This is a genomic window from Bradyrhizobium sp. Kon10 (assembly GCF_055807395.1).
Genome location: NZ_JBVVOZ010000022.1, coordinates 1 through 57,671 on the forward strand (window position 1 = coordinate 1; position 57,671 = coordinate 57,671).

Consider the following 57,671-nt stretch of genomic DNA (forward strand, 5'->3'; position numbering starts at 1 on the left):
CTGACAGGCGAAGGTCGCAGCTATAACGCGGCCAACGCCGCCTATAACGGCGTCAAGCCGGCGCATCCGTTCTCGCTGGACGGCGGCGGGTGGGGCGCGTGGGAAGTCGCCGGACGCGTGAGCCAGATCGACCTCAACGATCAGCTCGCGACCGCCAATGGCATCGCAGGCGGCCGCCAGACCGTCTACACGCTCGCGCTCAATTGGTATGTCAACGGCAACGTCCGCTTTATGCTCGACTACCTGCATGGCAACATCTCCAAGCAGGCCTCGCCGGTCTCGAGCGCGGATGTCGGCTCAAGGTTCGACGCCGTGGCGATGCGCACGCAGTTCGCGTTCTAAAGACCATTCATTAGAGACTGGTTCGGAGTTCTCTGCGCGCCCGAACCAGTTTTGTGAGCATGTTCAACCACGGCTGGAGCAGCAGCGGGCAGGGCGCCGCTCATTGGTGCGTCCAGTTCGGGATGCCCTATGCCGGACTGGCCAGCGAAATCGGCTCGATGGATCGGGCACTGTGGTGGCGTTGATCATCGGCGGGGTCAGTATTGCTTCTCGTGTTCGTCGTAAACGAGTTTTGCGTCCCTCAGCCATGGGCACACGTCGACGTCCTTTTCGACCGCAATGTGAGTTTGGCGTGCGTCCAGAGGATCCTGCCGGATTGGCTCTGGCCGAAGCTGCGTCACAATCGTTAGGAAATTTGGCACCAGCGAATTGCAAGACGATACAAGTGCATAAAAAATATAAGCGCAACAGCGTACGGTTGGGCGGCACCGAGATCGGTGTGGGGTTGATGGGGACGTGGCTGCGGGTGCGCGAGCAGGTTCATTCGAACTACATCGGGCAGCACGTCAAAAACGGGAGGGCTGATGTAGCACGGACATTCGAGCAACTCGGTGATCGTTTCGCAAGCAGGGCGCCCCGGTTGGGCCGCAACGTGCGCGCGGTACTCTTCCGGCTCTAGTGCGGAGGGAGGCTAACGTAATGGCCTATATTGACGGCTTCGAGTTCTGCTTCGTTTTCTCAATCGCGGCGCTATTTCTGATCAGCCTCGTTACCCGCGCACCTCAGGGAGCGTTTGCACCGGATCCAACGATCATCGCCCGCGGCTGGCGCTTGCTCTGGCCTCAAGCTTCTCCACTTCTGCGTGGGCCAGATTGATCGGCGATAAGCGGGTTTCGCGCGGTTTCAGTTGTCCCTTTGTCGGAATTGATTCAGTGATACCCCATATCGGATCGCACTTTGCCGCGAAACACCCAGTAAGACCAACTCGTATACATCAAGATTGTCGGAAGTAACACGAGCGCTCCCACGAGCAGGAATGCCTGCGTCCGATCGGAGGATGCGGTCTCCCAAAGTGTGAGATGGGGCGGCACGATTGTGGGATAAAGACTGATCGCAATTCCGAAAAAGGAAAGAGCAAAAAGGCCTAGGCCCCCGGCGAACGGCAAGACTTCCGAGCGGTTATTGAAGGCACGCCAGGTAAAAATTGCGATGGTAACCGTGGCCATAGGAATCGGTGCCAAAACGAGGATATTTGGAAGCGCAAACCAGCGCGCGGCAATTGCTGGGTTCATGCTGGGCGTCCAGACGCTGACGATCCCAATCGCTAATAGGACACCGATGAGGCAAACGCGTCCTTGACGGCGGGCGCTCTCTTGCAAATCTCCTTCGGTCTTGAGAATCAGCCAGCCCGCGCCAAGCAATCCATAACCGAACAGTAAGGCGACCCCCGTCAGGATCGAGAACGGCGTCAGGAAGTCAAACGATGAGCCAGCGAATACCCTGCCGCTAACCTGGGACCCTTGGATAATGCTCCCGAGCACCATTCCTTGCGCGAAGGTTGCAACGCCAGATCCGAAACTGAAAGCATGATCCCAAAATGTTTTGTGTTCGGAGTCGCGAAACCGGAACTCGAAGGCGACCCCGCGAAACACCAGCGCCAGCAGCATCACCAGAATGGGAAAATAGACTGCCGGGATGATGATGGCGAAGGCGAGGGGGAATGCCGCAAACAAGCCGAGCCCCCCGAAAACCAGCCAGGTTTCGTTGCCATCCCAGACAGGCGCGATCGAATTCATGAGAACATTGCGCGCGGCGGTGCTTGGTGCAAAGCCGTATAGAATGCCTACGCCAAGGTCGAAGCCGTCGAGCAGAACATAAAAGAACACGGCCATCCCGAGAATTAACGTCCAGATCGGTACAAAGTCCAATACGTGGATCATGGTTCACGCGCCTCGGTAAATGCCGCGCCTGCCAGCACGGGGGCTTCGGGCCTGCCAGCCGCGATCGTTGTAACGTCGCCAGCCGGAGACCCCGGACCTGCACGTACAATACGCAGCATTAACAATAATCCGGCGGGATACATGATGAGATAGACGGTCGTGTAAGCCAGCAGCGAGATTGCCACATCGCGGCCCGTCAGGGACGGCGAGACGGATTGGGCCGTTCGAAGCAGGCCATAGACGGTCCAAGGCTGGCGGCCGACCTCGGTAACAGCCCAGCCGGCGATCACAGCGACGAACCCGATCGGAGAGACGAGGAGGCACAAAAGCAAGAACCGACGTGTCTCCACCAATCGCCCGCGCCAGCGTAACCATCCACCGAGTAGCACGATGCCGAGCATCAGCATGCCGCATCCCACCATGATCCGGAATCCAAAGAAGGGTATCGCAACAGGTGGCCGCTGATCGGGAGGGAAGTCCTTGAGACCTTTGACTTCGCCGTCGAGTTTGTGGGTTAGGATGAGGCTTCCGAGACCCGGGATTTCGATCGCGGCTCGATTGCTCTGCGTTCTTTCATCGGGGATCGCGAGCAGTGTCAGGGGAACCTTGCGAGCCGTATCCCAACGTGCCTCGATCGCCGCCAGCTTTGCAGGCTGGTGCTCCAGCGTATTGAGACCATGATGGTCGCCGAGAAAAATCTGCAGTGGCACCAGTACGGTCAGAAGCCAAAGCGTCATGGACAACATGGTCTGCCCTTCCGCCAAAAATTGTCCGCGTCGGATCAGATAGGCCCCGGTTCCGAGTACGACAAAACCTGCAGTGATGAAGAATGCGACGACGGTGTGCGCCAACCTTGGGAGAAAAGACGGATTAAAGATGATCGCTATCCAGTCCGTTGGGTAGAAACGGCCATCGATGATTTCGTATCCCGCCGGGGTTTGCATCCAGCTGTTGGCCGACAGGATCCAGAACGACGAGAAAAGCGTACCCGTGGCAACCATCAGCGCGGCAAAAAAATGCGTCCAGCGGGGTACCACCTTTCGTCCGAACAGCAGAACGCCGAGAAACCCCGCTTCGAGGAAGAAGGCCGTCAAGCCCTCATAGGCGAACAACGGTGAGAGAACGTTCGATGTAGCATCAGCATAACGGCTCCAGTTCGTGCCGAGTTGAAACGGCATCACCACGCCGGTTACGACGCCCATTCCGAAGGCGACCGAGAATATGCGGATCCAGAACATTGACACACGAAGATAGACCTCGCGGCCAGTGGCCAGATGAAATCCCTCGAGAACAGCGATGTACGCGGCTGCCCCCACGGTAAATGCCGGAAGTAGAATATGCCAACCGATTACCCAGGCGAATTGCAGGCGTGATAGAAATAGCGGATCAAAGTCCATTTTATCCGGCTCCAATGGTGACTGCGAGTGGCTGCCAAAGGCCGATCTCGGCGTTCATACGGGACGACGCCTAAATGACGCGCCCCTATTCGCAACTTTATCTGCGCCGATCGGTCCACGATTGGGGCTTACAAATTCGGATCTACGCGGTCATTGATGAACTTGGGCCGGGGTCTCCACTAGTTACCGCGCATTTATCCGAGAGGCACGCGCTCCATCGCCTCAATTCAAAGCATCGGCTAACGTATTTTTCTCTGTTCTGGTAAGCCATCTGACACTCGACTGTCCGTGGCGGATACTCATTTCAGCCTAGAGTGCCTCTGTCTGCTGCGCCAATCGTCGGACAATATGGCGCATTCATACTTTGATATGATCGGTTTGGCCCGAGAGTGGCCCGGCGCGGCAGGTCGGCTCCCGCAGGATTGCTCAAGATCCTGTGAGATAAACAGAGTCGCCAGCGAGTCGATCGCTCAGCCAGCAAAGACGCCTGGTAACCGAGCGTCTCGTCGGCCGACTCGCGCCGATGCCGGAGCCGTGTCTCACACCAAAGGCGAGAGCGCCTTGGCCGGTTCGACGGAGCGGCCCCCTGCGCGGGCATCGCGCGCGCGGCCGCGCGGAAGCTATGGACGACAAGACGTTCTCCGACGTGCTAGTCATCAATCTCAAAGGCGCGTTCTACACCTGCCGCGCCGCCGGCGAGGTGCTGCTCGCACATGGCCACGGCGCGATCGTCATCATCGCCTCCATTAACGCCAAGGGCGGCCAGCCCGGCCGGGCCAACTACGCGGCCTCGAAAGGGGGATTGGTCGGCCTCACAAAGACCTTGGAGGTGGAATGGCGCCATCGCGGCGTCCGCGTGAATGCTGTGGCGCCGAACCGCGTCGAAACGCCGATGATCCGCGACGGCATTCCCACCGCCTTTCTCGAGGGCGTCATGCTCGACCGCCCATCGCTCGGCCGCCTGGCGCAGCCGGCGGAGATCGCCTCTGCCATCGCCTTCCTGCTCAGTGATGAGGCCCCCCTACGTCAACGGCGCCGTGCTCGAGGTCGACGGCGGGCTCACCGCCGGTTTCCTGACCCACCGTCACGGAGCCGACTTCGCGCGCGCCGGCGCCCATCCAGAACACATGAAACCATGACAGAGCCTTCTGCCCAGCCACCGCTTGCGCTCGTCACCGGCGGCGCTCGCGGCATCGGCAACGGAATCGCGAGCCGGCTGGCTCGCGACGGATTCCAGGTGCTCGTCGTCGACTTCGATCGCGCGGCGGCCGAGGCCTGTGCCAGCCAAATCTCCACGGGTACCGTGATGTCACGCGCGGCCGCGGTCGATCTGCGTCAGCACGGGTTCGGGACGCCGGATTGGCAGGACCATCTGACCTGCCGGTCCTCTCCTCCACATCCACATTCATTGCTGGCGTTTGTACTTTTGTTCTCGGATGGCCACCTCTGGTCGACCATCCCATCCGTTCAGACCGATGCTTCAAATAGCATGATTGCAGGGCCGCGATCCCCTGAAGGCCGCGCTCTCCCGCTGCAAAGAGAGCTTCAGACGACGGGGCGAAGAAGCGCCGTCCCGGCCGCCACGTTGTTGCGCCAAGGCGCGGATCCGGTTCTCGTCGTGCTCCTTGGGACAATGGCTGCAAACCTCTAGTGTCCACTGCCGGCATCGAGGCGATCAGCCTTCTTGAGCAGCAGGCTCGCCACCATCGCAACTATCAGCGCCGCGCCCAGTGCGTAGAAGGTGTCGCTGAAGGCAAGGATATACGCCTGCTTCTGCACAATATGACCGATCGCGACATATGCGCGGTGCGCTGCATCAACGCGATCAATGACGCCGTGGTTCATGAAATATTGCGTGAGCTCCTCGATCCGGGTGCGGGTCGCCTGTTCCAGCACTGACACCGATTGCGACAATACGTTGGAGTGATACTGCTCGCGTTTGATCAGCAGCGTCTGCAGTCCGGCAATGCCAATTGCGCCGCCGAGCTGGCGCATCATATTGAACAACGCGGACGCGGACCCCGCATTGGCGGCCTCAATGCCCGCAGTTGCGACCGCCGAGAGCGGAGCGAACATCAGGGCCTGACCAACGGCACGGACGACGTTCGGCCAAAACAGCTGATCGGCGGCATAGTCGTTGGTCATGTAAATGTTCATGAAGTTGGAAACGGCGAATAACCCAAATCCAATGGCAATCATGATGCGCGGATCGACGCGGTTCATCAACCGTGGCACCAGCGGAATCAGCACAAGCTGCGGCAGCCCGGTCCAGGCCAGTACCGCGCCGATTTCCTCGGAATTGTAGCCCTGGACGCGCGAAAGATAGACAGGAAGAATGTAGACCGAACCGTACAAGGCAACGCCGAGCAGGAAGTTGGCGAGAACGCCGAAGCCGAAATTGCGACGAAACAGCAGGCGAAGGTTCAGCAGCGGTTTCTTGCTGGTCAGTTCGATGAGAACGAACAGCGGCAGCGTGATCCCCGCAATGACGGCGAAGCGCACGATAAAGGGCGAACCGAACCAGTCATCCTTGTTACCTTCTTCCAGCACCGTCTGCAGCGTCGCAAGTCCGATCGCCATGGTGACGATGCCCAGCCAGTCGCCGTCGCGCAGCAGCGACAGCTTCATCGGCGATGCTTCCAGCGAGAAATAGAGCATGCCGATCATGATCGCGCCCGGCACGATGTTGACGTAGAAAATGTATTGCCAGCCCCAGTTCTCGGTGAGATAGCCGCCGATCGTCGGCCCGATGGCCGGCGCGAACGTCGCGGAGATCGCAAACAGCGCCTGCCCGATCGGCTGCTTCGCCTTCGGCAACAATGTGATGATCAGCGTGAACGCCAATGGGATCAGCACGCCGCCGGTGAACCCCTGCACGGCACGTAACGCGATCATCTGCGGCAGGTTTTGAGCAAGTGCGCACGCCGCCGAGAACACCAGGAAGAGGATGGCGTTGGTCAGGAGGTAGATGCGGATCGAGAACACCTGGGCAAGCCAGCCGCTCAAGGGGATCACCACGATTTCGGCGATCAAATAGGAGGTCGAGATCCAGCCACCATCATCGATCCCCGCGCCGATACCGCCCTGAATATTGGCAAGCGAAGCATTAACGATCTGGATGTTGAGCACTGCCATGAAGGCGCCAAGCGTGGCTCCGATCACTGCGAGCCAGGTCTTTGCTGAGACGGCAGGAGCGGCTGCAGGTACGACGGTTGGCTCACCTTCGCTGGCAGAACTGATGTCGACGGTAGTTTGCAGTGTGGTCATCATTGTCTGCTCGCGTGCGAGGGCGCATTCGTTCAGGTCCGGACTAGGGGCCGCCCGACGCGAGCCGCTTCTCGGCCTCGCGCTTGGCGACCGCGGCCGATTTGGTGTTGACAGTCGGCACAGCCGACATGCCCGGGCGCAGTAGGCCTTTCAGGCTCGGATCGTCGAGCACGATCTTGACTGGCACGCGCTGCACAATCTTCGTGAAGTTACCAGTCGCGTTGTCGGGCGGCAGCAGCGTAAATTCCAGGCCGCTCGCCGGCGCCAAGCTGTTGACATGGCCCTTCAGCCTCGTCGACTGGAAGCTATCGACGTACAGATCCACCGGTTGATCGTTGCGCATATGAGTAAGCTGGGTCTCCTTGAAATTGGCGACGACATAGACCGCATCCAGTGGCACAACCGCCATCAGCTGGGTTCCGGCCTGCACATATTGTCCCACCCGGAGGGAGCGCGCGCCGACCGTACCGTCCACGGGCGCGGTCACCTGCGTATAAGACAAATTCAGGACCGCCTGCTGCTCGAGGGCGCGGGCATGGTCGAGCTGCGCAACCGCCCTCGCACGCTCGGTTGACAGTACTTCGACCTTTTTGTTGGCGGCGATCAGACCTGACCTGCCCTGCTGTAGTTGAGCGGACTGCGCACGCAAGGCGGCATCGGTCTGTTGCGCGCGTTGCACGGTGCCTGAACCCGACTTCATCAGCCCGTCGTAACGGGTGCGTTCTTCCTGCGCAAACTTCAGATTGGCCTCGGACGCATCGACCTCGGCCGCCTGCTGCTGGATCAGCGGCTCCTGCAATTCGATCTGCGCGTCGAGGTTCTTCACCGCGGCTTCGGAGGCCGCAACGTCAGCCTTGGCCTGGTTCAGCGCGGTCTTGAAGTCGCGGTCGTCGATTCGGGCCAGAGGCTGGCCGGCCGCAACCTGCTCGTTGTCGGCAACAAGTACCTCGGAAATGTATCCCGAGATTTTCGGTGCGATGATTGTCGAGTCGGCTTTGACATAGGCATCGTCCGTCGTTTCCAGATAGCGGCCGGTGGTGAGATAGTAGTGACCGAAATAAGCGGTTCCGACGAGGCCGAACACTACGGCAAGCGCGAGCGCTGCCCGCCGGATCCCTTGCCGGGACGGGCGAAGACTGGGTCTGGCGTTCTGTTCAGGAGCAAAGGAAACGGTCGACATGGTATCCTCTGAGACTTGGAAGACGGAGCTTCAGCTCAATCTGGGCGACGGACGTCTGTGAAGGCGATCGCCATCAGTTTTAGCTGACTGACCGCACGGCATTCACTCATACATTAAGCCCCGATCAGTCATACGTTGATGTGAGCGAGATCTTCCAATCGTCGGATGGTCAGAAAGAAGCGGGCGGCCATTATTCGTCGACTGCCGCGGGTCTCCTGACGTTGGTGCTTTGATGCGAGTCGCCGCGGCATTACCGAAGCGGGATTGGGAGAGCCGGGGAAGTGAAGCAGGAATGGCTCAACCGCGCGGGGCAAAATGTCGGGAGGATTGTTCGATGAGGAGCATAGGAAGCAGGGACCGCAGCATGAATGAGGCGACTATGTCGGCGCGCCTGGGCGTAGCCTCATGGATCATCTTGATTGTGCTGGTATCGCTTTTGCTTGCCACCTGTGTTGTTGCCTATCTCGGCTGGAGCCTCGCAGATGGTGTCGATGTGCCAATCTCAGGCTATATCGCGATGGCAGTGGGAGTTGTTGTTTCTCTCGCCGTTGGTTTTGGCCTAATGGCACTTGTTTTCTACAGTAGCCGAAAAGGATACGACGAAGCTCCGGTACTCGTTGTTCCGGAGAATGATTCGAAAGAATACGGCTCTCCTTCGAACAAACTGGATTAGCCAAAGCTCTGGATCTCGATCCAGACGCCATATCTAGTCTTGACGGTGATTTGAACGACATGCGCCTGTGCTAATCGAAAGGACGTCACAGCTCAGGCCCGTCTCGGGCGGTGCGACGCTCGGAACGTCCGCCCACGACCCGCACATTCGAGCGCACAATGAGTTCGCCGTTGGGAGACTGGGTTCAGCTTCGCGCTCCCTGCATGGCGCGGGCAAGGCAGCTCCGCGCTCTCGTAAATCGCTATCGATGCTCCGGGCCTAGGCCTTGAAACTCCTAAGAGTTTGTGGTCACGAATGGCTCAACAAGATGTGCACGCGAGGGTCCGGGGTCGAATCCGTCGGCGAAATATTGCGTTTCGCTGGCTACCAATCCGTCGCGAAATTCCATGATGCTCACCGCGTAGGATGGTACGCCGTCATAGGTAAGCACGAATTCAGTGACCCAGAGATCGCCCGCGCCAATCATTCGCCGGATCGTAAAACGCTTCTTATTTGGCTGGACGGTTCGGCTCTCCTGAATATTGTGCCGGCCGCGGATCCGCTCTCCCGATTGTGGATAATCAAGCACGGCATCGTCACGGTAGATTTCGTGTTCGACCTTGAAATCGCTGGCGTCCGAAGCATCCCAATGACGCTCCAGCGCCATTCGTACAGTTCGATCATCCATCTCATCCTCCCACCTTCGCTTCGCGCTACCAATTCCTGATACCTCGTACGTAGGGCGCTGTTATCGATCGCGCCATTCGTCGCCTCATCATGTCCGCTCATACCTTGATATGATCGCACTCCGCTGAGGGTTGTATGGCCGAACACGCCAGTGGCTTGCAGGATCGAAGAGCGCCATGGCTCTTAACAGCGAGGTGTACGCATATGCGTGACCGGTACCGCGACGATTCCCCTTCGGCTTTCAGTCTCGCTCGCCGCGAGCTGCTGGTAGGTGGGCTCCTAGTCGTCGGGATTGCCGCGCTCCCAGCGGTGCCCGCTGTTGCGGCTCCGACCTCGTCGCCCGATGAAGCTGCGGCGCGGTTCATGGAAATTTCGTCGCTGTTGGTTCCGCACCGCCTCAACGCGGAGGTCGGGAAGCGCATGGGTGCCGCGATGGGCGCGTTGAACCTGTCGCTGTCACAGCAAATCGACGAGCTCCTTGCCATCGCACGAGAGAAGAGCGCGCGAGTCGTGGAGGACTTCTTTGCCGATGTGCCGGACGGCCCGCTGAAAGAGGCCGCGCTTTCGATCATTTCCGCCTGGTATCTGGGCGTCGTAACCGACGCTCTCGATGCCGAGGTGTTCGCTTACGAATATGCGCTCATGTATCAGCCGACGAGGGACGTCATGACGATTCCGTCCTACGCGATCTCCGGGCCGAATGGATGGACGGCTGAGGCGCCGCCACTGAGCAATATGCCTGAATTCTGAACGCGGTGCTCTCGAGAGAGGAATTATCCAGATGGCCAGCGAATATAGTGCAGACATGGTCGTCGTGGGAACCGGGGTTGTGGGTTGCCTGATCGCGCAAGAGGCTCTTGACGCCGGTTTGTCCGTGCTGATGCTCGAGGCCGGTCCGCGCGTCGATCGCTGGCGAGTTGTCGAGAATTTCCGGAACCTGCCGCCAAGCCTGCGGCTGTTTCATTGGAATGCGCCGTATCCACCGAGGCCGTGGGCGCCGCATCTCGAAACGCGGACTGCCAATGAGCACGAGCAATACCTTCAACTGGAAGGACCGAATGCCCGGGCGTATCTCCAGGGTTATGTCCGCTATGCGGGAGGCGCGACCTGGCACTGGGCCGGAATCTGCTGGCGTCTGACGCCCGAGGACATGCGTCTGAAAAGCCTATATGGGGTCGGCCGGGACTGGCCATTCAGCCACGAAGTTATCGAGCCCTACTACACGCGCGCGGAATACGCGATCGGCGTGAGCGGTCCATCCGATCCAACACTGCAATGGCCGCCAAATGGCAGGCGCTCAAAACCCTATCCGATGGGACCAATTCCCTTCGGTCCCGGTGAACATCGTTTTACCGAGGCCGCCGCGAGAATTGGGATGATCAACCTGCCGGCGCCTCAGGCTCGCAATAGCGGCGTCTCGTATGACGGCCGGCCGGCGTGTTGCGGCAACAACAACTGTTTTCCGGTATGCCCGATCGCCGCCAAGTACGATGCGGCGACGGCTTTGCCAAAGATCGAGGCCAAGGGCGGCAAAATCCTTGCCAATGCGGTCGCTTATCGAATCGAGACCGGCGAGAAGAATTCGGTCGAGGCGGTTCACTATTTCGACCCGGACAAGCGCTCGCACAGGGTCACGGCCAAGATCTTCGTGATTGCCTGCAACGGTATTGAGACGCCAAAGCTGCTTTTGCTGTCAAAGAACGAGCGCAATCCTAACGGTGTGGCGAACAGCTCCGATCAGGTTGGTCGCAATATGATGGATCAGCCGAAGCTCACAGCGGAGCTGGAGCTCAAAGAACCCCTGTGGACAGGCGTCGGTCCGGTTCAGAGCAGCAGCATCCTCAATACCACGCAGGGCGAATTCCGCAGCCGTTACGCCGGAGCGATGTTCCGGATGGAGAACTTCGCCCGCAGCCCCCTCGGTGCGGCGGCCGCGCTGAAAAAAGGTCTGGTTGGCAAGGCCCTGGATAGCGAGATCCGGCGGCTTTCCGCTTGCACTGCAAGGTTGACCGTGGAGCACGAGATACTGCCTTCCGCAAACAACCGTTTGACGCTGTCCAGCAAGAAAGATTGGCTCGGCATCAACAAGCCGAATATTCACTACGACGTCGGCGATTACGTGCGCCAAAGCGCCAAAGAATACACCGTGCCGCGGCTGCAGCAATTGGCTGCCGAACTCGGCGCTACCAAGTTCCAAGTGTCGCCCGAGTTTCTCAACAGCGACCACATCATGGGCGGCTGCATTATGGGGGCGGAAGCGGCGACAGCGGTGGTGGATGCCGACTGCCGAGCGCACGATCACCCCAACCTGTTCCTGCCTGGCGGCGGCGCGATGCCCAGCGCAACGGCTTCGAACAGCACGCTGACGATGACGGCGCTGGCGCTGAAGGCGGCTGACGCGATCACCAATCAACTCAAGCATGGTTGATGATGGGCAACTCCAGTCAACACCTCGGCGCGCTGCTCGTCTGTGTTGCCACAATCGCTGCGACCGGCTTTTGTCAGGCGGCTGATTCGCCGGGGCAAACGGCTGCTGCGATCAAACGCGGGGAATATCTCGCGGTTGCCGCTGACTGCGGCGCCTGCCACACGGTACCACGAGGCAAGCCCTTCGCTGGCGGGTTGGCCATCTCGACGCCGCTCGGAACCATTTATTCGACCAATATCACACTGTCGGCCGATTTCGGGATTGGCCACTACACCGAGGAAGAATTTTCTCGGGCGCTCCGTCGCGGAGTTCGACGCGATGGCGCCAACCTCTATCCTGCGATGCCATACACGTCCTATGCCAAGTTCACCGACGATGATGCGCATGCGCTTTACCTGTACTTCACACTGGCGGTGAAGCCCGTCGAACAGCGCTCGCCGCCGACCCAGTTGCCGCTTCCGATGAACGTCCGCGCGTCGATGATAGGCTGGAACCTACTGTTCCTGGATACGGCAGCCTTCGTGCCGGATCCGCATCAGTCGGCGGAATGGAATCGGGGCGCCTATCTCGCGCAGGGCGCCGCGCATTGCAGCACCTGTCACACGCCGCGCGGCTTTCTGATGCAGGAGGACGCGAGCCGTGCTTTGTCGGGCGCACAGGTCGGCGCCTGGTACGCTCCGAACATCACGTCGGACCCGATAAGCGGCATTGGAAACTGGACTAAGGAAGATCTGGTGGTGTATCTGCGCACGGGACATCTATCCGGAAAGGCGCAGGCGGCCGGAAGCATGGCGGAAGCGGTCGAAGACAGCTTTCAGCACCTGGCAGCCACGGACCTCGACGCCATCGCGACCTACATAAAGAGCATTCCGGCCGTCTCGGACCCTGCCGTCGACACTTCCCGCTTCGCGGCTGGAAAGATGTCCTCTGAGCTTGGACGGTTGCGCGGACGCGCCGCCATCAGGCCCGATAGCGAATCCGCTGCCAGCGGCGCAGAGCTGTTTCGAGGCAATTGCACCTCCTGCCATTCGGCTGAAGGTCAAGGCAGCAAGGATGGCTACTATCCCAGCCTGTTCTGGAACTCGGCCACTGGTGCGAAGAACGCGACTAACCTGGTTGCGACGATCCTATACGGCGTGAATCGGACGACGTCGGGAAGACAGGCCTTCATGCCCGGCTTCGGCGGGCGCACGACCGACGCCAATGCACTCAGCGATCTCAACATTGCGGCGCTGGGCAATTATGTGCTCGCCCAATATGGGGCAGCCGATACCATCATCACTGAACAACAGGTCGCCGAGGCGCGCCGCGGCGGTCCTTCCTCTCCGCTGCTGGCACTCGCGCGTTTCGGCATGATAGCCGCAGCCACCCTTGCGTTTCTGGGCATTGCTCTTCTGATCTTCCTCAGACGAAGACGTGTCGCCTGATGTGTCGCGCGCAACGCGCCGTGTGCGTGGCGCTCGGCGCTTGGGATTGTCATGCAAGCGGCTGACGCTTGCCAATCCGGGTCAGCAGCAGCGGCGTTCATACCTTGATATGACCGGCGTCCGCCGAGGGTTCTATAGCCGCGCACGCCCAACGGCTTGCAGAGTGAGTCGATCCTTCAGCGGAGGAAGAACGACAATGTACGAGCCATCCTCATCGCCTAGCGGGCAACGGTCGGTCGACGCTTCACGGAATCTCATCCGCAGATTATGGTCACCGCCTTCCGGGCAATCTCACTCAGTTCGGCGCGGCGAGCGCCGGTACGGGCGCGGATCGCTATGGTGTGCATTGTGGCTGATGCGAGGACCGCAAGTGCGGTGGGATCCGCATTGTGCTTCAGCTCACCTTTCTCAATCGCCATGCGGAAACGGGCTTCAAAATCGGCGTCGATGGTCCGCAGTCCGGCTGCAACACTGTTCCGGATCGCGGCGTCGTCGACGGCTTCGGTTAGCGCGGTCCCGATCACAAAGCAGCCCCGCGCGCCTCCTTTACGTGAAAAGTAAATCGACAACGCCGCCTCGAATGCAAGCATCAGACTTTCACCTAAGGGACGGTCTTGCGCGAGAGCCTCACGCGTGGCGGCGAGGCTCGTCTCCCAATAGCGGGCGAGCGCCTCGAGATAGAGAGCGTGCTTGTTGCCGAATGCCGCATAGAGGCTCGGCGGATTCATGCCGGTTGCTGCAGCTATGCTGTCGAGGGAAGTTCCGGAGTAGCCGGTCTTCCAGAAGGTCTCAGTTGCCTGCTTGAGGGCTGCTTGTGTGTCGTAGGCGCGGGGTCGTCCCCTGCGCACCGGCGCCTGTTCGTTCCTTTTACGTGCCATATCGCAAAATGTCCTGGTCGCCGCGAGTTTCAATCATATTTTGTAGGGAATGCTACAAAAATAGACGAACGAGCCTCTTGTTTGCCATGTCGCATCACCGTATTTATAGCAAGCGTTACAAAAAGCAATAGAGGTGAGGGCTTACGATGGGGTTGAATTTTTCGCCAGCCGGCGGCGGGATAGGCGACCGCGGGGATTTCCGCGAGGTTGCCGATGGCGGCGCGATCTCTGCGGCAATGGCCGACGCTGCGGTCAAGACGCAATTCGACCGAATTCCAGATGCCGGGACTGCCGTGGCCGTAGCCGCGATTCCGGCAAGGACCCTTAGGCAGCGCTTGCGCCGGCCCCTCATGCTCGCAGTGCCAATTGTGGTAGCTGCAATCGCCGCCGCTGTTTACCTCGCTGCGGAACCTTACGTCTCGACCGACAATGCATTCGTTCGCGCGGCGAAGGTGACCGTCAACGCCCGGGTTGCCGGGCAGGCGGTTGAAATCGCCGTCGAGGACAATCAGCGGGTTCGTCAGGGCCAGGTCCTGTTCCGGATCGATCCAGAGCCCTACCAGATTGCGGTCGATCAAGCCGAGGCGCATCTCAGCAGCGCGCGCTTGCAAATCGAGGCGCTAAAAGCGACCTATCGCCAACAACAGGCCGAACTGCAATCGGGCCGGGATTCGGCGGCTTATGACGAGCGCGAGTATGATCGCAAGAAGGTGCTGGTCGCCTCCGATTTCACCCCGCGCGCGGTCTACGAGCGCGCCGAGACGAATCTCAAGGTCGCCCGTCAGCATATCTCGTCGATCGAACAGCAGATCGCCAGCACCGTCGTTGCGTTGAATGGCGATCCGGACATCGACATCGGCCGCCACCCGACGGTTCGCGCCGCTAGGGCGCAGCTCGACCGCGCCCGGCTCGATCTGTCCTATGCGACGGTGAGGGCGCCCGACGACGGCATCGTGACGAAGGTCGACGATTTGCAGGTCGGCGGCTTCGTCAATGCGGGGGCGCCCGTGTTCTCGCTGTTGTCGAGCCGGCGCGTGTGGATCGAGGCGAATTTCCGCGAAACCGGCCTCACTCACATGCATCCAGGCCAGGAGGCGACGATCGACGTCGATGCCTATCCGGATCGTACGTTCAGGGCTCATATCGTCAGCATGAGTCCGGGCACCGGCTCTGATTTCGCGGTGCTGCCGCCCGAGAATGCGACCGGCAATTGGGTCAAGGTCGTGCAGCGTCTGCCGGTGCGCCTCGAGCTTGATGAGGTCGATCCGAACCGGCCGTTGTTCTCCGGCATCAGCGTGACCGCGCGGGTCGACACCGGCCATCGCCGTACCTGGCGCCATCCGCTCCAGTTCGTGCTCGCGACGGAGGCGGGCAGATGAGCGCGTCTCTCGCAGCGAGCACTGCAACCGGAAGCCATCGCGCCATCACAGTGGCGGCTCTGATGGCGACCTACATGGAGGCGGTGAACATCTCGCTGCCGAATGCGGCGCTGCCGCACATCCAGGGCACGCTGTCGATGGGCAACGACGAGGTCGGCTGGGTATTTACGGCCTATATGGCGGCGGGCGCGGCCGTCATGCCAATGGCGCGCTGGCTCGCGGGGCGCTATGGCCGCAAGACGGTCTATCAGGTGGCACTCGCTGTCTTCGTGGTCGGCCTCATCTTCAACACGCTGGCGACGACGTCCCTCCAGTTCGTGTTCGCCCGGATGGTCCAGGGAGCCGCGAGTGGCGCATTCGCGCCTTTGTCTCTGGCTACCCTGGTGGATGTGCTGCCGCAGCCGCGTCATGCCCGGATCACCTTGGTGTGGTCGGTGTGCATCGTGCTCGGCATCAGCAGCGGCGCCAGCATCGGCGGCTGGCTCAGTGAATATCACGGCTGGCGCTCGATCTTCTATTTCAGCCTGCCGATGGCAGCATTCATCTCCGTGACAGTGGCACTGTTCCTTCCCGAGAAAAGAGCGGAGCAGAATCCGCGCTTCGATTTCTTCGGCCTGATGGCCTTATCGGTTGGCATGATCGGCCTCCAGATGGTGCTTGACCGCGGTGAACGCCTTGAATGGTTTGCCTCGGCGGAAATCTGGACCGAAGCCGCAGTCTCGATGCTGGGATTCTATCTTTTCATCGTGCACGTCATGACGACGGACGTGCATTTTCTCAACAAGGCGCTCTTCAGGGATCGCAACTTCATTCTTTCGACGATCATGTTCTTTGCCGTAGGCTTCGTCCTGCTGCCGACCCTGGCGTTGACCTCGCCGATGCTGGAGGAGTTGCTCGAATATCCGGTTGATACCACCGGGTACATGACTCTCGCACGCGGTGTCACGCTCGTGGGCACGGTGGCGCTGATGGGCTTCGCTCCGGCACGAATCGACAACCGGCTATTCATATTCGGCGGTATGGCGGCGGTGATCTATGCCAATTCGCTGATGCTCGGCTATTCACCTGTGATGGATCAGCGACTGGTCGTCGCAGCGACTCTGCTTCAGGGTACCGGTCTCGGCATGTTGCTTCCGTCGCTCGGCAAGGTGGCGTTCAGCGCGCTCGATCCGAAATTCCGCCCCGAAGGCACTGCCCTATTGAGCCTATCGCGGGTCTATGGAAGCACGATCGGCATCGCGGTCGTCCAGATCTTCTTCTACGACAACACCCAGGCCATGCATTTGGCGCTGGCCAAGAACCTAACGCCTTACCGCGCCGCAGCTCATGTCGCGGGTTCAATCGCCAAGTCAGATCTTGCCGCGCTCAATGGCATGATCACCCAGCAGACGGCTGTTGTGGCGGTCATCGACCAGTTCAAGATCCTGATGTTCGCCATGCTGATCGTCAGTCCGCTCGTTCTGTTTCTCCACAAGCCCCGCCAGCCAATTAGCGTCAAATGAAGGAGTATTCCCATGACAACACCTGACACGCTTCACGACACGCGTATTCGCCTCAACCATGGATCTATTTTAATGCCTGCTGCGGGGTTTGGCACCCTGATCCCTGACCCGCTCGTGACCAGGCAGGCTACCAAGACGGCATTGGAAACCGGATTTCGCCATTTCGATTGTGCGGAACGCTATCGCAATGAAGAAGCAGTTGGCGAGGCGATGCAGGACGTGTTCAACGCGGGGATTGTCCGGCGCGAGGACGTGTTCGTTACCACGAAGCTCTGGAATACAAATCATCGTCCGGAGCGGGTCAAGCCTGCCTTCGACGGCAGCCGCCGGCGACTGGGGGTAGACCATATCGATTGTTATATCATCCACACCCCCTTTGCCTTCAAACCGGGCGACGAGCAGGATCCAAGGGACGGGCAGGGGCGGGTGATCTACGATTCCGGCGCTACGTTGCTGGACACGTGGGGAGCGCTGGAGCGCCTCGTGGACGAGGGGCACGCCAGGTCGATCGGCCTGTCGGATATTACCTTGGAGAAGTTGCGGGAGATCGTTTCGGCGGCACGGATCAAGCCGTCGGTCGTGCAGGTGGAGTCCCATCCGTATCTGCCGGAATGGGAGCTGCTCGACTTCTGCCGGGAGCATGGGATTGTGCTCCAGGCGTTTGCTGCGGTCGGACATGCCATGGAACCGAATCTGCTGGCCGATCCGGTGATTACCGCCATCGCGCAGCGCGTGCATAAGACGCCGGCTCAAGTGGCACTGGCCTGGGCCGTACAGCGCGGCACCGCTTTCCTGACTACCTCGACCAAGCCTGTGCGCATCCGGGAGAACTTTGACATCTCGACCCTGCCTGAAGACGCCATGCAGGAGATTCGGAACCGCATCACCACCAATATCCGGTTCAACTCGGTGGTGAAGACCGGCGTCCCCGGATTTATCCCGCGGGCCGCGGCGAGCTGAATTGCGTGGCGCGCAGCCGCGAGGCAAAGATGGCAATTTCCACGTTCCGTTCGGAGGCGAGAGAGGTAGAGCAGACAGAGCGTCTGCTCTTAGCCTTGCTCGCCAAGAGTTTGCGCAAAGCTCTTGCCGTAGGGATAGAAGCGTTCCTTACGGCCCTGCTGCCACGCAGATTTAAGCTCGGGCGCGGTGATGTCCCAGTCCGGCCGGCATTTTTGGCTGACGGCGCGCAGGTCCTGGCGAAGCTCTTCGATCGTAGGCCGCCCGAAGAACCAGTAGCCATTGTAGATCCTATAAATGACAAGGCCGGGCTCCAGCACGATCACGTGTGGGATCATAGGATTGTTGGCGGGATCGGTGTATTCGGCGATGTCGAGATCCTTCTGAACGACGCGCCGCGGATCGGAGAGAAACGGCCAGTGCGCGCCGATGCCGCTGCGGTTTTCGTTGGTCTGGGTGATGTTGTCGGTGCTGATCGTGACCAGCCGGCAATAGCCGACCTCCATCTCTCGATGGAGTTGCAGCAAGCCTTCGGCCTGACGGCGGTCCTTCGGGCAAAAGGCGCCGCGGCTAAGAACGAGCACCATCGGGTCCTGTCCCTGTAGCTCGGAGAGCTTTCGATGTTTTGCGGTATGATCGCTGAGCTCGTAGTCGGGGAAAACAGCTCCGGGCACCATGTCGGGTCGCATCTGAAGTCCTCCATCGTTTGGTAAGCGTGAGCGTGCAGGCCGCACGCCCTTACAAATCGATCACGACGTCGCCCTCAGGCTGCGCGCAGCAGATCAGCACAATGCCGTCCGCCGGGGCGTCGACCGGGTCAGGACGGTAACCGATATTTCCTGCCACAAGGCCGCTCTCGCAGGTGTGGCAGACCCCGGTTCGACACGCATACCGCACGGGAACGTCGCAGGCCTCGGCCAGCTCGAGCAGATTGGGGAACGATGGCCCCCAGCGGACATTGAGACCGCTGCGGGCAAACGAAACCATTGGTCCCGAGCCGGGAGCGCCTGCCGGCAAATGCGGCGGCCGATGCGGCCCAGCCGCAATACCCGGGGTAATGGACGGACCGGCACCGAATATCTCGGTGTGGATGCGATCTGCCGTGACGCCCAATTTCTTGAGCCCGGCAGTCAGATCGCCCATGAAGCTCGACGGTCCGCAGATATAGAAGTCGGCATTGCGGGGCACGTTGAGTTCACCGAGGATTCGCGCGTTCAGATGCCCAGGCGTGTCGAAATCAACGTTGACCCGATCCTGCGGATCCGGCGAGCTGTAGCAGATATGTGTGTGGTGGTGGGCAAGTGATTTGAGCAGTCCACGCACCTCCTCGGCAAATGGATGTTCGCGGCGGTTACGGGTCCCGTACAGCCACCAGATTTCTCGCCTCGATGCATCGGTCGCCAGCGCATGAAGCATCGCGAGCACCGGTGTCACGCCGATGCCCGCGCTCAACAACACCACAGGCGTGTCGCCTGGCCGTAATGTGAAATCGCCGCGTGCAGCACTTGCCTGCACGATGTCGCCAACTTGCAGCCCGTCGTCGATATAGGCACTCGCCGCGCCGTGGCGTTCCCGCTTGACGCTCACGCGATAGCTCGTGGCACCTGGCGCTCCCGACAGCGAATAGCTGCGCATCAGCTCGGGCGCCGACGGCGGGTCAAGCCGCAGCACGACAAACTGCCCGGGGAGGGGCGCGGCGACAGGTCCTCCGTCGGTGGGCTCGAGCAGCAGGGAGGTCACGCTCCCGCTCTCTTGCACTTTGCGCAAGATGCGAAGCGGGCGAAAACCGCGCCACGCCGGCGGCGGGCCGGACACTGCACCGAGTCCGGCGTTTCCCGTCGTCGCGCCGCCTTGGCGCTGCTGGGTGAGCAACGCCTCGAGGGAGCGACGCCAGCCAACGCTCAACACCGGGATGCGCAGCGCGCGCTCCAGCTGGTCGCGGGGATGGCCGGGCTTGTAAAGCAGCGCATCGATCTCGGACACGCTCATGCGCTCGGGCCCGGAGGCGACCTGTTCGATCTCGTTGCCGGCCTCCACTTCGCCTTCCTCCAGCACACGGAAATAGAACCCAGGTCTGCCGTGCTTGACCACCAGCGCGGCCATTTCCGGCTCGTTCATGCGGATGCCCAGCCGGTAACAGGTCACGCGCGGCTGCGTCACCTCGAACAGGGCGCCGCCGATCCGGTAGCGGTCTCCGATACAGATCTCGGCATCCGACAGGCCATCGACGGTAAAATTCTCGCCGAACTGACCATAAATGAAGTCGCTTCGTCCCAGATGGCTCTGCCAATACCGATAGGAATCCATCTGATAGACAAATACAGCGCGGCGTTCGCCGCCATGGCCATTCAGGTCACCCTGTCCGTCACCGTCGATGTTGAGCCAGCGCACCATGCGCGGGCCCTCAACGGCCGCCTTCCAGATGCCGGTATGGACGGTCTTGCCCTGCCAGGCGATGTCGCGTGGCAGGCCCACATTCACTGAAAGCAAACGTCCCATCACGTTTCCCAAGGATGATCGCCGGTGCAGAGCATGGCTGCGTCCTTTTGCGCCAGCCACGTACTTCACTTCACCTCGAATGGCCTGGCAAGTATTCCTACGCTGCTGATGTTAAGTGTGTTTTTCCATTCGACCTTCGGAAGAAGACAGTCATATCAATGTATGAGTGGCCAGTTACAGATTCTGTGTTCACGTGTCGTTGAATTTTGACCGGCATCAGGGAGACAACATGATGAACCCCTCTCAAATGCGGGCGCTCGACATGAAGCTTGAGATCGTTGTCATCCCTGTTTCGAACGTCGATCGCGCCAAGCAGTTCTACGGTGACCTGGGCTGGAGGCTCGACGCCGACTTCGCTGCTGTTGACGGCTATCGCGTGATTCAGTTCACGCCGCCGGGATCCGGCGCGTCGGTCATCTTCGGTGCGAATGTCACTGCGGCGGCACCCGGTTCCGCGAAAGGGCTGTACTTGATCGTCTCCGATATTGAGGCTGCGTGCAAAGATCTGCGTGGTCGCGGCGTAAAGGTCAGCGGCCCGTTTCACGGCGGCGGCGACGTTCACAAGGGAAACGACGAGCCCCATTTGTTCGGCAGTGTCCGCTTCGACGGCCCGGACCCGGAACGCCGCAGCTATTCCTCGCTGGCCTCGTTCAGCGATCCCGATGGCAACGGCTGGTTGCTCCAGGAAGTTACCATGCGGCTTCCCGGCCGCGTGGAGGCTGACACGACCTTCACTTCGGCAGCCGAACTCGCAGCGACGCTGCGACGTGCCGCGGTCGCGCATGGCGAGCATGAGAAACGAACGGGCGGACATGACGAAAACTGGGCGGACTGGTACGCCGAGTACATCGTCCGCGAGCAGGCGGGCGAGCCATTGCCAAGTTGAACCAGCGGCTGCGCGTGCTGTGATCGGCTGAGGGGGCTGCAATGAGCAATCAAATCCTGGTGTTTTACGGCTCCTACCGTTCCGAGCGGATGGGGATCCGCCTGGCCGAATTCCTGGTCGAACGATTACAGCGCCGGGGCGACGCCGTCGAACTGATCGACGCCAAGGCGGTCGACCTTCCGATGCTCAACAGAATGTACAAGGAATATCCGCAGGGTGCAGCTCCCGAGCCTCTAGAGCAGTTGGCCGGCAAGATTCGTAACGCCGATGGCTTTGTCTTCGTCACCGGCGAATATAATTGGGGTGTGCAGCCAGGACTGAAAAACCTGACGGATCATTTTCTCGAGGAATGGTTCTGGCGTCCCGCGGCGATCGCGAGCTATTCGGCAGGACGCTTCTCCGGCGCACGGGCGGCGACCGCCTGGCACGGCACACTTTCCGAGATGGGAATGGTGGTGATTTCAAGCACGATCGCCGCTGGTCCGATTGCACAGACCCTCGCGGCCGATGGTGCTCCGACGGGTCAGGGCGGCGAGGCTCTCGAAAAAGCGTTTCCACGCTTTGTCGACGATCTGACGTGGTGGGTTGAAGCGGCACAATTTGCAGCGTCAGCGCAAGAAGCCGCCGTATTGATCGCCATTAACGCGGCGTTCGGCCGCATTCCTTACTTGCGCGCCAGGCGTTCGAGGAAGTCACGGACAAGCGATGCGATCTGGTCGGTCCCTTCGTCGAGCGCGAAATGTCCCGCATCGAGAATGTGTATTTCGGCCTTCGGCACATCGTCGGCATAGGCCATCGCGCCGGCGACGGTGAAGGACGGGTCGTATTTGCCCCAAACCACGAGAGTCGGCGGCTGCACCTCGCGCAGCCAATTTTGCCAGCGCGGATAGGAGGCGACGTTGGTCCGGTAATCCAGAAACAGCGTGGTCTGAATGTCGGCCTGGCCCGAACGGTTGAGAAAGGCGTACTCGTCGGTCCATGTATCCGGATCGTAACGGTCGGAATGGGGGCTTGATCCGATATGGCGCTGCCGCGTCGCCTCAAAGGATGTGAAGTTAGCCTTGAGGTTGGCGAGCTCGTGGGCCGGATCCGCCCAATATTTTCTGCGTGCCTCCCAAAGAGGACTCAGGCCTTGCTCGTTAGAGACTGCGTTCTGGATGACGAGGGCGCGGACCCGTTCCGGATGGGCGAACGCCATGCGAAAGCCAACGGGTCCGCCGTAGTCCTGCATAAACAGAACATAGCTCGTGATGCCGAGCTTCGTTGTGAGTTCATCCATCACACCCGCGAGATTGTCGAACGTGTATTCGAAGGTCGATGGGGAGGGCGCGCTGCTATGCCCGAAACCGGGGTAGTCGGGGGCAATGAAATGATATTTGTCGCTCAGGAGGGGAAGTAATGGTTCCCACATCCGCGACGACGAGGGAAAGCCGTGCAGCAGCAGCACGGTCGGCGCATCGGCCGGCCCGGCTTCCCGGTAGAAGATATCAAGGCCCTGGATGCTGACGGTGTGATAGGAAATCGACTGTCGGCGAGATGTCATGTTTTGCGCCGGTACGTTGGTGTTCATGCAGGTGAGTGCTGCTGAGAGGACAAGCAGGGCCGGAATATTCACAGCGTGGCTCCATTGCCGGCTGCCGCATGTCGAACGACACTCGCGAGCTCGGGCGTGAAGCTGGTGTCGCCATCCTCGATGTGTCCGATCAATCGCGCCGTGATCTCCTGCAACACCCAGGCGTTGCCGTCGGGATCGCTGAACGAGGCGTAGGAGGCGTAGCTCTTTCGTTGCGGATTTGGACCGGAGAGCAGGCTTTTTCCTTCGGCATGGTGGAATACGCCGCTGGCGTCGTGGAATGGCTCGCTGACCGCGATGCCACGAGAAAGCAGGTCCTCGCAGGTGGCCTGGATGTCGAACACGATTAGGTGCAGCCCCTTCGCCGAGCCGGGCGCAGCCCCGCTCATGTTGTTGCCGAACATGATCGAGCAACCGGAGCCCGGCGGCGTGAACTGGATCACCCGATAATTGTCGCCGGCGGAATAGTCGATGTCGAGCCGCCAACCCAGATCGCCATAGAAACGCTTGGCGCGATCAGCGTCCGCGACGGGGATCACGACGACCTCGAGCTTCATGTCGGTCTTGCGCATGACCGGAGATTCCCGGAGTGCTGCTTCAAGAACGGCGACGTCCTGCTCAACGGTGCCACCGCTAACGCCGACGCCCGCGACCAGCTCGCCTTCGCAGGTAAGCGGCGCGCCGCCGCCCATCGAACAATACCTTCCGCCGGAGAGGCCCATCAGCGGGAAGAGATCCTTCCCGGGCTGCACCAGGGGAGACAGATCGGCCGTTCGCAGCCCCACCAGCGCGGACGTGTAGGCTTTCCGCTCCGATATCTCGATCGAGAACACCGGCGCGGTGCTCATGCGGTGCTGGAGAAGCATGTTACCGTGAATGTCGATGACAGTAACGGCAACCGGAACTTTCGCGCGGGCCGACTGCGCTTCGACGCGGTCGGCGATGTTCTTTGCAAAGGCGAGTAAGTCCATCACGGTGTCCTTTCTGATCAGGGTCGCGCGCAAGGGAAAACTGCGTGCTACGATCGCATCAGCCTCCGTGGGCGAGTTGCCCCAGATGGATTCCCAGGCGATCTTCTGCGTCTCCGGGCTCATGAAATCCCTGCTCGAACAGCGCCTTGATCCTTCCCTGCGCAGCCGGTCGAGGGATCGAGGCCATGCACGTATCCCAGCCGGCCGCGATCTCGACATCCGGCGGCAGGCTGGCGGCATTCACGAGGCGCTTGGTGTTTGCGATCGCCCATTTGTCAAACGAGGCGATGCGCCGCGCCAGCGCGTCGACGTAGCCATCGAGCTCCCTGTCCGGCAGGGACCTGTTTACATAGCCATAGGCTTCGGCGAGGTCGCCGCCGATGTCATTGGAGCTCAGCAGCACCTCCAGGGCCCTTTGCCTGCCCATCTGCCGCGGCAGACGCGCCATCGGCCCGCCGCCCGCGACCAACCCAACGCCCACTTCCCACTGCGACAACAGCGCCTTCTCGCGACTCGCAAAGCTCATGTCGCAAGCGAGAGCAAGCTCGCTTCCGTTCCCGGTCGCGCGACCGCGGATCAAGGCGATCGATACCACGGGTAGGTGCGTGATGCGGACCAGGATGTCCGGCCACGCCTCCAATCCCGTCGGCCCTTGAGGGATGCCGGTCAGTTCCTTGAAGTCGGCCTTGAAATCGCTGTGATTAAGGAAAAATCCGTCAACCGCACTTTCGAACACCAGCACCCTGACATCCTTGTCGGCCTCGACGGCAGTGATAATCTCCCGAAACTCGCGAACGAGTTGCGGGCCCATCACGTTCAGCGGAGGATTATCGAACGTGACCCGCCAATAGCTGGACGAGGAGCGGGTGATACGAATCTGTGCTTTCTCAGTCTTTCCGTGCATCACAACCTCCATGCAGTGCTTCGTACGCGCTGAATCGTTCGGTCGCCCCCATATGCGGTCGGCCCAGATACGGAAATTCGGCAAGCAAATCCGGATGAGGACCTACACCGTCAGATTTCACTCTTCCGTTGGTCAGGAGAGAAAGGAAGTGATCGAGGACGTCGTCGGTCAGCGCCCGGCCGTTGCCCGGATACGAGGCGGGAAGTGCAGGATCGAAATGCAGGATATCGGGCAGCAGCGTTGCTGCCAGGCGCCGCGCATCGACCGGAGCGTAGCCTCCCGTGTGCTCCAGCGAATGTGCAAAAATCGGGATGAAGCGACTGTCCCCGGCAGGCTCCGACGCCTGATAGTCGGCACTGGCGTCGCCGGTCAGGAAAATAGACTGCGACGGCTTGGCACCGCGGTCGGCTTGAACCCAGCCGCCGTTGGCGCGATCAACCGTCCGCGCCCAGACACCGAACGGTTTGCTTCCGAGAGCCGAGCCCGGCAACTCGAGGACGATGCTGCACACGTCCTTGTCGATAAAATTGTCTCTGCCGCTGAAGTGGAGGTCGTTCATGGCGCCGATCGGATCAAAGAAGAACGGATCGCTCCGCCAGCCGGCAAAGAAACGATGGTCGTCGGCTTCCACCACGAGCGCCTCTCGACCCATCGAGACCGGCCACTCTTCTATAAGCCGGCCCTCGTCGCTGGTCTCGGCGGCCTGGGCGCCCTCGACTCGGCGCAACACCGCCGTTTGCCTTCCGTTTGCAAACGCCGAGAAACATACGCGGTACGCAATATCCGCGACCGCATCCCCGTTGGTGTCGATCTTGAATTCATAGATCGCGTCAGCGGCGAAAGGCTCGGGCGTAGTCGGCTCCGGCAAAAGCAGGCTGGAGGAAGGATGGACGTTCATGATGAGGACTGATCTGCTCGCATCCACAGGCGAGGGGAATGCGTAGAGGTCGGTTAAGTCCAGGCGTGCGTCCCCACGAGGGAACCCGACATTCGGTCCGGAATAATGGTGCGACATCGACGTACTCCCTCGTAGCCTCAGACTCTCTGACGGAGCCGCCCGCGAGGCGGGCCGCTCCAGGTCCACTAGTCGCGTGACGGGCGCCGTGATGAGGCTCCAACCAAAGGTGTGGCTGTCAGGCGACCCGTCACTAGGACCGATTGTTACGAAGCGCGCGCCGTGACCCCCGGCCTGGTCCTTTGCTTCACCGCCGCCATCAGCGTATTCGCCGCCGGACCCGACGAATGCGGGTTTTGTCCCGTGATCAGCAAACCGTCGCTGACGACGTGTGGTGCCCAGTTCACCTTTTTCGAAAAGATAGCGCCGAGGTTCAACATCTCGTCTTCGACAAGGAAGGGAACAATCTTGGTGAGGCCGACCCCTTCCTCCTCCCCATTGGTGAAGCCGGTAACTTCCTTGTCCTGCACCAGAAGTTTGCCCTCCGGCGTCTTCACGTGACGCAGTGCCCCGGTGGAATGACATACGACGGCAATTATCTTGCCGGCCGCAATAAAGGACTCGATCAGTTTGATGGAGTTCTGGTCTTCGGCGAGATCCCACATCGGCCCGTGGCCGCCCGGGTAAAAGACGGTGTCGAACTCTTCTTGCCTGACGCTGTCGAGGCGAACGGTTTTGTCGAGATCGGCTTGCGCGTCTTCGTCCTGTTCGAACCGGAGCGTCAGCTCGGTGCGGCTTTCCGGTTCATTGCTCTTCGGGTCAAGCGGCGGCCGGCCGCCCTTTGGGGATGCGAGCGTTACCTCGACGCCGGCGTCCTTGAAAACGTAGTAGGGGGCAGCGAGTTCTTCGAGCCAGAAGCCGGTTTTTCGCCCGGTGTTACCCAGTTGGTCGTGTGATGTGATCACCATCAGCACTTTCATCACTGTCTCCTTGGTTTGCGGTCATGAATGAAACGCCACTTGGCACCGAACGATGCTCAGACGCATCTCGCCCCTTCGCAGGCTATTTGCCGAGTTGATCTCGAAAACTCGCGAGAACGAGTGACGTTGTCCTTAGCGGATCGACAGCGCGGAACTCACTCATACACTGAGCGCCAATCACTCATACATTGATATGAGCGGCATCTTCCCAACGTTGAATGGTTCGGAACGGGGCGCGCCGACATGGTTTGTCGAGCGCCGGTCGGATCGTAACGCGAGTCGGTGCGATACCAAGGGGCCAAAAGATAGGGTGATGCACATGTCTGAAAAAGCCCGCTTGAATTTCTTCGGCCGGCGGCGATTTCTTGAGGTGGCCACGGGCGCGTTGGCGGCGACGCAATTTATCCCAGTTCAAGTTGCCGATGCGGGGCTGGTGCTCGACGCGCCCATACAACTGGCTCAATCCGAGGGGACGGGTTCCTTTACGTGGCTGAAGCAGATCGACGCTGGCGTGCTCGACGTCGGATACGTTGAGGCGGGTCCCGTCGACGGACCGGGGGTCATTCTGCTGCACGGCTGGCCTTATGACATTCATAGCTTCGGTGAAGTGACACCGCAGTTGGCCGCAGCGGGTTTTCATGTCGTTGTTCCCTATGCGCGGGGCTACGGCTCGACCAGCTTCCTGTCGAAGGAAACGCCGAGGACGGGTCAGCCGTCTGCCCTGGCGGTCGACACGATTGCGCTGATGGATGCACTCAACATCAAGCAGGCAACGGTTGCCGGCTTCGATTGGGGAGCTCGCACCGCCGATATCGTCGCTGCACTCTGGCCGGATCGCGTCAAAGGCCTCGTGTCCGTGAGCGGCTACCTCATTGGAAGCCAGCAGGGGGGGAAGACGCCGCTGCCTCCGAAGGCCGAGCTTCAGTGGTGGTACCAGTATTATTTCGCGACCGAGCGCGGCCGTGAGGGGTACGACAAATACCGGCGCGAATTCGCCGAGCTGATATGGAAGCTGGGGTCGCCAAAGTGGCAGTTCAGTGATGCTACGTTCGCGCGCAGCGCGGCCGCCTTCGACAATCCGGATCACGTCGATATCGTGATCCATAATTATCGATGGCGGCTCGGATTGGCCGAAGGCGATCCGAGCCTTGAGCAGTTGGAAGCGAAACTCGCCGCCGCCCCGCAAGTCAGCGTCCCCACTATAACCCTCGAAGGCGACGAAAACGGTGCGCCGCATCCGGATCCGGCCGCTTACGCCAAAAAGTTCTCCGGCAAATATCTGCATCGCCTCCTCAAAGGCGGCGTCGGTCACAATTTGCCTCAGGAGGCTCCGGCCGCCTTTGCCCAAGCCGTCATCGACGTCAGCAAGATCTGATCCATCAATCAGCATCAGGAGTAAGTGACATGGTACGTCTCCCGCATTTCCCCCCGGGGCAGACGACGGCCGATTTCGAAAGCTACCAGGATCGCCGCCAGTTCCTCAGCACGGCTGCGATGGGTATCGCCGCAGGAGGCGCGGCCAGCCTGCTCTCTGCGCGTCCGGCTCCGGCAGCGGAAAGTGGCGCTGTTCGCCCGTTCCACATCGACATTCCCAAAGACGCGCTCGCGAACCTGCGCGAACGCGTGACGATGGCCCGCTGGCCGGACCGCGAAACGGTCGCGGACGCCAGCCAAGGCGTGCAGCTGAAGACCATCCAGCAACTCGCGCAGTATTGGCGGACCGATTACGACTGGCGCAAGGTGGAAACGCGGCTCAGGGGCTTGCCGCAGTTCGTCACCGAGGTCGACGGGCTCGACATTCATTTCATTCACGTTCGTTCGAGACATGACAATGCGCTGCCGATGATCGTGACACATGGCTGGCCCGGCTCGATCATCGAGCAGATGAAGATCATCGATCCCCTGACCAATCCCACGGCGCACGGCGCGAGCGCGTCGGACGCGTTTCATCTCGTGATCCCGTCATTGCCTGGACACGGTTTTTCGAGCAAGCCGACCGCGCCCGGATGGACCCCTGTCAGCATTGCCCGTGGATGGGCCACGTTGATGCAACGGCTCGGCTACACACGGTATGTGGCGCAGGGCGGGGATTGGGGGAACGCCGTCTCGGAGGTGATGGCGCTGCAGCAGCCGCGGGGATTGCTAGGCATTCACACGAATATGGCGGCTACCGTTCCAGCCGACGTTTCAAAAGCTCTTTCGGCTGGGGGCCCGGCACCCGCCGGCCTCTCGGCTGACGAAAAGCACGCTTGGGATCAACTCGATGATTTCTACAAGCATGGCCTGGCCTACGCCCAGGAAATGTCTAATCGGCCGCAGACGCTTTACGGAATCGCGGATTCGCCGATCGGTCTCGCCGCGTGGATGCTGGATCACGATATCCGCAGTTACGGTATGATCTCACGCGTCTTCGATGGAATGCCGGAGGGGCTGACCAGGGACGACATCCTCGACAACGTCACGCTCTACTGGTTGACGAACACGGCGATCTCCTCGGCTCGGCTCTACTGGGACACCGCGAAAATTTCGACGGGAGGAGGCTTCTTTGACGTCCGGGGCGTCACGATCCCCGTCGCCGTGAGCGCCTTCCCCGACGAAATTTATGCGGCCCCGAGAAGCTGGGCAGAGCGGGCGTATCCCAACCTCATCCATTACAACAAGCTCGACAAGGGCGGGCACTTCGCAGCCTGGGAACAGCCTGAGCTGTTTTGCGCCGAGATGCGTACGGCCTTCAGGCCGCTACGCCAGTCGATCTGACGCGAATCGACTCGTCCGCCAGCGCGTTTCCTTGCTCGAACCAGACATCAGGAGTGCTTTTCATGAACCGACCTGAGCGAACTTTTACCACTGAGCAAATCCAGCTGGAGCGCCGCCTCCCATCATACTGGCGCGTGGCCTTCGACATGCCGCCGGTGAACATCTTCGGCCCGAAGCATCTTCCTCTGCTCAACGACGTCATCACCGCGATCGAGACCGACCCGGAGCTGAAGGTCGTCGTGTTCGACAGCGCCGTCGAGGGATTCTTCATCACCCATTACGACTTCCTCGCCCCACTGGAAGAATCAATGAGCATCCCGCCGGGACCGACCGGGCTGCAGTCGCTTCCCGACATGCTTGTCCGACTCAGCCGTGCGCCGGTCGTATCGATCGCCTCGATTCGGGGCCGCGCCACCGGGGTCGGCAGTGAGCTTGCGTTGGCGAGCGACATGCGCTTCGCGAGCCGCGAGAAGGCGATCCTATCGCAATGGGAAGTCGGTGCCGGCCTTGTGCCCGGCGGCGGGCCGATGGCGCGATTGCCGCGTTTGATGGGGCGAGGGCGCGCGCTCGAAGTATTGCTCGGTGCCGATGATATCCCCGGCGACCTCGCCGAACGGTACGGCTACGTCAATCGGTCGTTGCCGGACGCTGAACTTGACCGGTTTGTCGAAGCACTCGCAATGCGCATTGCGTCGTTCGACAAGGAGGCGATCGCTGAGACCAAGCGTCTCGTTGACGTCGCGAGCCTGCCGGCGGATCTGGAAATTCGGCCCGAGTGGGACGCGTTCTTGGCCTCCCTCGGCCGTCCCGCGAGCCAGAACAGGATCAAGGCGCTGATGGCACGCGGCTTCCACCGTGCCGGCGACGTTGAGAATCGACTGGGTTTCCACGTCGGACAACTCGGCGGCTGAGACGATCGCCGCGGCGGGGGTCGACGAAAGGCGCCGTCGATGTCGGAGCGGTCCTGTCCGGAACGTAAGGAGCGGTATCATGGGTTTTACCATCAACATTAACGGAACCCCACGGAGCATCGACGTCGATGGTGACACGCCGCTGCTCTGGGCGCTGCGCGACGTGCTCGGCATGACCGGCACGAAGTTCGGCTGCGGCATGGCGCTGTGTGGCGCCTGCACCGTGCATCTCGACGGCTCGGCCGTCCGTTCCTGCATCACGATGATCGACAGCGTTGGTGACTCCAAGATCACAACGATCGAGGCGATAGGTGCGACAGCGGTCGGCGCGAAGGTCCAGAAGGCCTGGCTCGACCATGAGGTCGCGCAGTGCGGATATTGCCAGTCTGGCCAGATCATGTCGGCGTCGGCACTGCTGAAGGATAAACCTCATCCGACCGATTCGGACATCGACGATGCGATGAGCGGCAATCTCTGCCGTTGCGGCACTTATGTCCGCATCCGCGAGGCGATCAAGCTCGCCGCGCAATCGCGGACGAAGGAGGGTTGAAGATGGCTTTCGATCGCAGCGCGGGGCGCACGTCATACGACGATCTTTCTCGCCGCAATTTCCTGATCAACAGCGCCGTTGCCGGGAGCGGCCTGGTGCTTAGCGTAAGCCTGCCATTCGGCCAAGGCAGGGCCGTCGGTAACGACAGCTTCGCACCGAACGCCTTCATCCGTGTCGGCACCGACGGGCAGATCGTGCTGACCATGCCCTATGTCGAGATGGGGCAGGGCACCTACACCTCGATCCCGATGCTGATCGCGGAGGAGCTTGAAGTCGGCCTTAAGCAGGTCCGGATAGAACACGCTCCGCCGAACGAAAAGCGCTACGCCAATCCGTTGCTGGGCGTGCAGGCGACCGGCAATTCGAACGCGATTCGTGGCGCCTGGAAGCCGCTCCGCGAAGCGGGCGCGGCTGCGCGGATCATGCTGATCGCGACCGCCGCAGGGCGCTGGGGCGTCGATGCCGGTGCCTGCCATGCCGAAGCAGGTGAAGTGGTCCACGCGCCGAGCGGGCGGCGCCTGAGATATGGCGAACTCGCCGCGGATGCCGGGCACATCCCGGTGCCGACCAATGTGGCGCTGAAGAAGCCCGAAGAGTTCAAGCTGATCGGCACGCCGGCGAAACGGCTGGACGCCTCCGGCAAGGTTAACGGCTCCGTCGTTTACGGCATTGATGCCCGCCCACCCGGTGTGAAAATCGCGACGCTGGCCCAATCGCCCGTCTTTGGCGGCCGGTTGAAGACCCTGGATGACTCCGCCGCCAAGGCGGTCAAAGGGGTGCGCCAGATCGTTCGTCTCGAGGATGCCGTTGCCGTCGTGGCTGATCATATGGGTGCTGCGAAAAAGGGCCTGGAAGCGCTCAAGATCGAATGGGATGAGGGCGCCCATAGCGGCCTGGGTACCCAGGACGTCGTACGTGACCTCGAGCAGGCAACTCTTGGGCCGGGTTCGGTCGCGCAAAGCATTGGTAATGCCGATGAAGCCATGGCGAATGCCGCAACCAGGGTCGAGGCGAGTTATCAGCTGCCTTTCCTGGCCCACGCAACGATGGAGCCGATGAATTGCACGGTTCATTTTCGAGGCAGTGAATGTGAGATTTGGGTCGGCACCCAGGCGATTGCGCGCGTCCAGGCAATGGCGGCGAAGGCCGCCGGTCTGCCGGTCGAGAAGGTGATCGTCCACAATCATCTCATCGGCGGCGGCTTCGGTCGGCGCCTCGAGGCCGACGGCGCGGTTCGCGCCGTCGAGATTGCCAAGCAGGTCGATGGACCCGTGAAGGTGGTGTGGACGCGCGAGGAAGATATCCAGCAGGACATGTACCGGCCCTATTGGGTCGACCGCATCGCGGCCGGTCTGGACAAGGACGGCAAGCCGATCGCCTGGCGCAATCGCTTCGCAGGTTCTTCCGTGATCGCCCGGTGGCTGCCGCCGGCCTTCAAGGATGGCCTCGATCCCGATACGACGGAGGGAGCGATCGATCTGGTCTATGCACTTCCAAACTTCCATGTCGAATATGTGCGCGCCGAGCCGCGGGGCATCCGGACCGCGTTCTGGCGCAGCGTCGGTCCTTCGCACAACGTCTTCGTCACCGAGAGCTTCATCGATGAGCTGGCGGCAGCCGCGAGGCAGGATGCGGTGGCTTATCGCCGTATGCTTCTCGACCACAATCCGCGAGCGAAGGCCGTGCTTGATCTGGCAGCAGAGAAAGCCGGCTGGGGCTCGGTATTGCCCAAGGGGCGTGGACGCGGCATTGCCCTGCAATACGTGTTCGGCAGCTACCTCGCCCAGGTGGCTGAGGTCGAGGTTGTAAAGGACGGCTCGGTTCGGGTCCATCGCGTGGTCTGCGCGATGGATTGCGGCACCGTGGTCAATCCCGACACGGTCCAGGCGCAGATCCAGAGCGGCGTGAACTTTGGCGTGACCGCGGCGCTCTATGGCGAGATCACGCTCAAGGACGGCCGTGTCGAGCAGACCAATTTCGACACCTACCAGATATTGCGCATCAACGAGGCGCCCGCGATCGAGGTGCACGTGGTCAAGAGCGCTGAACCGCCGGGTGGAATGGGCGAGGCCGGCACTTCAGGCATCGTTCCTGCAATCGCGAATGCGATCTTTGCCGCCACCGGAAAGCGGCTGCGCAAGATGCCCATCGATGTCAACGCGCTCAAGCAACCGGTTTGAGGCAAACCAGTCAGAACAAGCAAGGAGAAGCGACGTGATTCGCAAAGCAAAAGCGGTTTGGAGCGGGAGCGGCCGTGCCGGAGGCGGCCACTTGTTCAGCGAATCCGGAGTGCTGGCCGAGACGGCCTATTCCTTCAAGACGCGTTTCGAGAACGAGAAGGGGACGAACCCAGAAGAGCTTATCGCAGCAGCACATGCCGGGTGCTTCACGATGTCGTTGGCATTCGTGCTGCAGAGCGCCGGCTTTACGCCGACGGAACTCAGCACCGAAGCAGCCGTGACGCTTGAGTCGGACGGTAAGGGATTCCGCATCAGTCGATCCGCGCTGACTTTGCGAGGCAATGTGCCAAATCTAGACGACGCAGCGTTTGCGCGCCTCGCGGGCGAGGCGGAGAAGAGCTGTCCGGTGTCCAAGGTTCTCAACGCGACGATTACACTGGATACGAAATTGATCCAGTGACTGCAGGCTTTCGATCGTCACGGAAAGGAGAGCGGCGATGACCCTGAAACACCAGCCTGATCAGGCCGATTTCAAAGCGATCTTGCCGGAGGAGATCGACTGGAAGCCGTTTCCGGCGTTTCCGGCTGGTGCTCGTTTGGCGATCATGGTTGGCCACCCGGCGGAACCCGGTCCTTATGTGGTCAGAGTGAAGTTGCCGACCGACGCCAAGCTGATGCCGCACAAGCACCCGGAAGATCGAATCTACACGGTTATGTCCGGTGTTTTCTACATCGGGCTCGGTGAGACCTTCGACGCCGACAACGTGCAAGCCTATCCGCCGGGAAGCGTCGTCGTTCTGCCGGGAGAAACCTGGCATTTCCACTGGGCGAAATCCGGCGAATACGTCACGCAGGTGACGGCGATCGGTCCGCTTGGTCTTGAATATCACGACCCGCGCGACGACCCGCGGCATCGACACGCCTGAGGGCAGGGTCCTGGAATTGATCCTGATCCTGACGTCATCGGGAACTATCGGCTAAGGGGAGGAAGTCAATGAGTATTCGAGAAGCCCAAGCGCGAAAAACCGCTTTGCTCAAGACACCTACAGATCTGACGCCGGATGCGATCCGAGATATCTCGGGTGCCTTGAACATACTGCTTGCGGATGTGTTCGGCTTGTATCTGAAGACCAAGAATTTTCATTGGCACGTGTCCGGTCCGCACTTTCGCGATTATCACCTTCTCCTCGACGAGCAGGGTGACCAGATCTTCGCTACGACCGACGCCATCGCCGAACGGGTGCGCAAGGTCGGAGGCACGACATTGCGTTCGATCGGGCATATCGGCCGCTTGCAACGTATCCTGGACAACGACGCAGGTTTCGTTACCCCGATGGACATGCTCGCCGAGCTCCGAGACGACAACAGACAAATCAGTGCAGCCGCGCGCGAAACGCACGGCCTCTGCGACGAGTATGGCGACGTGGCTACCGCGAGCCTGTTGGAAAATTGGATCGATGAAGCCGAGCGGCGCACCTGGTTCTTGTTTGAGGCCACACGGCGCGGTGAGGGGTGACTGCAGCATAGGAAATTGTCGAACACTTGTTTCGCGTCAGCCGCCGGGATGCTGAGAGCATAGCTCCCCGTTCAGCTTCTCAAGCGATTGTTCCCCGATCGGCAGCGTCATGTAAAAGACAGCTCCGTGAGGCTCGTTCGGTGTTGCCCAGAGCCGGCCGCCGTGCGCTTCGACGATCGAGCGGCAGATCGACAGCCCCATCCCCAAACCGCTGGATTTGGTTGTGTAGAAGGCCTCGAAAATACGCGGGAGGCCCGCTGGAGGCAGTCCTGGCCCGGAATCACGCACGGCTACGAGTACGCCGTCCGACTCGGCCTTGCTAGTGCTGATCGACAATTCGCGTGATCCCGCCCCGACCTCGTTCATCGCTTCGATCGCGTTCATGATCAAATTCAGGACTACCTGTTGCAATTGCACTTTGTCCCCCAGAATGCGCGGGAGTTCCTTTGCCAGTTGCATCTTCGCCGAAACACCATTGTCTGACATTGCGGTATGCGTCAGCCCCATAACATCCAAAATTGCGTCGTTGACTTCCAGGCTCTCCATCCGCACCGGCGCCTTCTTCGAGAAATCCCGAATCCGACTCAAAATATCGGCGGCCCGCTTGCCGTCGTCGATAACTCGCTCGATGGACGGTTTGGCCTTTTCCAAATTGGGTGGTTGGTGGGCGAGCCAACGCAGAGCGGTTCCGGCATTCGTAAGCAGGGCAGCGAGAGGTTGATTGACCTCGTGCGCGATAGAGGCCGTGAACTGCCCCATGGTGACCACGCGGCTCGCGTGCGCCAGCTCCATTTGAGCCTCGCGGAATCGCCGCTCGCTCTCGATCAGTTCGTTCTCGGCCCGTTTGCGGTCTTCGATGTCGTAGGTTGCCGCGTACCAGGCGATAACCTCTCCGTTCCTCCGCAACGGCACACGCCGTGTAACGAACCAGCGGTATTCGCCATCGGCTCTTCGAAGGCGAACTTCCGACTCGAAAGGTTCACCTGTGACAAGCGCGACATCCCAGGCAGCTTCAAGTCGTGGAACGTCATCGGGATGGGTAATGATGCTGGTGCGCGTGGTCCACTTCGTCGTTGTGAGTCCGCTGTATGTTCGTCCGACTTCATTGACATAATCTATTATACCGTCAGCCCGGTGGCGAAGTACCAATACGGGCACCGTGTCGATCATCAATTGAAGCTCATGTCTGGCTTTGGCCAGGTCAGCTTCGCTCTCTCGCAACGCGTCCTCGGTTCGCTTTCTTTCGTCGATATCGAACGCGATAGCATACCATTTGATCACCTCACCCGTCTCGCCCTGTAGCGGTACGCGGCGAACCCGATGCCACCTGTACTCTCCATCGGCTCTTCGCAGGCGCTGCTCCAGCTCGAACGGTTCTCCTGTCGCGATGTGTTCGCGCCACTTTCGTTCGACCATCTGCTCATCATCGGGATGCAGCGCGCTTCCCCAACGGCGGCCGCCGAAATTATCCTGTGGCAGGCCGGTATAGTCCCGCCAGTTCTTGTTGCGGAAATCCATGAATCCGTCGGCCCGATATCGGGCGATCAGTGCGGGAACCGTGTCGACGATCAGCCGAATCTCCTGCTCGGCTGCTCGCGCCCTTGTTGCGGCCTCGCTGTGTTCGGCGTTGTCGACACGCAGCCTATCGTTTTGCTCCTGCAATTCCCCGATCATTATCTGCTGGCTGTTGCCTAGCAGTTGTAACGGGGCTGAAGTTCTTCTCTGGGCAGCAGACAGCATCACCACGAGTACCGATGCGACGATAAACAGTCCCGCTCGGAGAATTTCGTTGGACTGGAGTACTTCGGGATAGCCCGGCGATAGAAGAGGGTATTGGAGAGAAAGAAAGGTCAGCACGGAAGCGAGCGCCGCCGGGCCCGGACCTGCTGCCAAGGCCACAAACATGACCGTGCAGAGAAACAACAAGAGCGCAGGATCGGCGTTCCATGACGGCAATACCGCCAAAGCCACCACGGCTGATATTGCCGTCGAAACAATCGCAATCGCGTAATTTACAATCATTGGGCACTTCAGGATCCGCGAAAGAGCGGACGTCGTCGTGATCATCTTCCCCCGCCTGCTCACCACCAGTTCGGCCTGCGCAGAGGCACGCAAGGCAATCGACAATGCGTGCGAACGAAACGTTCGTATTGTCGGAGAAGTGGACTGACGGGGATACGGCTATCGGCCGAGTTTCCGGAGGATTGGTTTGAGAGCATCGGCCATCCGAACCAGCTCGGCATAAGTTCGTGCGCCCATTTTATGCATGGCCGCACCTCGATGAATTTTGACGGTAATTTCGCTGATCCCGAGGTCGCCGGCTACCTGCTTGTTCATCTTGCCGGTCGTGACGAGCAGCATCACTTCCTGTTCCCGCGGGGATAGCGTTTCGAAGCGCTCTTTCAGTCGCGAACCGTCGTTTTCGACGACGCGACGCTCTCGATCGCGCTCGATGGCGGCCAGGACGGCATCGAGCATGTCCTGATCGCGAAATGGCTTGGGAAGGAAATCTACAGCGCCATGCTTCATGGCGTGGACAGACATCGGAATGTCCCCATATCCCGTCATCATCACCACCGGAATTCCGACGCCGATCTGGACCAGCCGGGTTTGAAACTCGAGGCCGTTCATGTCGGGTAGTCTGACGTCGAGGACGATGCAGCCAGGCCGGTCCGAGAGGTTTGCCGAAAGGAAGTCTTTCGCCGTGGCATAGGTCTGAGTCTGCAGTCCGACGGAATCAAAGAGACCCTCTAGCGCGCCGCGCATAGAAGCATCGTCGTCGACGACGTGCACCAGGGCCTTTTCGTTGGTGGCTTGCCGCATGCCGTTTGCTATGTACCGTGTTTTCACGGGTTTGTTAGCACAAACGGGAACGGACCGGGGATCACACCTATGTATAGGAGGATACTCCTCCGGCCGTCTCGAAAAGGTCAATTGTGGCGGCGCCTTAGCTTACGCTCGTCAGCGCAGCGGGCGCGTAGATCGAGAACAGCGACCCTTCCCCCACCACCGACCGGACTTCGACCCGGTGGCCAAGCACCTCGATCGCACGGCGGACGATAGCGAGCCCGATGCCCAAGCCATTACTGCGTTCGGGCGCAAGACGCATGAAGGATTCGAAGATTCGAGGCAGTTGGTCTTCCGGAATACCGATCCCTGTGTCGTATACATCGATCCTGATTTCGGACCCTTTGTGGCGGCAGCCGATCAAAATCCGTCCTCCAGCCTCCGTGTATCTCGTGGCGTTAGTCAGCAAATTTTGGAGGATGCAATCGAGCAGCACCGGATTGCTCATTACATGGGCATTCGTTGTAACGGTCCGAAGATCGATGCCTGCTTGAATAGCGGCATCTTCATTTTCGTGTCTGAGCCGCCAGAACAGGGGCCCGAGTCCGACGGAGGAGACCTCCAGCGCGTTGGTTCGTTCGGCGAGGTAAAAGGCATCCACCAGACAATCGAGCTGTTCGGTCAGCTTTGTGACGGCCCGCTCTCCGCGGTCCAGCCACGCTTGTTGCGGCATTTGCTCCAGGCGCGAGCGCAGCAGCGAATACGTCCCCTGAATGACCTGCAAGGATTGCCGGAGATCATGTCCCATCATCCCGACAATCGTCGTCTGAAACTCCCGCGCGACGAGGGTTTTCGGCGTCCGATCTTGCATGTTTGGCGCGGCGATGAGGCTTTCGATCGTTCTCATGTCTTCCCCCGTTGGCTCGATGGCGTAGTTCCATCAAAAGCCGGTCGACGGCGTCTTTGCCATCCTACGTTTCGGTGCCGCTTATCAGCTCATCGTATGATGATGACGATCAGATCCGCCAGCATATGCCGGGACACAGGGAAAGGTTGTGGGCCAAGAGGGGGCTTTCCAAAGCGCTGGTAGGCTGGATTTGGCGCCGAGCCTGTCCGGAACGAATATCCCATCCAAACGTACAGCCCGTCTGCGCAAAACGGCCTGAAAACGCTGGCAAATTCCGAGCGGCTGACCTTGCCCCGCATCTCTGGGCCGCAGCTATAACACTCTTGTATAATTTCTAGGCATCCGGGGCGCGTGCAAAGTTCGATTTCCCCCGCTTCTTCAGACAATTGGGGGCATGGATGTTGTGTGGCAAGACATCTCGAAATCGCAGTCATCGACGATGACGAGTCATTCCGAGTAGCGCTCGTGGAATCGCTGTCCTCGCTCGGGTATGGATCCAGCGGGTACGCCTCCGCTGAGGACTATGTTCGTGTGATTGGGAGCAGCTCGTTCAATTGTGTCGTTTCGGACATTCACATGCCGGGCATGAGCGGGCTGGACTTGATGAAATACCTCGCCGCTCGGGGATCGACGACCCCCGTCGTCTTGATCACGGCACGTTCCGACGCAAACCTCGAAGCCAACGCAGCGATCGCCGGTGCCGTGTGCCTGCTGAGGAAGCCATTTGAAATAAATGACTTGATTGGCTGCATTGAAGGAGCCGTGAAAGGTTAGAACATCGCGGAGATAATTCGCGGCGCAGACTTCCCAGATGTTTTGTGTGGCGATGCTGCGATTTCTCGGTTGCGCGATTCCGTGATCGGTGCCCCAGGGATCAGAATGCTGTATTTCAGAGGTCCAATAAGCTGAGGAATTTCTCGATACGAGAGAGTGACACACGGTGTGGTTAAATGCGGCCGAGGAAAGCGGCTCAGTCGAGGTTTTGTCGCAGGAAGGCGACACGCTTTTGCGCAGGATCACGCGCCGGATTACCACCACCGACTCCAGTTCATCTATCACCGCGCTCGCGGCCTCTGAAAGTGCCGCGTCTAACAGCTTCGGCGGCCTTGCTCGCGAATACGAGCTGGCGGAATATCTTGATCGCGATTGGGCGCTCCGACCGCTGGAGCTTGTGCAGGAACACGGCCAAACTACTCTGCTACTCGAGGACCCCGGAGGCGAATTGCTTAGCCGCCATCTGGATCAGCCTATGGCAGTTGAGAGATTCCTGCGTCTCGCTATCGATATCACTTCATCTATCAGCAAGATGCACCAAGGAGGTCTCGTCCATAAGGACATAAAACCCTCCAACCTTCTGGTTAACAGCCGCGACGGTGAAATCCGACTCACTGGCTTTGGGATAGCGTCGCGCATCCCGCGCGAAAGGCAGCCACCTGAACCGCCGCGTTTCATCGCCGGGACCCTTTCCTATATGGCCCCGGAGCAAACGGGCAGGATGAATCGTTCGGTCGACTCGCGTAGCGATCTGTATGCGCTGGGTGTCACCTTCTATCAAATGCTGACGGGAAGGCTGCCCTTCACCTCGGTCGACGCGATGGAATTGATCCATTGCCATATTGCGCGAAAACCGGTCCTTCCAGACAATCTGATACCCAATCTGCCCCTGGCAACTTCTGCAATTGTCGGCAAGCTGCTCGCCAAAGCGGCGGAGGACCGCTACCAAACGGCAGCTGGATTGAAACGAGATCTTGAGCGTTGTCTGACGGAATGGGACACGCTTCGCCGGGTCGAACCATTTCCCCTAGGCGAACACGATATCACAGGCCGGCTTCTCATCCCCGAAAAACTGTATGGGCGTGAGCGTGAAATCGACACCATGCTTGCAGCATTCGACAGCGTCTTGGTGAAAGGCGAACCGGAGCTGGTGCTGGTCTCCGGATATTCCGGTATCGGCAAGTCAGCCGTGGTTAACGAACTGCATAAGGCTCTGATTCTGCCGCGCGGTTTCTTTGCGTCGGGCAAGTTCGACCAGTACAAGCGTGACATACCTTACGCTACGTTGGCGCAAGCCTTCCAGGGTATTATCCGCCAACTTCTCAGCCAGACCGAGTCCGAGCTAGACAAGTGGCGCGACAACCTCGTTCAAGCATTAGGTCCGAACGGCCTACTCATGTCGGATCTCATTCCGGAATTGAGGCTCATAATCGGAGAACAGCCGACCGTTCCGGAGTTGCCGCCACCGGAAGCCAAGGTTCGATTCCAGCTCGTATTCCGTCGGTTCATCAGTGTCTTCGCCCGGCCCGATCATCCGCTTGCATTGTTCCTCGACGACTTGCAATGGCTCGACGCCGCCACGCTCGACTTGATCGAGGATTTGCTGACGCAGCCGGATGTCGGCCACCTGCTGCTGATGGGTGCTTATCGCGACAACGAGGTCGGGCCCGCACATCCGCTCACGCGCAAGCTCGAAGTTATCCAACAAAGCGGAAAGCAGGCAAGACACATCGTCCTGGCTTCCCTAGGGAAAGAAGATCTGACTCAGCTTGTAATGGATACTTTCCACTGTGAGTCGGGTCGAGCGGAACAGTTGGCGGCGCGAGTCTTTGAGAAGACCGCGGGTAATCCGTTCTTTGTCGTTCAGTTCATCACCATGCTGGTCAATGAGACTCTTATCGCGTTCGACTACGCCGATGCGCGATGGTGCTGGGATCTGAATCGCATAGATGCCAAGGGCATCACGGACAATGTGGTAGACTTCCTAATAGGCAGGTTGAACCTGCTACCGGTCCTCACCCAACAGATCCTGCAACTGTTTGCATGCTTGGGTAATGTGGCCGACGCCGCCACTTTGGCGATGGTGGGCGCGAGATCGAAGGAAGAGATAAACGCAGAAATTTGGGAGTCTGTCCACGCCGGGTTTGTAGTTCGCCTGAACGATGCCTATGCGTTCGCTCATGATCGCGTGCGCGAGGCGGCTTACGCGCTGATACCCGCTCACGTGCGTGCGGCCGCGCACCTTCGTATCGGGCGTTTGATGCTGTCGCAAACAGCCTCCGACGCGCTTGCCGACAGTATCTTCGAGATCGTCAATCAGCTCAATCGCGGCGCCGACTTGATTTATCCGCCCGAGGAGCGCGAACGGCTCGCGGAACTCAATCTGATGGCAGGCAGGAGAGCCAAGAGTTCGGCAGCCTATGCGTCGGCATTGACGTATTTTACTGCCGGTGCCGGACTTCTATCAGAGGACAATTGGGACCATTGCTACAAGCTCGCCTTTGCGTCGCATCTTCAGCGAGCTGAGTGCGAGCATGTCACGGGCGATCTGGTATCGGCTCAAGAACATCTCGCTGCGCTTTACAGCCGAGCTCGAAGCCTCACCGATCGTGCTGCCGTCACGTGCTTGAGGGTGGACCTTTTCACGAATCTGGATCTAGCTGACCGCGCGGTCGAGATCGGGTTGGAGTACCTTGAACGTGTAGGGATCAAGTGGCCGCTCCATCCCACTGACGACGCGGTGGCGCAGGAATACGAGCGGATTTGGCAATTGCTTGGTCGCCGCCCGGTCGAGGATCTCGTCAATTTGCCCCCGATGACCGATATGGACCACCGCGCTACGCTCAATGTGCTGACGTCGGTTCACGCTCCAGCCAATTTCATCGATGGTAATTTACTTGCCCTGACCATCGGCCGCATGGCGAATCTCAGCTTTGAGCATGGCAACGCTGACGGGTCCTGCTTCGCTTACGTTTTTCTGGGCATGATCCTGCAGTCAAGGTTCGGCAATTACGACGCGGGATTCCGCTTCGGCAAGCTCGGCGTCGATCTGGTGGAGCAGGGTGGGCTCGATCGATTCAAGGCCCGCGTCTACTTGAACTTCGGGAACGCAATCAATCCCTGGACCAGGCACGTACGTACCAACTTCGACTTGCTGCGCCGCGGTTTTAACGCGGCACAGGAGACCGGCGACCCCACCTTTGTGGCGTATAGCTACGCCACCATGGTTTCGACTCATCTGGCCGCGGCAAGCGTTTTGAGCGAAGTGCAGCGAGAAGCCGAGATCGGATTGGCGTTCGTTCAGAAGGCTCAATTCGGTACCGTCGCCGATTTGATCCTCGGACAACTCGGTCTTATCCGAGCACTCAGAGGGCTAACGGTTGATTTATCATCGTTCAGCGACGCTCAATTCGATGAGCGTCAATTTGAGCGGCATCTCGACGCGGGCCCCGGCCTTGCGATGCCGGCCTGCTGGTATTGGATCCGCAAACTGCAGAGTCAATTTTGTGCCGCCGACACTCCATCCGCGCTTGCCTCCAGATCAAAAGCGCAAGCATTATTGTGGACGGTACCCGGGTTCCTTGTGCTGGCGGACTTCCATTTCTACGGAGCGTTGGCGCTCGCTGCCCAATATGAAAATACTTCGGAGGACAAGCGACCAGAATTCTTGAATGCGTTGCGAGCCCACCACAGGGAGCTTGCAGCTTGGGCGATGCGATGTTCTGAGAATTTCGAGAACCGCGCCGCACTTGTTGGCGCTGAGATCGCGCGCATTGAAGGCCGCGCCCTTGACGCCGAGTCTTTATACGAGCGCGCGATTCAATCCGCGCGCACGAATGCTTTTGTCAACAACGAAGCGATCGCCAATGAGCTTGCAGCGGGCTTCTACGCGTCCCGCGGCTTTGAGACAATTGCGCATGCCTATTTGCGGGAGGCCCGGTCCTGCTATCGGCGGTGGGGCGCCGAGGGCAAGGTGCGTCAGCTGGAAACGCTTCATCCCTATTTGCGGGAGATCGAACTCGCCCATGCCGCCTCGGCGACGATCGCGACCGGGATCGATCAACTCGACCTTGCAACCGTGGTCAAGGTGTCGCAAGCGCTATCAGGTGAGATGGTGCTGGCGAAACTGGTCGATACCCTGATGCGCCTGGCGATCGAGCATGCGGGCGCTGAGAGAGGCGTATTGCTTTTATCGCGTGGAGATAAACTGCGGCAGGAAGCGGAAGCGGTTATCGGCGAGAATAGCATCATCGTTCGTCGACCGGAGGAGTCCGCAATACGACTTCCGGAAACGATCGTTCAATATGTAAGGCGAGTGCGGGAGATTGTGATACTGGACGACGCGTCGGTTCACCCGACATATTCCGTGGATCCGTATGTGTATGGCCTCAAGGCAAGGTCCGTCCTATGCCTGCCGCTTGTGAACGAAGCCAGGATACACGGCGTGCTCTATCTTGAGAACAATCTGACTCCCGGCGTATTCACGTCGAGCCGAACTGCGGTACTGAAGCTGCTGGCATTGCAAGCTGCAATTTCGCTCGAAAATACCTATCTTTATGGGGATCTGGCGCAAGCGGTCGAACATCGGAAGCAGGCAGAGACCGTTCTTGCGGGCGAGAAGCACGTGTTGGAGTTGATTGCCTCGGGACAGCCTCTTAGGGAAGTGCTCGCCGCACTATGCAGATTCTTTGAGAAATCGGCGCCGGAATGCCATTGCGGCATTTACCCGATCGACGGTCGTAACAAGATCTTCGAATTCGGCGTCGCACCCTCTCTTCCTGCGAGCTACACCAATCCAATCCGGGGGGCGTCGGTTGCTTCCGATGATTCTCCACGCGGCCGCTCAATCAGCGAAAAAGCGCAGGTGATCGCCGAAGATATTGGATCCGACCCACGCTGGATGGAGGCACCGTGCCGGGCTCATGTTCTGGAGCACGGCTTGAGAGCGGTTTGGAGTACGCCGATTTGCTCACGGGAAGGAGCCGTCATTGGCACCGTTTGCGTCTATCAGCAAGACCCGGGCAGTCCGTCCTTGCATCATCAGGAAACCATTGGGCATGTTGCACACCTCGCGAGCATCGCGATCGAACGATCGCAGGCTGAAGCCTTGCTGAAGCGAAGTGAGTTCTACCTCACTCAGGGGCAACGGATAAGTCTGACCGGTACTTTCGCATGGGATGTGGCTACGGATGAGATCACGTTTTCAGATCAACTCAAACGCATTTGGGAGTTCGAGCCAGATACCGTGGTGACCTTCGGCCTGCTTCGTGAGCGCACGCATCCGGATGATCTCCGAAGGACAGGTGGTTACCTGGAGCAGGTGCGTGCGGGATTTGACAACCCGGATTATGAAATGCGGCTGATAATGCCGGATGATCGAATCAAATATTTGTGGGTGTGCGCGCGTGTAGCAAGGCACGAGGACGACAGACTGGAATGTCTCGGTGCCATTCAGGACATTACACGACGGCGGCTTGCGGAAGATGCGCGTGACAAGGTGCGATCGGAGCTGGCGCACGTAAGCAGGGTCGTTAGCCTCGGAGCTTTGACGGCATCCATTGCGCACGAGGTAAACCAGCCCCTTGCGTCTATACTGACCAGCGGTGAGACTGCGCTCCGCTGGCTGAACCAACCGGAACCCAATTTCGAAAGGGTGCAGCAAGTCCTGAAGCGCGTCGTCAATGATGCGCGACGGGCTGCTGATGTCATCGACCGTGTTCGTACGATGGCAAGCAAGGGGGCGTCGAGGCGGTCGGAGACTGCGCTCGCTGACATCATCACGGAATGCACGGCTTTGTTGCATCAGGAACTCCAATCGAGGAATGTGTCGAAGTCGCTCGATTTGGCGTCCGACCTGCCGAAGGTGACGGTTGACCGTACTCAATTGCAGCAGGTTGTCGTGAACCTTGTCGTCAATGCGGTACAAGCCATCACCTCCTCGAAAGTGGCGCGCAGGAATATTGCCATTCGAACACAGCAGATCGATTCCGAAACAGTCTGCTGCATTGTGGAAGACAGCGGCCCTGGCATCGACGCTGAGCATCTGCCGCGTCTGTTCGACAGTTTTTTTACGACCAAGGAAACGGGAATGGGGCTGGGCTTGCCGATCGCGCGGTCGATCATCGAAGCACACAATGGGACCATTCGAGCCGACAACAGCTCGAGCCTTGGCGGAGCCAGGCTGATCATCGAACTGCCGGCAAGCGTTGCGTGAGCCTACGGCCGCGCCACGAATGTTACGCGAATGTTTAGGACGAGATTGATGGTGTCGATCGACGCCGGTTAAGGCCGATCCTGTTGTAAAGGTCCAGAGTTGCGGTCCGAGAGGAGATCGATGCCTGCGCACGCACAAGACCTGGTTCTCTCGAATCTGCCGCCGAGCAGGACACAGCAGAAGCTCGCCCTCAGCGTCGCGCTGCTGATAGTGCTGGCGGCGTTCTTCATATCGGCGACAGGAGAGCAGCAGGTCAAATTGGCGGCAGTGGACGCGTTAGTGCCTCTCTATGGCATGGCAATGTTCGTGAGCGACTCGATCACCGCGGTGCTTCTGTTCACGCAATTCTCTATAGTTCGTTCGCGTGCATTGCTGATCATCTCAAGCGGGTATGTTTGGACGGCATTGGTGGTAATCCCCTGGTTGCTCTCGTTTCCAGGGGTGTTTGCACCGCACGGCCTTCTCGGCGGAAGCTCTTCCGAGATCACAGTCTGGCTCTACACCCTGTGGCACGCCGGCTTTCCGATGTTCGTCATTGCCTACGCGCTCTTGAAGACAGCGCAGCCTCCCATGCAACGCAGGAGAATGTCTGCGGGTTCGGCCATCCTGTCGTGCATTGTTGTTACGGCAGCCGCCATATCGGCAGCGACATATCTCCTGATAGCGTTCCAGGCGCACCTGCCACGCTTCATGGAGGACGCGGTGAATTTTTCTGCTTTATGGTATTATATCGCAGTCATAATAGCGTTGTTGAGCATCTTGGCCATTATCTTGCTTTGGATCAGACGGAAGTCGTTGCTCGATCTGTGGCTGATGGTGGTCATGCTCGTTTTCCTAACCGAAGTTCTCATAAGCAGCTTCCCGGTTTCAGCGCGCTTCAGCCTTGGCTGGTATGCTGGCAGGACTTGCAGCCTGCTGTCAGGCAGCCTCATCTTGTTTGTCTTGCTTTACGAGATCACCATTGTTTATGCGCGGCTGATCGGTGCTGTCCGTGCTCAAAGTCGCGAACGCGGCGCGCGTCTGGTTACTGGCGATGCAGTAGCAGCGACGATCGCCCACGAAATCAAACAGCCGCTGGCCGCCATTATGACCAGAGCCGAGACAGGCTTGAGGTGGCTTGATCGCTCGTTGCCCGAGCTCGATAGAGCGAAGGAGCAGTTCAAAGAGATCGTCGCGGATGGCCGTCGCGCGGCTGCCGTGATGGAAGGCATTCGGGCGAACTTCAAGAAAGATGCCCAGATCAGAATCTGGCTCGACATCAACGTGCTTATCGAAGAGACCCTGACCTTGGTACATGGTGATCTGCAGCAGCATCGGATACTCGTTCGCGCAGAGTCGCAAGCGGAGCTACCGCAGATCATGGGAGACCGAATTCAACTTCAGCAAGTACTTCTCAACTTGATCACAAACGCCATCGAGGCAATGGCGGGTAAGGATGGGCTTAGAGTATTGGCGGTCATATCCGAACTAACCAAAGACGGCGGCATAGCCGTATCGGTTGCGGACACCGGTAACGGTATCCCGTCGCAGGAAACTGATCAGATATTCAACCCGCTTTTTACGACCAAACCCAAGGGGATGGGGATGGGTCTGTCGATCTGCCGCTCCATCGTTGAATCTCACGACGGTAACTTGTTGGTGTTCCCAAACTCACCTCAGGGTGCCGTGTTTCAAATGATATTGCACGCGACCAGGGTGACGTCGCGGACGTCGGCCTGACGGACGAACGCTCTCACGTTCTCCTTGAACTTCTCGACATGCGGCCGTCGATAACACCAACGTATGCCCCGGGCGACACCTGCGTTGGATAGAGGAGTCCGGCTCGGCTCGGTACTGTCTTGAGGGATTGAGCCTCAACAAGGTAAGCGTCGGCGAAGCCTTTAGCGGGTCTCATGCGCGGTTTTGCGATTTAAGTCGTGGTTTCCGGTCAATACGCTCACGGCGCCGGAAGCAGGATCACGTTGGTCTGCGACACTACTTCCGCTCACGCGGGAAAAAAAGGAGCCTCAATGAAGAGCGTTCTCTTGGCGAAAGTGGACCGGCGCGATGTGTTTCGCGCCGCGGCCGCGGGGGCGGCTATTGCCGCGGGCGGGACGATCGCGGATCAGGCCGGCGCGGCTCGACCGACCGGCAGTGCCGACAAGCGTAGGGCCCGCTACCAGGGGAACACCCCCGAAGTTCAGAATTACTACCGCGTCAATCGTTATCCTGCCTGGCAGGAGAAATAATCGTGCTTTTCAAAAAATCTGCGCGTGGTCGAGACCACGGGTCCATGTTGGCCGATCGGCCGCGCCACGAACTGGATCGCCGCAGTTTTCTGACCGGTTCCGGTGTCTCCGTCGGAGCGTTGGCGGTGCTGGGCGAACTACCGCTTGGCGGCATTCGCAAGGCGGAGGCCGGTCCGCCCGCTGCGGCGGGCGCCGCGGTCATGACACGCAAGAACATCTGCACGCATTGCTCGGTCGGTTGTTCCGTGATTGCAAAAGTCGCGAATGGCGTATGGATCGGGCAGGAGCCAGACTACGACAGTCCGATCAATCGTGGATCGCATTGCTGCAAGGGTGCTGCGGTGCGCGACGACGTGCTGAGCCGGCGCCGCTTGCGGTATCCCATGAAGCTTGCTGACGGCAGATGGGTTCGGCTGTTTTGGGAACAAGCGATCGACGAGATTGGCGACAAGCTTCTCGAGATTCGCGCGAGGTCCGGACCGGATTCGGTGTACTGGCTCGGCTCGGCCAAGTTCACCAACGAAGCGGCCTATCTTAACCGAAAGCTTGCGGCGTTCTGGGGCACCAACAACTCGGACCACCAGGCACGGATTTGCCACTCCACCACGGTCACCGGCGTTGCCAATACCTGGGGGTATGGCGCGATGACCAATAGCTACAACGATATCCGCAATTCGAAGACGATCTTGATCATGGGCGGAAATCCCGCCGAAGCGCACCCGGTTTCCCTCCAACATATCCTCGAGGGCAAGGAGCTGAACCGCGCCAACATGATCGTCATCGACCCGCGCATGACGCGCACCGCCGCGCACGCCACCGAATACGTTCGGGTGCGCCCCGGTACGCACATCGCGACGATCTATGGCATGCTCTGGCACATTTTTGAGAATGGTTGGGAAGACAAGGAATTTCTCAGCCAGCGGGTTTATGGCGTTGATGAAGTCCGCAAGCAGGTGGCGAAGTGGACTCCGGCGGAGGTGGAGCGCGTCACGGGCTTGCCGGAAGCGCAGGTCAGACACGTCGCCGAAACGTTTGCCAAACAAAAGCCAGCGACGCTGATCTGGGCAATGGGACAAACCCAGTTCACGACCGGCACCGCGAATGTCCGTGCCAGCTGCATTCTGTTGCTGGCGACCGGCAATGTCGGTCATGCCGGAGGCGGCGCCAACATTTTTCGCGGCCATACCAACGTGCAGGGCGCCACCGATCTCGGCCTCGATGTGACGTCGTTGCCGCTCTATTATGGCTTGACCCAGGATGCCTGGCAGCACTGGTGCCGGGTTTGGGAGGTGGACTACGGCTGGATGGCATCGCGGTTCTCCAGCAAGGCCCTGATGGAAGGACCGGGGATTCCGAGCACGCGCTGGTTTGACGCGACGTTGCTGCCGAAGACTCAGGTGACGCAGCCGGATAGCGTGCAGGCGATGTTCATCATGGGTCACGGCGTCAACACCATCACCCGTATGCCGGAGGCCAAGCGGGGAATCGAAAAGCTCGAATTGCTGGTGGTGTGCGATCCGTATCCGACGGCTTGGTCGGTGCTTTCGGAGCGCAAGGACGGCATCTACCTGCTGCCGGCCTGCACCAGCTTCGAGATGGACGGCTCGCGCACGGCCTCAAACCGCTCGCTGCAATGGGGCGAGAAGGTCGTGGAGCCGGTGTTCGAATCGAAGAACGACTACGAGACGATGTACATGCTGGCCCGCAAATTCGGGTTTGCGGACCGGATGTTCAAGAACATCAAGGTCGAGAACGGGGTGGTGTCGGCCGAAGACATCCTTCGCGAGATCAACCGCGGCGGCTGGTCGACCGGCTATTGCGGCCAATCGCCGGAGCGGCTCAAGGCGCACATGAAGAACCAGGCGAAGTTCGACCTCGTCACCATGCGGGCGCCGAAGGACGACCCGGAGGTTGGCGGCGATTATTACGGTCTGCCATGGCCGTGCTGGGGTACGCCCGAGTTCAAGCACCCAGGGACGCCGATCCTCTACAACACCAATTTGTCGATCAAGGAAGGCGGCGGGACGTTCCGCGCGCGTTTTGGCGTCGAGCGCGTCGCCAAGCGCAAGGTGACGGAGAACGGTCTGGAGATCGAAAAAGAAGAGCACGACAACCTGCTCGCCGAGGGCTCCTATTCGGTCGATTCCGAGATCAAGGACGGATATCCGGAATTTACGCTCGCGGTGTTGAAGAAGCTGGGGTGGGACGCGGATCTCACGGCGCAGGAAATGGAGATCATCAAGCGGGTCAATTCCGCCAATCCCGACGCGGTGTCCTGGTCGCTCGATCTTTCCGGCGGCATTCAGCGGGTCGCGATCGAGCATGGCTGTTCGCCTTACGGCAATGCCAAGGCGCGTATGATCGCCTGGAATTTGCCCGATCCGGTTCCTATGCACCGCGAGCCGATTTACACGCCGCGTCCGGAGCTCGTAGCGGACTATCCGACCTTGCCGGATGCGCGACAGTTCCGCGTGCCCAATATCGGCTTCACGGTTCAGAAAGCTGCGGTCGACCGCGGAATCGCCAAAGAGTTTCCCCTGATCCTCAGCTCAGGCCGTCTGGTTGAATATGAAGGCGGCGGCGAGGAGACGCGCTCGAACAAGTGGCTTGCGGAGCTGAAGCAGGAGATGTTCGTCGAAATCAATCCGGCGGATGCCGGTCCGCGCGGAATCAAGGATGGCGGATGGGTTTGGGTGACCGGCGCCGAGAACAGTTCGAGAGCGCGCATGAAAGCGGTCGTGACCGAGCGGGTCGGCAAGGGGGTTACGTGGATGCCGTTTCACTTTGCCGGTTGGTTCGAGGGCAACGATCTGCGCGCCAAATATCCCGCAGGGGCCGATCCCTTCGTACTAGGCGAGAGCGTGAATACGATCATGACCTACGGATACGATCCCGCGACCGGCATGCAGGAAACGAAAGCGACGCTCTGTCAGATCAGGGCGGCGTAAGGGAACAGAGCCATGGCGCGGATGAAATTCCTTTGCGATGCCGAGCGCTGCATCGATTGCAACGCCTGCGTCACCGCCTGCAAGAACGAGAACGAGGTGCCCTGGGGCATCAATCGCCGACGCGTCGTGACCATCAACGATGGCAAGCCGGGCGAACGGTCGGTATCCATGGCGTGCATGCATTGTACCGACGCGCCCTGTGCCGCGGTATGCCCGGTCAGCTGCATCTATCCGACCGAGGACGGTATTGTACTGCACTCCAAGGACCTGTGCATCGGCTGCGGCTATTGCTTCTATGCCTGCCCATTCGGGGCGCCGCAGTATCCCAAAGTCGGCAATTTCGGTTCGCGCGGAAAGATGGACAAGTGCACCTATTGCGCGGGCGGTGGCGGGACGGAAGCGCCCGGCAGCGCCGCCGAGTTCGAAAAATACGGCTCCAATCGCTTCGGTGAAGGCAAGCTGCCGCTGTGCGCCGAGATGTGTTCGACCAAGTCGCTGCTCGCAGGCGACGGCGACATCATTGCCCAGATCTACAAGGAGCGGGTCCTCAAACGTGGTTATGGCTCCGGCGCTTGGGGCTGGATGACCGCCTATCACGGGGATATCGAGATCTGACGGAAAACGCAGGGTGAACGAAATCACCTGGAGTAATGTCGCTATGATATCCCTCGGTCGTATTCGTCTGCTGATAGTTGCGACGCTGCTGCTTTGCGGAACGGTTGCGGTTCCGGCATTTGCGCAGAAGCTCGGCCCGGATGGGGCGCCGAACCCGACGGCGAGCGTTACGCCTCAACGCGATCTGCTGATGCAGGCGCCACGCATCGAGGGGCGGATCGACATTCCGGACCGGAAGGCCAGCGTTTTGATCCAGCCGGCGGGACGGACCTGGGACTATTTCCACGAGGTGCTGCTGCACTGGGGTGCTGCGGTCGTGATCCTCGGCACCATCGTGCTGCTGGCCGCCGCCTATCTCATCATGGGCCGGCTCCGGATTTCGGCGGGGCGGTCCGGACGTACTGTCACCCGATTTCGGGCGTTTGAGAGATTCTCGCACTGGCTGACAGCGGTGTCCTTTGTCGTCCTCGGCCTCACCGGGCTCAACATCACCTTCGGAAAGATCGTGTTGTTACCCGTGGTCGGCCCCGAGGCTTTCTCGGAGATCTCACAAGCTGCCAAGTATGCCCATAATTTCACCGGCTTCTCGTTTGTAGTCGGTCTCGTCCTGATCATCGGGATCTTTTTCAGGGACAATCTGCCCGCGAAGGTCGATATCGAATGGCTCAAGCAAGGGGGCGGGTTCATCAAGTCGAAGCATGCTCCCGCCGGCCGCTTCAATCCGGGCGAGAAGGCGGTCTACTGGCTTTCACTGGCAGCGGGCCTTGCGGTTTCCATATCGGGCTTTCTGCTGCTGTTTCCGTTCTACGAAACCACCATTGCCGAGATGCAACTGGCGCACGTGACGCATGCCGTCGTCGCCGTGCTGTTCATCGCCTTGATCCTTGGCCACATCTATATCGGCACGCTCGGAATGGAGGGGGCGTTCGAGGCAATGGGCACCGGCGAAGTGGATTTCAACTGGGCGAAGGAACATCACGACGTCTGGCTGGCCGAACAATTGGAGAAGGGGAAGGCCGGGTACTCCGTGCCGGCGGAATAGGTCCGCCGCCGCCGTGGTTCATTTCGCGGACATCATCGCCGGAAAGGCAACTCTGTAAAATGCAGGACGGTTCTCAAGCGATTCCGGCAGGCGATGTAGGGGCGGGGATGCTGGCGTTGCGGGCGGCGGCTGCGGTTCCGACGCCGGACGTGCCGTTCGTGCGAGTCGAAAGCTCCGGCACGATCCTGGTGTACGGCCGGGACGAAGTCGCGATCGAAGCCGGTCAAATGCTCGAGCAGCATCTCGACGTCACCGTCCTGATCCTGCCGTCCGGCTTGGTTGCCGGGCTCGGGGCGACCGACTTTCCCGTGGTGAAAGGAAAGATCGCGGTTGCCGGAGGCCATTTCGGCGCTTTTGCGCTAGTCATCGATGATTTTGCCTCGCCTGAGCCAACATTGCGCGGTGGCTTGCGGTATGGACCGTCGCGCAACGGCGCCCAATCCCGTTGCGATATCATTCTGGACCTTTCCGGCGGATCGCCGCTATTTTCGGGAGCCGATCTTCGTGACGGCTATCTGCGCGTCGATCCCGGCAATCGATCCGCGGTGCTGGAGGCCGTGCTCAAGGCGCGAGACCTCACGGGTGCGTTCGAGAAACCCCGATACGTCGGCTTCAATGCATCGCTATGCGCGCATTCGCGTTCGAATATCGTCGGCTGCAGCCGTTGCCGTGATCTTTGTCCGGCGGGTGCCATCCAGCCGGCAGGCGATCACGTCGCAATCGATCCGAACATCTGCGCCGGATGCGGGCAATGCGCCGCGGCTTGTCCGACAGGTGCCGCATCCTACGCGATGCTGCCGCCGGATGTGTTGGTGCGAAAGCTCCGCACGATGTTGCTCACCTATCACGCGGCCGGAGGTATGCATCCGGTGGTCCTGTTCCATGACGAGGCGCACGGCAGCCCCATGCTCGACGCCCTGGCACAGTTCGGCGACGGACTGCCTGCGCATGTGCTGCCGTTCGCCGTCAACGAGACCACCCAGGTTGGGCTGGAAGGCATCGTGGCGGGCTTTGCATATGGCGCATCGGCTATCCGCTTCCTGCTGCGGGGCAGGCCCCGTCACGACGTCTCCGGCTTGAGGCAGACGGTCGCGCTGGCGGAACCGATCCTGCAAGGGCTGGGCTTCGCCGGGCCTCGTCTTGCAATGCTCGAGACCGACGATCCGGATGTCGCCGATATTGCCTTGCGAGAGATTCCATCCATGCCATCGGCGCCGCGGCCGGCGAGCTTTCAGCCCACCGGGGGCAAGCGCGAAGTCGTGCGCTTCGCCCTGCGCGAACTCCATCGGGCGGCTCCCGATCCTGTCGAGGTTATCGCGCTGCCAAAGCGGGCGCCGTTCGGAGCGATCGAAGTTGATGCGGGTAACTGCACGCTTTGCCTGTCCTGCGTGTCGGCATGTCCGACCGGCGCGCTGCGGGACGACCCGGAGCGGCCGATGTTGCGCTTCGTCGAGGACGCGTGCGTGCAATGCGGGCTCTGCCAGGTGACCTGTCCGGAACAGGTCATCACCCTAAAGCCCCAGATCGACTTCCGCGCGGCGACGGCGCCTGCACGTGTGCTGAAGCAGGAGGAGCCGTTTTGCTGCATCCAGTGCGGCAAGCCGTTCGGAGTGAAGAGCACCATCGATCGTGTCGTGGCCAAACTCGAGGGCAGACACTGGATGTATGCGGCTTCGTCGCGCCGCATCGACCTGATCAAAATGTGCGAGGATTGCCGAGTTGCCGTGGTCTCCGAGGGGCATTTCGATCCCTATGGTGCGCCGGATCGCGCGCTTCGAACCACCGACGATTACCTGCAGGAAGGCGATCTCGCCGACAAGCGAGGGCCGCGCCCATGAAACTGCTGCGGACCATTCAACTCGACGCCTCCGATTCGTTTGTTTTCGACCGGGCCGCGGCTCCAGGCGAATGGGCGGTATCCGGCGCATTCGCCTTTCTCAATCGGGACATTCCGGCGCTGCGGGGCAAAACCCGGACGGCATTTCGTGCCGGGTTTTTGGGAATTGGCTCGCTCGGTCGCTCGACCCTGGTTCAGATCGTCGACGCGACGGAGCAGGACCATGCCGATGTCGTTGAATTGCTCGCCGCGCAACTGGTCCGGAAGTTTGGTGCGCCTGATCTGGCATCCGCGCGCGAGGCGGCGAGGGAAGAGGTCGCCTTTGCGGCCTCGCTCTGTGATCATCCTGATGGCGTCATCGTCGCCGTGACGCGGACCCTCGAGGGCGGCTCGATCCACGAGGCATTCCGCTCGCTACGTCCCGCCGCGCAATCGCCGTCGCGGGCCTTCAGTTTCGTGGAGATCGTCGGCGAGCAGGATGCGGACGAGCATCTCGATCTTGCAACGCTCCGGAAAGGAGGACGACCTTGAGCGCGAAGCACGATTTCTGGCTCGGTTGCGGCCATCACCTGCTCGATCGCGACGCCACGAAAAGACTGGTGGTCACGGACGAATTCTTGAAGGTGTATCTGGCACGCGCCGAACTGGTGCCGCCACCCGAAGCCTGCCTGGCTGAACGGTCGCTCTACGACATCTTGCTGCACAATCCGCGGCAGGCGGTGACCTCGTCGCAGATTGCTGCGATGGCGGACCCGGATGCGCGCGAGAACTGGGAGGTGATGATTGCCTGGCGCGATCATCTGGTGAGGCATCGCACCCTTGAATCGGCCTATCTGGATATCATGCGACGAAATATCAGGCTGCCGCAGGTTTTTATAGGGCAGTTGATACAGGTCATTCTACGCAATGCGCTGAACGATTGCGACGATGCCCTTGTTCTGCGCGCTGCCGAGATGTTCTTTCGTACGCAGAAGCTGGCAGTAGAAGGCAACTCGATCATCGCCTGGGACGAGGAGGCGAGTGTCGATCGGCGGCACCAGTCACCGCTGTTTGCCTTGCTGGGATTGCCGGCAGCCGTCGAGGCCGACGTGCTCAGCGATGCCACTGCCAGCAGTTACTGGGAGCGCAGCGACCGGTTCGACGTCGGGCTTGACCTGACGGCCGGACAACGTGGATCGGCCGCGTTGGGCGATGTAATCGCGCGCTGGATATCGCATTTGCTCGCGGTGAACGTCGCGGTCGAACCGGTGGCGGAACTGCGCGACGAACCGCTGTCGTGGTATGTCGGGTTGAGTGCCGACGCGACTCGGATCGGCGACGCGATCTGGAACGGAAATGACGTGGACAGCGAGCTGCGGGCGCGCCTGGTCGGCCTGTACCGGCTGGATTTCCGCGATCCGTCGGATGTGATCGAGAAGGTCAGGGGGGAGCCGGTATACTTGCTGGCAGCCATGACGGCCGACGAAGAGCTGCGGTTGAAGCCGCAAAATCTGGTGACCGGCTTGCCAATCCGTTGTGAGGAGGCCGCGAATTGAGATCGACGACACTTGAAAGCGTTCCGGTGGGTGTCGTCGTCGAACGGCGCCGGGCGAAGAGTGTTTGGGCCGAGTTTCTCTGGCGGCCGGTTTCGGTGTTCGCCGGGACACCTTCGGCTGAACCGTGGACGGCGCTCGATGTGCAGGCGGAAAGCATGCTGTTCTACGCGGGTGAGGCCCTGATCGAACTTCACCGAACTGAGACGGCCTATTACCGCGATAATCTCGCATGCGGGACGCCGAAACTGTGGGTGGTGCTCGGCCCGACCGGATCCGACCGGCCGTACGAGCTGCTGGCGGTGACGGCCGATCCGGCGCAGGGGGAGGCTTTCACGGATGCGGGCAACAACCTCGTCGAGGCGGTGCCAATGCCGCAGGACATTCTGGCGATCGTCGGTCAATTCATCGCAACGCATCACGTTGAGCGGCCCTTCATCAAGCGCCGGCGCCAGCCCGCTGAATTCGATCGCCAAAAGGACGGGCAGGGGAACGGGACATGACGGCGCCAGAAAGCTCGCTCTCACGATGGTCGCGGTTGAAACGCGAGGCCGTTTCCAAGCGGCAGGCAGACACCGGGCAGGACGACACCCTGGCTGGTTCAGCCGGACCGGAGAACACGGAGCCTGAAACGGGATCGGGTGAGGGGCCGGTCGATCCGCTGGAGTTACTATCGGTTGACACCATCACCATCGATACCGACATTCGTGCCTTTCTGAAAAGCCGGGTGCCGGCTGAACTGACCCGCGCGGCGTTGCGCCGGGCCTGGATCAGCGACCCGGCCATTCGCGATTTCGTCGGCATTGCGGAAAACCAATGGGACTTCAACGATCGAACCGCCATATCGGGCTTTGGTCCGCTGTTCGAATCCGATGACGTACCGGCGCTTCTCGCGCAGGCGTTTGGTCAGCCCGCCGAATCGGTCACCGCCATGGCCGAGTTGCCGACGGCATTGGAAGCGCCGGCGGAAGCGGGAATTGTCACGGAAATCGAAGCGCCAGATCTGCCTGACCTGCCGGCCGCATCGAGTGAAACCGCTGACGAGGGCGCGGCGGTCGAGCAACCCGTTGCGGAACTGGAAGGTGGCGCGCCGTCGAAGCGCCGAACACATGGCGGCGCATTGCCGCGATAGGGAGTTCCAGATTGGCCGCAGTACCGGTAGCAGACGAGGACCGAACGATGCGGGAGCGCACTGCGCGCGGTTCTGACAGACATGTCGTCGATGAACTGGATCGCGCTCGTGCCCGCGAATACGCACTGCTGGCGAAGTTGCTGGCCCGGGGGCCCAGTCGCGAGTTGCTCGGCCGCCTGTCGGCGCTGCAGGGCGACACCACGCCGCTCGGCACGGCGCATGCGGCGCTCGCCGAGGCTGCGCGCCGATCCAGCGAAGCGGGCGCTGCGCGCGAATATTTCGACGTGTTCGCAGGACTGGGCCGGGGCCAGATCCTGCCTTACGCGTCCCAATATCTCACCGGCTCGCTGTACGGCCGGCCGCTGGTGGAATTGCGCGAGGCTTTCCAGCTTCTCGGTATCGAGCGGGTGAACCCGTCCGAACCCGAGGATCACATTGCAACCCTTTGCGAGACGATGGCGGGCTTGGTCGGCGGCGCCATCACCGGTCCGGACGGCTGCGATCGTGATTTCTTCGCAAAGCACCTGGCAACATGGGCACGGCGCTTTTTCGCCGATCTGGAGCGCGCGCACCCGGCCGTCTTCTACGTAAGTGTCGGCTCACTGGGCCGTGCGTTCGTGGAGATCGAGACCGGGGCCTATTCACTTCCTGCCTGATGGCAGGGCAACAGGGGAAAGATCATGCGATCGTTCATCGTGGCCTGCCTAGTCGCCACCGCCATAGCCGTAGGTTCCGCCGCGGTTCTCGACGCCTTTGTACAGCAACCGTCATCGGCCGCTTTCGCGGAAGGCAGCGTGAGACGCTGACCTTGTGCTCGCAAAAGAGCCGTCGCTAATCGACCTCTCCCCTGAACCATTTGCCAGCACCGCAGACCTATCTAGGGACCGCGAAAACGGAGGCCCACCATGATGCGCCTGACTATCGCTGCCATCGCCGTGGTCGCATTGCTTGCTGCCGGGGGCATGATGACGCGTTGGCCCTCGACCTCCGTCGAGCTGGCCTCCGGAACCGCCGCCATGCCGTCTTTGCAGGAACTACATGTCACGGCCGAAGTACA

General features: G+C 60.3%; 51 protein-coding genes and 1 pseudogene (1 of these 52 running past the window's edge). 35 read left to right on the forward strand and 17 right to left on the reverse strand.

What is annotated here, in order from left to right:
- From AC0L2O_RS25720 to AC0L2O_RS25730, 3 genes are all read left to right on the forward strand, one after another.
- On the forward strand, positions 1-342 hold a 342-nt coding region (locus AC0L2O_RS25720; RefSeq protein WP_473371675.1), incomplete at its 5' end, for a porin.
- A gap of 172 nt (positions 343-514) precedes the next feature.
- Positions 515-961 carry a hypothetical protein gene (locus AC0L2O_RS25725; protein WP_473371676.1) on the forward strand — a complete coding sequence of 149 codons (447 nt, stop codon included), beginning with the start codon at positions 515-517 and terminating at the stop codon, positions 959-961.
- Positions 962-981: 20 nt separating this feature from the next.
- On the forward strand, positions 982-1,158 hold the full coding sequence (locus AC0L2O_RS25730) for a hypothetical protein (RefSeq protein WP_473371677.1): 177 nt from the start codon (positions 982-984) through the stop codon (positions 1,156-1,158).
- Between the two features lie 53 nt (positions 1,159-1,211).
- On the opposite strand, the gene cydB is transcribed toward AC0L2O_RS25730, so the two are convergent.
- Complete coding sequence (gene cydB, locus AC0L2O_RS25735) at positions 1,212-2,222, reverse strand: cytochrome d ubiquinol oxidase subunit II (RefSeq protein ID WP_473371678.1); 1,011 nt, start codon at positions 2,220-2,222, stop codon at positions 1,212-1,214.
- Entirely contained in the window at positions 2,219-3,619 is a 1,401-nt protein-coding gene (locus AC0L2O_RS25740) for a cytochrome ubiquinol oxidase subunit I (protein WP_473371679.1), read from the reverse strand. Before AC0L2O_RS25740 ends, cydB begins: the two co-directional genes overlap by 4 nt.
- Before the next feature lie 523 nt (positions 3,620-4,142).
- Here AC0L2O_RS25740 and AC0L2O_RS25745 point away from each other — a divergent pair.
- On the forward strand, positions 4,143-5,270 hold the full coding sequence (locus AC0L2O_RS25745; protein WP_473371680.1) for an SDR family NAD(P)-dependent oxidoreductase: 1,128 nt from the start codon (positions 4,143-4,145) through the stop codon (positions 5,268-5,270).
- On the opposite strand, the gene AC0L2O_RS25750 is transcribed toward AC0L2O_RS25745, so the two are convergent.
- Positions 5,267-6,886, reverse strand: a complete 1,620-nt coding sequence (locus tag AC0L2O_RS25750) for an MDR family MFS transporter (protein ID WP_473371681.1) — start codon at positions 6,884-6,886, stop codon at positions 5,267-5,269. The two genes, AC0L2O_RS25745 and AC0L2O_RS25750, sit on opposite strands and share 4 nt — an antisense overlap.
- Positions 6,887-6,929: 43 nt before the next feature.
- Entirely contained in the window at positions 6,930-8,066 is a 1,137-nt protein-coding gene (locus tag AC0L2O_RS25755) for an HlyD family secretion protein (protein WP_473371682.1), read from the reverse strand.
- Between the two features lie 364 nt (positions 8,067-8,430).
- On the opposite strand from AC0L2O_RS25755, the gene AC0L2O_RS25760 reads away from it, so the two are divergent.
- The gene (locus AC0L2O_RS25760) at positions 8,431-8,739 is read left to right on the forward strand and encodes a hypothetical protein (protein ID WP_473371683.1); all 309 of its coding nucleotides are present in this window, start codon (positions 8,431-8,433) and stop codon (positions 8,737-8,739) included.
- Positions 8,740-9,013: 274 nt separating this feature from the next.
- Here AC0L2O_RS25760 and AC0L2O_RS25765 read toward each other — a convergent pair whose 3' ends face one another.
- Positions 9,014-9,406 (reverse strand): nuclear transport factor 2 family protein, encoded by a 393-nt coding sequence (locus AC0L2O_RS25765; protein WP_473371684.1) that lies wholly within the window; start codon positions 9,404-9,406, stop codon positions 9,014-9,016.
- 134 nt (positions 9,407-9,540) lie between these two features.
- Here AC0L2O_RS25765 and AC0L2O_RS25770 point away from each other — a divergent pair, with 134 nt between their 5' ends.
- Genes AC0L2O_RS25770 through AC0L2O_RS25780 form a run of 3 tightly spaced genes read left to right on the forward strand, consistent with a single transcriptional unit; the run spans position 9,541 to position 13,260 of the window.
- A complete protein-coding gene (locus tag AC0L2O_RS25770; RefSeq protein WP_473371685.1) occupies positions 9,541-10,155 on the forward strand; it encodes a sugar dehydrogenase complex small subunit in 615 nt (204 codons plus the stop codon).
- Positions 10,156-10,186: 31 nt separating this feature from the next.
- A complete protein-coding gene (locus tag AC0L2O_RS25775) occupies positions 10,187-11,833 on the forward strand; it encodes a GMC family oxidoreductase (protein ID WP_473371686.1) in 1,647 nt (548 codons plus the stop codon).
- Positions 11,833-13,260 carry a c-type cytochrome gene (locus AC0L2O_RS25780; protein WP_473371687.1) on the forward strand — a complete coding sequence of 476 codons (1,428 nt, stop codon included), beginning with the start codon at positions 11,833-11,835 and terminating at the stop codon, positions 13,258-13,260. The genes AC0L2O_RS25775 and AC0L2O_RS25780 overlap by 1 nt, the downstream gene beginning before the upstream one ends.
- Positions 13,261-13,514: 254 nt before the next feature.
- Here the strand turns inward: AC0L2O_RS25780 and AC0L2O_RS25785 are convergent, their stop codons facing one another.
- Both AC0L2O_RS25785 and AC0L2O_RS25790 read right to left on the reverse strand, forming a co-directional pair.
- A complete protein-coding gene (locus AC0L2O_RS25785; RefSeq protein ID WP_473371688.1) occupies positions 13,515-14,138 on the reverse strand; it encodes a TetR/AcrR family transcriptional regulator in 624 nt (207 codons plus the stop codon).
- 29 nt (positions 14,139-14,167) lie between these two features.
- The gene (locus tag AC0L2O_RS25790; protein WP_473371749.1) at positions 14,168-14,716 is read right to left on the reverse strand and encodes a hypothetical protein; all 549 of its coding nucleotides are present in this window, start codon (positions 14,714-14,716) and stop codon (positions 14,168-14,170) included.
- Between AC0L2O_RS25790 and AC0L2O_RS25795 the strand changes: the two genes are divergently transcribed.
- The 3 genes from AC0L2O_RS25795 (at position 14,630) to AC0L2O_RS25805 (ending at position 17,979) form a co-directional block, all read left to right on the forward strand.
- Entirely contained in the window at positions 14,630-15,517 is an 888-nt protein-coding gene (locus AC0L2O_RS25795; RefSeq protein ID WP_473371747.1) for an HlyD family secretion protein, read from the forward strand. The genes AC0L2O_RS25790 and AC0L2O_RS25795 overlap by 87 nt on opposite strands.
- Positions 15,518-15,591: 74 nt before the next feature.
- Positions 15,592-17,019 carry an MFS transporter gene (locus AC0L2O_RS25800; protein ID WP_473371689.1) on the forward strand — a complete coding sequence of 476 codons (1,428 nt, stop codon included), beginning with the start codon at positions 15,592-15,594 and terminating at the stop codon, positions 17,017-17,019.
- 12 nt (positions 17,020-17,031) lie between these two features.
- A complete protein-coding gene (locus AC0L2O_RS25805) occupies positions 17,032-17,979 on the forward strand; it encodes an aldo/keto reductase (protein WP_473371690.1) in 948 nt (315 codons plus the stop codon).
- A gap of 89 nt (positions 17,980-18,068) precedes the next feature.
- Here the strand turns inward: AC0L2O_RS25805 and AC0L2O_RS25810 are convergent, their stop codons facing one another.
- Together AC0L2O_RS25810 and AC0L2O_RS25815 are read right to left on the reverse strand one after the other, a co-directional pair.
- Positions 18,069-18,665 (reverse strand): redoxin domain-containing protein, encoded by a 597-nt coding sequence (locus tag AC0L2O_RS25810; RefSeq protein ID WP_198959246.1) that lies wholly within the window; start codon positions 18,663-18,665, stop codon positions 18,069-18,071.
- A gap of 49 nt (positions 18,666-18,714) precedes the next feature.
- Complete coding sequence (locus AC0L2O_RS25815) at positions 18,715-20,475, reverse strand: MOSC domain-containing protein (protein ID WP_473371691.1); 1,761 nt, start codon at positions 20,473-20,475, stop codon at positions 18,715-18,717.
- 229 nt (positions 20,476-20,704) lie between these two features.
- Here AC0L2O_RS25815 and AC0L2O_RS25820 point away from each other — a divergent pair, with 229 nt between their 5' ends.
- Both AC0L2O_RS25820 and AC0L2O_RS25825 read left to right on the forward strand, forming a co-directional pair.
- A complete protein-coding gene (locus AC0L2O_RS25820; protein WP_473371692.1) occupies positions 20,705-21,361 on the forward strand; it encodes a VOC family protein in 657 nt (218 codons plus the stop codon).
- 41 nt (positions 21,362-21,402) lie between these two features.
- A pseudogene (locus tag AC0L2O_RS25825) lies at positions 21,403-21,994 on the forward strand (NADPH-dependent FMN reductase).
- Between the two features lie 31 nt (positions 21,995-22,025).
- On the opposite strand, the gene AC0L2O_RS25830 reads toward AC0L2O_RS25825, so the two are convergent.
- The 5 genes from AC0L2O_RS25830 to AC0L2O_RS25850 form a co-directional block, all read right to left on the reverse strand.
- Positions 22,026-22,976, reverse strand: coding sequence for an alpha/beta fold hydrolase (locus tag AC0L2O_RS25830; RefSeq protein ID WP_473371693.1), 951 nt, complete (start codon positions 22,974-22,976; stop codon positions 22,026-22,028).
- Positions 22,973-24,028, reverse strand: a complete 1,056-nt coding sequence (locus AC0L2O_RS25835) for a heme-binding protein (RefSeq protein ID WP_473371694.1) — start codon at positions 24,026-24,028, stop codon at positions 22,973-22,975. Before AC0L2O_RS25835 ends, AC0L2O_RS25830 begins: the two co-directional genes overlap by 4 nt.
- Positions 23,964-24,809 (reverse strand): enoyl-CoA hydratase/isomerase family protein, encoded by an 846-nt coding sequence (locus AC0L2O_RS25840; protein ID WP_473371695.1) that lies wholly within the window; start codon positions 24,807-24,809, stop codon positions 23,964-23,966. The genes AC0L2O_RS25835 and AC0L2O_RS25840 overlap by 65 nt, the downstream gene beginning before the upstream one ends.
- Complete coding sequence (locus AC0L2O_RS25845; protein WP_473371696.1) at positions 24,793-25,824, reverse strand: DUF4331 family protein; 1,032 nt, start codon at positions 25,822-25,824, stop codon at positions 24,793-24,795. Before AC0L2O_RS25845 ends, AC0L2O_RS25840 begins: the two co-directional genes overlap by 17 nt.
- 146 nt (positions 25,825-25,970) lie before the next feature.
- Complete coding sequence (locus AC0L2O_RS25850; protein ID WP_473371697.1) at positions 25,971-26,684, reverse strand: type 1 glutamine amidotransferase domain-containing protein; 714 nt, start codon at positions 26,682-26,684, stop codon at positions 25,971-25,973.
- Positions 26,685-27,003: 319 nt separating this feature from the next.
- On the opposite strand from AC0L2O_RS25850, the gene AC0L2O_RS25855 reads away from it, so the two are divergent.
- The 8 genes from AC0L2O_RS25855 to AC0L2O_RS25890 all read left to right on the forward strand — a co-directional run bounded on the left by AC0L2O_RS25855 (position 27,004) and on the right by AC0L2O_RS25890 (position 34,598).
- The gene (locus AC0L2O_RS25855) at positions 27,004-28,059 is read left to right on the forward strand and encodes an alpha/beta fold hydrolase (protein ID WP_473371698.1); all 1,056 of its coding nucleotides are present in this window, start codon (positions 27,004-27,006) and stop codon (positions 28,057-28,059) included.
- Between the two features lie 29 nt (positions 28,060-28,088).
- Positions 28,089-29,441 (forward strand): epoxide hydrolase family protein, encoded by a 1,353-nt coding sequence (locus AC0L2O_RS25860; RefSeq protein WP_473371699.1) that lies wholly within the window; start codon positions 28,089-28,091, stop codon positions 29,439-29,441.
- A gap of 62 nt (positions 29,442-29,503) precedes the next feature.
- Positions 29,504-30,352 carry an enoyl-CoA hydratase/isomerase family protein gene (locus tag AC0L2O_RS25865; RefSeq protein WP_473371700.1) on the forward strand — a complete coding sequence of 283 codons (849 nt, stop codon included), beginning with the start codon at positions 29,504-29,506 and terminating at the stop codon, positions 30,350-30,352.
- Between the two features lie 79 nt (positions 30,353-30,431).
- Positions 30,432-30,902 (forward strand): (2Fe-2S)-binding protein, encoded by a 471-nt coding sequence (locus AC0L2O_RS25870; protein ID WP_473371701.1) that lies wholly within the window; start codon positions 30,432-30,434, stop codon positions 30,900-30,902.
- 2 nt (positions 30,903-30,904) lie between these two features.
- Positions 30,905-33,082 carry a xanthine dehydrogenase family protein molybdopterin-binding subunit gene (locus AC0L2O_RS25875; protein ID WP_473371702.1) on the forward strand — a complete coding sequence of 726 codons (2,178 nt, stop codon included), beginning with the start codon at positions 30,905-30,907 and terminating at the stop codon, positions 33,080-33,082.
- Between the two features lie 34 nt (positions 33,083-33,116).
- The gene (locus AC0L2O_RS25880) at positions 33,117-33,542 is read left to right on the forward strand and encodes an OsmC family protein (RefSeq protein ID WP_473371703.1); all 426 of its coding nucleotides are present in this window, start codon (positions 33,117-33,119) and stop codon (positions 33,540-33,542) included.
- A gap of 37 nt (positions 33,543-33,579) precedes the next feature.
- Complete coding sequence (locus AC0L2O_RS25885) at positions 33,580-34,008, forward strand: cupin domain-containing protein (RefSeq protein ID WP_473371704.1); 429 nt, start codon at positions 33,580-33,582, stop codon at positions 34,006-34,008.
- A gap of 68 nt (positions 34,009-34,076) precedes the next feature.
- Positions 34,077-34,598: a Dps family protein gene (locus tag AC0L2O_RS25890; protein ID WP_473371705.1), complete on the forward strand. Its 522-nt coding sequence runs from the start codon at positions 34,077-34,079 to the stop codon at positions 34,596-34,598.
- A 36-nt stretch (positions 34,599-34,634) separates the two neighbouring features.
- Here AC0L2O_RS25890 and AC0L2O_RS25895 read toward each other — a convergent pair whose 3' ends face one another.
- From AC0L2O_RS25895 to AC0L2O_RS25905, 3 genes are all read right to left on the reverse strand, one after another.
- A complete protein-coding gene (locus tag AC0L2O_RS25895; RefSeq protein ID WP_473371706.1) occupies positions 34,635-36,665 on the reverse strand; it encodes a PAS domain-containing protein in 2,031 nt (676 codons plus the stop codon).
- A 114-nt stretch (positions 36,666-36,779) separates the two neighbouring features.
- Positions 36,780-37,421, reverse strand: coding sequence for a response regulator transcription factor (locus tag AC0L2O_RS25900; protein WP_473371707.1), 642 nt, complete (start codon positions 37,419-37,421; stop codon positions 36,780-36,782).
- Between the two features lie 124 nt (positions 37,422-37,545).
- Positions 37,546-38,292 (reverse strand): sensor histidine kinase, encoded by a 747-nt coding sequence (locus AC0L2O_RS25905; RefSeq protein WP_473371708.1) that lies wholly within the window; start codon positions 38,290-38,292, stop codon positions 37,546-37,548.
- Positions 38,293-38,697: 405 nt separating this feature from the next.
- On the opposite strand from AC0L2O_RS25905, the gene AC0L2O_RS25910 reads away from it, so the two are divergent.
- The 14 genes from AC0L2O_RS25910 to AC0L2O_RS25975 all read left to right on the forward strand — a co-directional run.
- The gene (locus AC0L2O_RS25910) at positions 38,698-39,066 is read left to right on the forward strand and encodes a response regulator transcription factor (protein WP_473371709.1); all 369 of its coding nucleotides are present in this window, start codon (positions 38,698-38,700) and stop codon (positions 39,064-39,066) included.
- A gap of 166 nt (positions 39,067-39,232) precedes the next feature.
- A complete protein-coding gene (locus AC0L2O_RS25915; RefSeq protein ID WP_473371710.1) occupies positions 39,233-45,280 on the forward strand; it encodes an AAA family ATPase in 6,048 nt (2,015 codons plus the stop codon).
- A 120-nt stretch (positions 45,281-45,400) separates the two neighbouring features.
- Complete coding sequence (locus AC0L2O_RS25920) at positions 45,401-46,999, forward strand: sensor histidine kinase (protein ID WP_473371711.1); 1,599 nt, start codon at positions 45,401-45,403, stop codon at positions 46,997-46,999.
- Positions 47,000-47,289: 290 nt separating this feature from the next.
- Positions 47,290-47,508: a hypothetical protein gene (locus AC0L2O_RS25925; protein ID WP_473371712.1), complete on the forward strand. Its 219-nt coding sequence runs from the start codon at positions 47,290-47,292 to the stop codon at positions 47,506-47,508.
- A gap of 44 nt (positions 47,509-47,552) precedes the next feature.
- Entirely contained in the window at positions 47,553-50,456 is a 2,904-nt protein-coding gene (locus tag AC0L2O_RS25930) for a formate dehydrogenase subunit alpha (protein ID WP_473371713.1), read from the forward strand.
- Positions 50,457-50,468: 12 nt separating this feature from the next.
- On the forward strand, positions 50,469-51,071 hold the full coding sequence (gene fdh3B, locus AC0L2O_RS25935) for a formate dehydrogenase FDH3 subunit beta (RefSeq protein ID WP_473371714.1): 603 nt from the start codon (positions 50,469-50,471) through the stop codon (positions 51,069-51,071).
- A 43-nt stretch (positions 51,072-51,114) separates the two neighbouring features.
- Positions 51,115-52,113: a formate dehydrogenase subunit gamma gene (locus AC0L2O_RS25940; protein ID WP_473371748.1), complete on the forward strand. Its 999-nt coding sequence runs from the start codon at positions 51,115-51,117 to the stop codon at positions 52,111-52,113.
- Between the two features lie 107 nt (positions 52,114-52,220).
- On the forward strand, positions 52,221-53,951 hold the full coding sequence (locus AC0L2O_RS25945; protein WP_473371715.1) for a 4Fe-4S binding protein: 1,731 nt from the start codon (positions 52,221-52,223) through the stop codon (positions 53,949-53,951).
- A complete protein-coding gene (locus AC0L2O_RS25950) occupies positions 53,948-54,481 on the forward strand; it encodes a DUF6505 family protein (protein ID WP_473371716.1) in 534 nt (177 codons plus the stop codon). The genes AC0L2O_RS25945 and AC0L2O_RS25950 overlap by 4 nt, the downstream gene beginning before the upstream one ends.
- Positions 54,478-55,485 carry a DUF6352 family protein gene (locus AC0L2O_RS25955; RefSeq protein WP_473371717.1) on the forward strand — a complete coding sequence of 336 codons (1,008 nt, stop codon included), beginning with the start codon at positions 54,478-54,480 and terminating at the stop codon, positions 55,483-55,485. Before AC0L2O_RS25950 ends, AC0L2O_RS25955 begins: the two co-directional genes overlap by 4 nt.
- Positions 55,482-55,985, forward strand: a complete 504-nt coding sequence (locus AC0L2O_RS25960) for a DUF3305 domain-containing protein (RefSeq protein WP_473371718.1) — start codon at positions 55,482-55,484, stop codon at positions 55,983-55,985. The genes AC0L2O_RS25955 and AC0L2O_RS25960 overlap by 4 nt, the downstream gene beginning before the upstream one ends.
- The gene (locus AC0L2O_RS25965; RefSeq protein WP_473371719.1) at positions 55,982-56,614 is read left to right on the forward strand and encodes a DUF3306 domain-containing protein; all 633 of its coding nucleotides are present in this window, start codon (positions 55,982-55,984) and stop codon (positions 56,612-56,614) included. The genes AC0L2O_RS25960 and AC0L2O_RS25965 overlap by 4 nt, the downstream gene beginning before the upstream one ends.
- A 47-nt stretch (positions 56,615-56,661) precedes the next feature.
- Entirely contained in the window at positions 56,662-57,270 is a 609-nt protein-coding gene (locus tag AC0L2O_RS25970) for a TorD/DmsD family molecular chaperone (protein ID WP_473371720.1), read from the forward strand.
- Between the two features lie 249 nt (positions 57,271-57,519).
- Positions 57,520-57,671 carry the 5' portion of a hypothetical protein gene (locus AC0L2O_RS25975; RefSeq protein WP_085385909.1) on the forward strand. Its footprint extends 64 nt past the window's final position, so 152 of the gene's 216 nt are visible here — the first part of the coding sequence; the start codon lies at positions 57,520-57,522; its stop codon lies beyond the right edge, outside the window.

What these genes read in the sequence shown, in the direction of transcription:
- AC0L2O_RS25805 (WP_473371690.1), top strand. Translation starts at nt 17,032, where the DNA reads ATGACAACACCTGACACGCTTCACGACACGCGTATTCGCCTCAACCAT.
- AC0L2O_RS25865 (WP_473371700.1), top strand. Translation starts at nt 29,504, where the DNA reads ATGAACCGACCTGAGCGAACTTTTACCACTGAGCAAATCCAGCTGGAG.
- fdh3B (WP_473371714.1), top strand. Translation starts at nt 50,469, where the DNA reads ATGGCGCGGATGAAATTCCTTTGCGATGCCGAGCGCTGCATCGATTGC.
- AC0L2O_RS25850 (WP_473371697.1), bottom strand. Translation starts at nt 26,684, where the DNA reads ATGAAAGTGCTGATGGTGATCACATCACACGACCAACTGGGTAACACC.
- AC0L2O_RS25765 (WP_473371684.1), bottom strand. Translation starts at nt 9,406, where the DNA reads ATGGATGATCGAACTGTACGAATGGCGCTGGAGCGTCATTGGGATGCT.
- AC0L2O_RS25930 (WP_473371713.1), top strand. Translation starts at nt 47,553, where the DNA reads ATGTTGGCCGATCGGCCGCGCCACGAACTGGATCGCCGCAGTTTTCTG.
- AC0L2O_RS25885 (WP_473371704.1), top strand. Translation starts at nt 33,580, where the DNA reads ATGACCCTGAAACACCAGCCTGATCAGGCCGATTTCAAAGCGATCTTG.
- AC0L2O_RS25950 (WP_473371716.1), top strand. Translation starts at nt 53,948, where the DNA reads ATGAAACTGCTGCGGACCATTCAACTCGACGCCTCCGATTCGTTTGTT.
- AC0L2O_RS25760 (WP_473371683.1), top strand. Translation starts at nt 8,431, where the DNA reads ATGAATGAGGCGACTATGTCGGCGCGCCTGGGCGTAGCCTCATGGATC.
- AC0L2O_RS25940 (WP_473371748.1), top strand. Translation starts at nt 51,115, where the DNA reads ATGATATCCCTCGGTCGTATTCGTCTGCTGATAGTTGCGACGCTGCTG.
- AC0L2O_RS25860 (WP_473371699.1), top strand. Translation starts at nt 28,089, where the DNA reads ATGGTACGTCTCCCGCATTTCCCCCCGGGGCAGACGACGGCCGATTTC.
- AC0L2O_RS25870 (WP_473371701.1), top strand. Translation starts at nt 30,432, where the DNA reads ATGGGTTTTACCATCAACATTAACGGAACCCCACGGAGCATCGACGTC.
- AC0L2O_RS25890 (WP_473371705.1), top strand. Translation starts at nt 34,077, where the DNA reads ATGAGTATTCGAGAAGCCCAAGCGCGAAAAACCGCTTTGCTCAAGACA.
- AC0L2O_RS25845 (WP_473371696.1), bottom strand. Translation starts at nt 25,824, where the DNA reads ATGTCGCACCATTATTCCGGACCGAATGTCGGGTTCCCTCGTGGGGAC.
- AC0L2O_RS25785 (WP_473371688.1), bottom strand. Translation starts at nt 14,138, where the DNA reads ATGGCACGTAAAAGGAACGAACAGGCGCCGGTGCGCAGGGGACGACCC.
- AC0L2O_RS25900 (WP_473371707.1), bottom strand. Translation starts at nt 37,421, where the DNA reads ATGCGGCAAGCCACCAACGAAAAGGCCCTGGTGCACGTCGTCGACGAC.
- AC0L2O_RS25775 (WP_473371686.1), top strand. Translation starts at nt 10,187, where the DNA reads ATGGCCAGCGAATATAGTGCAGACATGGTCGTCGTGGGAACCGGGGTT.
- AC0L2O_RS25740 (WP_473371679.1), bottom strand. Translation starts at nt 3,619, where the DNA reads ATGGACTTTGATCCGCTATTTCTATCACGCCTGCAATTCGCCTGGGTA.
- AC0L2O_RS25745 (WP_473371680.1), top strand. Translation starts at nt 4,143, where the DNA reads ATGCCGGAGCCGTGTCTCACACCAAAGGCGAGAGCGCCTTGGCCGGTT.
- AC0L2O_RS25800 (WP_473371689.1), top strand. Translation starts at nt 15,592, where the DNA reads ATGGAGGCGGTGAACATCTCGCTGCCGAATGCGGCGCTGCCGCACATC.
- AC0L2O_RS25970 (WP_473371720.1), top strand. Translation starts at nt 56,662, where the DNA reads ATGCGGGAGCGCACTGCGCGCGGTTCTGACAGACATGTCGTCGATGAA.
- AC0L2O_RS25875 (WP_473371702.1), top strand. Translation starts at nt 30,905, where the DNA reads ATGGCTTTCGATCGCAGCGCGGGGCGCACGTCATACGACGATCTTTCT.
- AC0L2O_RS25810 (WP_198959246.1), bottom strand. Translation starts at nt 18,665, where the DNA reads ATGCGACCCGACATGGTGCCCGGAGCTGTTTTCCCCGACTACGAGCTC.
- AC0L2O_RS25965 (WP_473371719.1), top strand. Translation starts at nt 55,982, where the DNA reads ATGACGGCGCCAGAAAGCTCGCTCTCACGATGGTCGCGGTTGAAACGC.
- AC0L2O_RS25835 (WP_473371694.1), bottom strand. Translation starts at nt 24,028, where the DNA reads ATGAGCCCGGAGACGCAGAAGATCGCCTGGGAATCCATCTGGGGCAAC.
- cydB (WP_473371678.1), bottom strand. Translation starts at nt 2,222, where the DNA reads ATGATCCACGTATTGGACTTTGTACCGATCTGGACGTTAATTCTCGGG.
- AC0L2O_RS25945 (WP_473371715.1), top strand. Translation starts at nt 52,221, where the DNA reads ATGCTGGCGTTGCGGGCGGCGGCTGCGGTTCCGACGCCGGACGTGCCG.
- AC0L2O_RS25780 (WP_473371687.1), top strand. Translation starts at nt 11,833, where the DNA reads ATGATGGGCAACTCCAGTCAACACCTCGGCGCGCTGCTCGTCTGTGTT.
- AC0L2O_RS25820 (WP_473371692.1), top strand. Translation starts at nt 20,705, where the DNA reads ATGATGAACCCCTCTCAAATGCGGGCGCTCGACATGAAGCTTGAGATC.
- AC0L2O_RS25840 (WP_473371695.1), bottom strand. Translation starts at nt 24,809, where the DNA reads ATGCACGGAAAGACTGAGAAAGCACAGATTCGTATCACCCGCTCCTCG.
- AC0L2O_RS25815 (WP_473371691.1), bottom strand. Translation starts at nt 20,475, where the DNA reads ATGGGACGTTTGCTTTCAGTGAATGTGGGCCTGCCACGCGACATCGCC.
- AC0L2O_RS25905 (WP_473371708.1), bottom strand. Translation starts at nt 38,292, where the DNA reads ATGAGAACGATCGAAAGCCTCATCGCCGCGCCAAACATGCAAGATCGG.
- AC0L2O_RS25750 (WP_473371681.1), bottom strand. Translation starts at nt 6,886, where the DNA reads ATGACCACACTGCAAACTACCGTCGACATCAGTTCTGCCAGCGAAGGT.
- AC0L2O_RS25770 (WP_473371685.1), top strand. Translation starts at nt 9,541, where the DNA reads ATGGCCGAACACGCCAGTGGCTTGCAGGATCGAAGAGCGCCATGGCTC.
- AC0L2O_RS25925 (WP_473371712.1), top strand. Translation starts at nt 47,290, where the DNA reads ATGAAGAGCGTTCTCTTGGCGAAAGTGGACCGGCGCGATGTGTTTCGC.
- AC0L2O_RS25730 (WP_473371677.1), top strand. Translation starts at nt 982, where the DNA reads ATGGCCTATATTGACGGCTTCGAGTTCTGCTTCGTTTTCTCAATCGCG.
- AC0L2O_RS25895 (WP_473371706.1), bottom strand. Translation starts at nt 36,665, where the DNA reads ATGATCACGACGACGTCCGCTCTTTCGCGGATCCTGAAGTGCCCAATG.
- AC0L2O_RS25920 (WP_473371711.1), top strand. Translation starts at nt 45,401, where the DNA reads ATGCCTGCGCACGCACAAGACCTGGTTCTCTCGAATCTGCCGCCGAGC.
- AC0L2O_RS25855 (WP_473371698.1), top strand. Translation starts at nt 27,004, where the DNA reads ATGTCTGAAAAAGCCCGCTTGAATTTCTTCGGCCGGCGGCGATTTCTT.
- AC0L2O_RS25755 (WP_473371682.1), bottom strand. Translation starts at nt 8,066, where the DNA reads ATGTCGACCGTTTCCTTTGCTCCTGAACAGAACGCCAGACCCAGTCTT.